The organism is Alkalihalobacillus sp. BA299 (assembly GCF_017745675.1).
Classification (GTDB): domain Bacteria; phylum Bacillota; class Bacilli; order Bacillales; family Bacillaceae_F; genus Alkalihalobacterium.
In genome coordinates, this window is the sequence record NZ_JAFLJM010000020.1 from 1 (window position 1) to 57,671 (window position 57,671).

Here is a 57,671-nt window from a genome sequence, read left to right on the forward strand (position 1 = left end):
AACTGCTGGAAATACACCGCTCCATTTTACTTTGTTTTTCATATTAAATTCCTCCTAATTGATTAATAAGTTTATAGTAAACGTTTACGTAACACAATAGTATAATGATAGCGCTTTTTTGTCAATACATTTATTATTTTCTGATATATTTAGCTGATTTAATAGTATTTTACTCTTCTTTTTGAAATAATTGTAAATAATAATGGAAGAAATATAGAAATTACGTTAACTTCTAGGTAAACGTTTCCTTGCTAAAGGAAACAAACTGCACTGGTTTTTCCCAAGGATAAAATAAGGAGGGTCGGGGCTTTTATTTGTGGAAGGAGGTATGCGGATTGAGAAGGTAGAAACTTCTTTACTCTACATCCTATTAGAAGGTTCTGTTACCTATTTCAAATTGGGGTACTGCCGACAAAACACGTATAATATCCGCGTTTTGTCAGCAGTACCCCTTTTAGAGATAACGTTCATTGTAAACAGTTACAAGACTTACTAGTCCAAGTTCCTAGAAAAAGTTGTTATCTAAAGCCGCATGTTCCATTGGGCTTTTGGAACTTGTCCAAGCAAACATGCGTATACCACGTAGATTTTCTTCCCTCCATCCCTTTCTTCTTAAAAGGCGATGGAGGTTTTTTACGTGCCACCCACTTCTTAGTTGTACCATTCTTAGCCTTTTTCTTATCCAGCTATCCCAATTATCAAATTTTATTTTGACATTTCCATAACTAAAATAGTTTACCCAGCCTCGAAGATATGGATTAAGCTTTTCTTTTTGCTGAGGCTGTTGTCACACTCGAACAAATTATGGACCGCCTTGGTCATACAGACGATTAAATTACTAAAAATGTGTACCTCTATGTCACGGAAGAAATGAAAAAAGAAGCCTCGCAAAAGTTCGCTGAACTCATGAGAAGCCTCCGTTAATTACCTCAATGTTAGCAAACCACTCTCACCTTACCATCAAATCCTTATATATCAAGGGTTCGAGGGGCAGATATCTAGCCTCCACTCCTAGAAACTCCAGACTCTTCCCATTCTCCTACGTGGCAAAGAGCGCCAATTTCGGATGCTCCAGATTCCTGCGTTTCTAGGCAGTCCCTTCGGCTTTTCTTATTACATCATGCTGCATTTTACGTAAATTAACTAAGCATTTTTATTTATTGCACTTAAATAAAGGTTTAATGAATCTTCTACTTCGATTGTGACTAACTTAATAAAGTCATCATATTCTTTCTGTGTATGTGCTTTATCTAATGCTTCGTAATAAGCTAGGCGATTTTCTACTTTAATAACAATGGGTGGAAAACCGTCTTTCATGAGTTCCAAATTTAACAACAAGCGTGATGTCCGGCCGTTTCCATCAATAAATGGGTGAATTCCAACAAAAATAGCATGTAGCATAGCTCCACGAGCAACCGGATGCAATTTTTTCGTTTCTGCTTGTTCATACCATGCCATCAACTGTTCCATCTCTTCTTTTATAAGTAAGGGAGCTGGAGGTATATGTTTAGCACCAGAAATAAAAACTTGCTGGTCCCGATATACACCTGCATATTCATCATCAATTCCTTTTAGTACTAGTCGATGTAGATTCTTAATTTGCCACTCCGACAACGGTTCACCCTTTTGTACAATCTCCTCTACAAAGTGAATCGCATCCCGATGATTTAAAACCTCCAAGTGTTCACGGAGCGTTTTGCCACCAACAGTAATTCCTTCTAGAACTACCTTCGTTTCGTTGATCGTTAACGTGTTTCCTTCAATTGCATTTGTATTATATGTCCATTCGAGTAATAACTTTTCACGTAAACTTTTGACTGTATATTTGGGTAATGGTCGATTGGCATCTAGAAGAGCTTTTTTTTGATTGATTTGTTCGAACATTGGCTTCACCTCTTTCACTCAACCATATACTTAAATTGAGAATACCATCGTTGCTCTGAATATACCTTCTAAACCAATTTTAACCAAATATTTGATAAAAGGTATATATTTTTTCTGATTTACACCAATCTATTTCCTCAGTTTTATTAATATCTGAAATCTTCTGAAAAAAAGCTTTTCTGCAAATGTTCACACTTACTTTATAGAGTGTTACCAAGGACAAACATTAGAATCTTTTGTTAAATTGTTTATATCGCTTTATTTATTTCAAATTACTAGAATAAATAAATTTGTTGACTTTTCTCTTTGTTTTCACCATATAGACTATAACCAATATTTTTATATCCCTTTAATCTCTTTTCAAACATTTTCTGTAAAACATCAACGTTTGAATTTACATAATCAAACACTTTTACTTCATTTTTATCATTATGATCCCGGTGAAGCCGTCCTACATACTGTTGTAATGTTCCTTTCCAAGAGATTGGCATTGTTAGAAAGAGTGGATCTAATCTAGAATCATCAAATCCTTCTCCAACATATTTTCCTGTTGCAATTAACAATCTCTCCTCACTATCAGGTAATTTAATTAACTTTTCTAGCGCTTGTTGCCGTTCTTTCTTCTTCATAGCTCCTGATAGAATAATAATATTTTTAGCAAATCCCTTGAAAAGCTCATATAGCTCATTTATATGGTCTAAACGTTCCGTTAACACTATAGGAGATCGTTTTTCATCTAGAGCTTGTAGAACATCATTAAAAATCATCTCGTTTCGTTCTTTATTAGTAGATAACAAAGAATATATAGCTTGTATATCCGTTTCATTCGTTTTCATTAATGTTTCTCTTTTAACAAGAGCCTCTTGTTGGATAGTGAGTTGACCATAAAATTTAGCATCAATTGAATGGCCTACGAATTGATTGTTTAGTATTTTAAGAGATATTTTATATTTGAGAAAAATTTCTTTTACATTTTCTATTAGACCCCTTGGTAGTATAAGCATATTGTTATTTATCTCTGTACAATCAATCATTCTAGGAATTCGATGAGTGGAAAATCGCTTTGCTTGCGCTTTGAAAAATTCTGGATTTCCCAATGTCCCAAGTTTGCGTAATTCATTTAGTATCTTACTAGGTAATAAACTCTTTGGAATTTGAATACCCTGATTTAATTCAATAGTAACTTCTTTTGGCAAGTAACTATTCTCAACTTTTTCTTTTACCTTATTAGAGCTTTCTGCCTCGGAGAAGTTTGTTACTATTTGTAAAATCTTTTTTTCAGGTATCTTTTTTATAGATGATAGATATTGCCATTGATTTTCATATTCCTGAAATGAATCACTTACAAACACACTATTCCCTTTCATTTTTGCTTGTTTCTGTAATGGAAGAGCTATTAAATTACCAAAGCCTCCTTTAGGTAATAGATCTTGGTTAGGAAACATTCTATCAAAGGAATCCATTCCAACTTCAAAGCGTTTTTCACTTGTTTTCGATAAAATCTTTAACTCTAGTGTAGCCAAGGAAGCACTTATTTAACAGTATAAATCTAATGAAAATAAACATTACGATAGATGTCTTAACGTCTAAATTGATAAAAAAAAGGCTTCCCAAAAGTTTATTTAACTAATGAGAAGCCTCAATTTTTTAAAATTTATGTTAGCATTTCGTTAGCAAACCACTTCAAAACCCGGTCATACCAGGGGTTTCAGGGGCAAGATTACATCATGCCGCCCCTATGGTGAGAGTGTGTAATATCTTTAACGATATGTGATTAAGTAAAACCTATGAAATATATTCCTAAATGAAAGATTATTTCAGAATATATAAAGGTACCGAATGCAAGTGGTTGCTTTCCATACCTTTATATAATTGTGCTTTTTTTAACCAATTACCTCTGAGTTCCTATCTTGATTTACTGTCATTTTTTTATCCGGAAACAATAACGAGAAAACTATTCCAAAAAAGGCTGCAATAAAAAAGGTCGTAAAACGAGAAGTAAGGATTCCTTCTAAAGGTGTACTTATCCATATTATAGTACTAATTAAACCGGTAATTATTGTGGCTACGGCACCGATACTTGAAAATCGCTTCCAAAAAAACATTAGAATAATTACGGCTGATAAGGTACATCCTACCCCAGCCCATGCCCAGCTAATAACAAGTAACACTAGAGATTGGGACACCATTGCAAGCACAAGTCCTAATATTCCTACCGTTACAACCAGAGTCCTTCCGATCTTAACTAATTGTGTATCTCTTAATTTAATTTTTGTTCCTTGGTTCAAAATGTCTTCAGTAATAGAACTTACTATTACCATCAACTGAGAATTTGCTGTAGTTATAATTGCCGCAATTACACCTGCAAGTAAAAGCCCGGCAATCCAAGGTGAAAGCAAGTCATTAATCATAAAAGGTAAAATAGTCTCTACATCGGCAAAATTAGTATTGTTATAAAGTGTCCGTGCGGTCAAGCCAATTAAGAAAGCACCTCCATACGAGAAAATAGACCAAATAACCACTGATATTATACCTATTTTAACTTCCTTCTTACCTTTTAAAGCCATAAACCTGGAACTTAGTTGAGGTTGTCCACCTAAATAACCAAAGAAATAAGAAAAATTATTAAAAAATAGAATACCTAAAGCAAACCCTGTCAATCCACCTGTCCAAGAGTCCATACCCCCTCCAGCACTAGAAAGAGTAGCACTAATTGAAAGATCTTGATTAATTATATGATATAAGGCTACAAGTGGGACTACCGTTAAAGTTAAAAGCATCATTATCCCCTGAATCATATCTGTCCATACAACAGAAGAGAAACCTCCCCAAAACGAAAGGATAATAACAATAAGTGTACATAAAACCATAGCTACTATAGGGCTAATTTCAAATGTGGTAAATAAGGTTTTTCCTGCCCCAGCAACTTGTGCTCCCAGATAAAATATAAAGAAGATAACAATCAATAGACTCGAACTATACAAGATAAGTCTTTTATTATTATCAAACCGTTCGACAATAAACATTGGTAATGTAAGTACTTGTTTTTCGTTCGAATCTTTCATAAATTTTTTTGCAAGGAATATCCAAGCAACTAGAGCCCCTAGAATTGACCCCACTGCCATCCAAACTGCTGATAACCCCGATGAAAAAACAAACCCTGTATAACCTAACATAAGCCATGCTGATGAACCTGTTGCTCTTTCGGAAAATGCAATTACCCACGCCGGTATTCTATCTGTTCCAAGTAAAAACTCCGAATGATTTATCTCCTTTCTACTGAAGTACCATCCTATTCCAAGCATCGCCAAAAGATATAGTATAATCTCAACAAGGATTACCATTTGATAAAACATCTCCTTTTTATTTGATTAGGTAACAAAAAGTGTTTAACTATCCCTGTAATACTCCTTTATTTGATTAAAACGAGTAATCTTTTAATAAATTGATTTTTCTGAAAATAATGTCAGGTAATTCTGGTTGTACTATTGTTTAAAATAGATAGCACGTAGATTATTTTAATTTTATGACTCTAACAATAATAAAAAGGAGTTATAACATACCCTAGGAATTACGTTCCCATCTTATCAGCCATGATTTGAATTTCAATATGACGTGGCTCTTCTATATATTTCTCAAGTTATACCCCCGGATTTCCAAATGCTATTACCAATCTACTCTGGAAGTGCCTATATGGAAACTTCTTAGAATCTACGTTTTCATATGACAATGGTGCATTAACCAGTAACCATATAGCTCTGCATAAATCTATAGATTTCTTTTTCAATGTTTTACGGTTTAATCCAACCACGAAGCGTTGAAGCTTCAACGATCCTTCGAATCCCTTCGATATAAGCTGCAATTTTCATATCGACACCGTAACATTCAGACGTTCTGAGTATATTAGAGAAAGCGGACATCATTACATCTTTTAATCGCTCATCTACTAATTCTTCCGTCCAATAGTAACCTTGATTATTTTGACACCATTCAAAATAAGAGACAACCACTCCTCCTGAATTTGCTAAAATGTCAGGAACAACCATAATATCTCTTTCTTTAAGGATTTTAACAGCATCCCTTGTTGTCGGTCCATTGGCTGCTTCTACCACAATTTTGCACTGGAGACGATCGGCATTTCGCTTATTTATTTGACCACCTATCGCCGCTGGAACAAGCACATCACATTCCTTTTCAAGCAATTCCTGATTGGAAATCGAGTTGCTATATAAATTAGATAAAGTCGTTATTAAACTTCCTCGAGCTCATCTAACTTTGAAGCGGGAGTCTTAGCGCTAGTTAAACGAGATAAATCAGTCACAACCAGTGGGTTTTGTATCTTCTTCTAAAACAGCTAACGTCATATCAGAAATAACTTCATCTCCTGATTTCACCTTTATCATTTTAATAACTCCACTAACACCCAATTCTACTTTCTTGGTCAATCCATTCACTGTTTTAATAAGAAATAATGGTTCCCATTCATAAACAAATTCGCCTTCATTCACCATCACTTTTTCAACTGTTCCAGTTGATACACTAGATACAGTACGATATCTATTCATAATGAACCCCTCCTTAAATCCATCCACGGAATTTAGATGCCTCAGTGGTTTACGGACACCAACCATTTATGCCGCTATGCGAGTATCTACTTTGTGACGTTTGCGGTTTCTATTACATTTTGAAAAGCATCAACGACTTTTATTCAAGATTTCTCTACTTTCATTCAAGCTATCAATAATTTCTTCTGCGTTTTCTGTTTTTTTAGTAAACAAGCAAATTACTACTAGGATTACGACAATAAAACCTGGAACGGCTTCATAAGTAATACCAAAGAAGTAAGTGTTTAATAGTTCTTTTACATCTAGTAAGAAAGCATAGGTCTATTGGGGTTGTTGTTTAACGAAAATAACGGTAATTAATCCTGTAATCATCCCCCATGGACCAAAACAAGCTCCTAACCCACCGAATGCAAATAACACCATCCAGAATACAAATTCTTTGGCTGTGAATGCCAATATTAGTGAATGGCCCATAAACACTACGGTAGTCAACCAACTTAAAAAGACTAGTTTCTTTTGCAGAATCTCTTTATCTTTGCCGATCATTTTTTGAGTAAATATCTCTTATAAATGCACTTGAACCTACAAGTAATTGACTATCGGCACTAGACATAATCGGTTCCAGAACAGCAATTAGTAAGAAGCCAAAGAAGAATGGGTTTAAAATTTCGGCACCTAATGTCAGGAAAACTTGCTCACGATCTTCATTAGGTAACATGCTGATATCAGGAAAGTAGGCACGGCCAGCCAATCTAATTATGACAGCTCCCCATCCCATTAGAACATTCCAAATCGATCGCAGTCGTTTTACTGATCCCTCCAAACGCTTTAGCAATAAGTGATGCAATAGGCTCTGACATTGACATTCCGTGATCGAGCCAAATTAAAGACATCGCGTTACCTAAGAGTACGGAAAGCATTAAAGTTCCGATAAATATTAAGACAAGTCCTGCTTTCCAGCCACGCTTTAAACGTACCAACTTCTAGATGTATCGACGATGAAAAGCCCAAAATACGGCTACAAGTATCATTAATTTAATGACCTCTTGAAAAAATGTAAAACCAGAATAAAGAGGTCCAAGTTGTACAGTGAACCTGGACCAGCCCTTTCCAGATAAAATCTATTGCTCCAAATTGAACGAGAATAAATCCATAAAACATCATGACATGGATCATTCCGCTTTTTTTATTTTTTAGTAATTTCTTTTGTCCAAATACATTAATTTCAATTTGTTTCCAACGCTCTTTAATTTCCCCATCAAATTCTACTTTTTTCTAGTTAAATATATTCATAGCGGGTTTTAATTAAATGGACAAATAGGTAAACACCGTAACCAGTTATAAATAGAAAGGCTATTGTGTTGATAATTAAAAAAGCATTCATGACATAACATACCCTCTATTGTTTTACAGCCGAAAACTCTTCAATCAGCAATGGTACTACTTCAAATAAATCTCCTACAATTCCATAATCAGCGACGTTAAATATAGTAGCTTCTGGATCTTTGTTAATAGCAACGATGATTTTAGAGTTGCTCATCCCAGCCAAGTGCTGAATGGCACCTGATATACCGCAAGCAACATAAAGGTCAGGTGTTACGACTTTACCTGTCTGTCCGATTTGTAGAGAATAATCACAATAGTCAGCATCACATGCACCACGTGAAGCACCAACTGCACCACCTAATAGGTCAGCTAGTTCTTTTAATGTCTTAAAGCCTTCTTCACTTTTCACACCACGGCCACCTGCAACCACTACTTTTGCTTCCGATAAATCTATACCTTCTTTCGTTTTTCGCACAATCTCTTTAATTACTGTACGCAAATCTTTAATGTCCACATCAACTGAAGTTACAACTCCCGTGCGAGATTCATCTTTAGTAAGTGCTGGAATGTTGTTCGATCGAATCGTAGCAAAAATGATACCATCTGTTATGATTTTTTTCTCGAAGGCTTTACCTGAATAGATTGGACGAGTAAATACAATATTGCCTCCTAATTCTTCTACATTTACTGCGTCTGAAACAAGCCCTGATTTTAACTTGCTTGCCAATTTAGGTGAAAGGTCTTTCCCAAGAGCTGTATGTCCCATGATAACGCCTTCTGGTTTTTCCACTTCTGCAACTTCTAAAAATGCTTGTGAGAATGCATCTGAAGTGTATGATTTTAATTTTTCATTTTCTACTATTACTACACGGTCTGCACCGTATTGAATCAATTCATTTGCACGGTCACTCACATTTTCACCTAGTAAAACCCCTACTACTTCTCCACCTTCTGCAACTGTTTTCCCTGCAGCAATTGCCTCTAATGAAATATTACGCAAAACTCCGTCACGAACTTCACCTAAAACTAATACTTTTCTAGACATGTTAATCCCCCTTTTATATTACTTTTGCTTCCGATTGAAGCATTGAAATTAATTGTTTAACTTGATCTTCCAGTTCACCCTCTAACACTTTTCCAGCCTCTTTTTTAGGGGGCAAGAAAATTTCAATGGTCTTTGTTTTTGCTTTTACGTCGTCTTCATCTAGATCAAGATCATCCATTTCTAATTCTTCTAAAGGTTTTTTCTTCGCTTTCATGATCCCTGGTAATGATGGATAACGCGGCTCATTTAATCCTTGTTGAGCCGTTACTAATAATGGCAATGATGTTTCGACAACTTCAACATCGCCCTCGACATCCCGTTCAATCATGACATTATTACCATCAATATCAATCTTTGTAATAGTTGTAACATATGGAATATTTAAAAGTTCAGCTAAACGCGGGCCAACTTGGCCAGACCCACCGTCAATCGCTACGTTTCCGCCCAAAATAATATCGTAATCATTTTTCTCAAAATAGTTAGCTAAAATGATTGCCGTAGTAAATTCATCACCATCTTCAAGATCATCTTCGGTATTGATTAAAACTGCTCTGTCTACACCCATGGCAAGTGCTGTACGAAGTTCTTTTTCAGCATCCTCCCCCCCAACCGTAATAACTGTCACTTCACCATCATGTTTTTCTTTTATCTGAATTGCTTCCTCAATCGCATATTCATCATAGGGATTCATGATAAATTCAGCACCATCTTCTTCAATTGAACCATTATTGACTATAATTTTTTCTTCTGTATCAAATGTTCTTTTCATGATTACAAAAATATTCATGATTAAATTCCTCCTACATTATTAGTCTTTTAAATAAACAGTCATCATTAAAGGTGAACAACCTCAGAAAGTATCTTACAACCTTGAATTCCCCCGAAAGCTTCCCTTGCTTCTTTTTCTGAATCAAATTCGAACATTGTAATGTTGTTTAAATTTGAGTAGACAGTAATGATCCACATCCAAAGAACCTCCAACCTATTTCGGTATTCTGTCTAATTACGCTAACATGCCCTCTACTTAACGGTTCTTCCTCCCTAAACTCACTTTTCTCCGGTTAACAACCATGTCCTTTGCCCCACCGTAGGGAGTCTATTAATTTATTTTAAACTCATCCCCTGTGAATACAGTCTGCAAACAAAAGATACTGTTGATCACCGTTTGCAGCAAGCAACAAAATATATACAATATACCTATAAAATTTAGATGAAAATTGCTATTTAAAAAAATGAAGATTTTACGTGACAGGAAAACAACTCGCGTAAAATCTTCTCTATTTCATTCGCCTCCATACGTACCAAAGATACGAAGACTAAGCTAAAGTATTGTATGGTGAATCGATGTACAGGAATTATCTCCCTTGCCATAGCGGCACTTACTAAATATCAAAGAACAATAATAACTCGAGCAAAGATCTATTTTCTTAATTTTTAATTTAAAAAGTCAGGTTGTGCATTGACAATTCTTTCCCATAAAGGAGCAAAGCACCGTTTTGCTTCTTCTGGTGATCCAACTTGAGCAGCAGTATGCTTAGCATCCTCCTCAGAAATGAATACTGGTTTTCCAGCTGCCTCTGCTATCAGCTGAACTTGACAAGATCTCTCCATGTTAACAAACCACCATATAGCTTCCTCGATTGAGCCCCCTACAGTGAGTAACCCATGATTTTGAAGAATACAAGCTTTGTGGTTTCCTAGCGATTTTGCTATCCTCTCTCCTTCATCAAGCTGGTGTACAACACCAGTATAGTTATTGTACAAACCGTGATCTTCGTAAAATGCACAAGCTTCCTGATTAATGGGATCAAGATACCTTCCAAGGGTTGACCAAGCTTTACCATAAACGGAGTGAGCATGGGCTGCTGCTACAGCATCTGGCCGTGCTTTGTGAATTCGAGAATGAATGGTGAAACCTGCTTTATTCACTTCTCTATCGCCTTCTACCACTTCACCTTCATGATTGACCAACACAAGATCAGACACCTTTATTTGACTAAAATGCATATTATAAGGGTTCACCCAAAAACAATCCTCTTTTATCGGATCTTTGACTGTAATATGTCCAGCATTCCCTTCATCAAAACCAAACAAGGAGAATAAACGAAACGAACCTGCTAATTTTTCTTTACGGGATTTACGTTCTTGTTCAAGACTTTTATTTTCAGTAACATTCATTTTAAAACACTCCTTAATATTAGACATTTATAGTTTCCAATTGAAGATTATGTGACTCTAAAAACTTTGTATTAAAATCGCCATTAATAAATGAACTATTTTCCAAAAGTTTTAAATGAAACGGAACAGTCGTTTTCACACCTAGGATGGTAAGTTCATCAAGAGCTCGTTTCATTCTATCAATTGCTTCCTCTCGATCTTTTCCCCAAGTAATAACCTTTGCAACCATCGAATCATAAAAAGGGGTTATAACATATCCAGGATAAGCAGCACTGTCTATTCTTACTCCAAAGCCGCCTGGAGGCAGATACATCTCTATTTTACCGGGACTTGGCAGAAAGTTTTTTAGAGGGTCTTCAGCGTTAATTCGACATTCAATTGCCCACCCATTAATTTGAACATCTTCTTGACTTAGGGAGAGTCTATTTCCAAAAGCAACGGAAATTTGTTCCTTTATTAAGTCAATTCCAGTAATAAGTTCCGTAACAGGATGCTCCACTTGAATGCGTGTGTTCATTTCCATAAAATAAAATGATCCATGTTTATCCAATAAAAATTCTACTGTTCCTGCTCCATGGTATTGGACTTCTTTGGCGGCCTGAACGGCTGCATCTCCCATTTTCTTTCGTAATTCCTCATTTAGTGCTGGAGATGGTGCTTCTTCCACTAATTTTTGATGACGGCGTTGAATGGAACAATCACGTTCTCCTAAATGAATCACATTTCCATATCGATCAGCCATAATTTGAATTTCGATATGACGTGGTTCCTCTATATATTTTTCAAGATAGACTCCTGGATTTCCAAACGCTGTTTTCGCTTCCTGCTGTGCTTGACGGATCGACTTTTTTAATTCATCTTGATCATATGCTAGTCGCATTCCCTTTCCGCCTCCTCCAGCAGTTGCTTTCACAATAACTGGAAACCCTATTTCGTTCGCAATAATTACGGCTTCTTCCAAATCAGCGATTAACCCATCAGTACCTGGTACAATCGGTACACCGGCTTGTGTCATTGTTTCTCTAGCAACGGATTTATCACCCATTCTTTGAATAGCTACTGGACTAGGACCGATAAAAGTGACGTTGCAGCTCTCACATATTTCTGCAAAATTAGCATTTTCAGATAAGAAGCCGTAGCCAGGATGAATGGCATCCACACCCATAGCAGTTGCCGCACTCAAAATATTATAAATATTCAAATAACTATCTTTAGAAGCAGATTTCCCGATACAACAAGTCTCATCGGCTAATTTGACATGTAGCGCCTCTTTATCGGCTTCAGAGTAAACAGACACTGTCTTAATTCCCATCTCTTTGCAAGCTCTTATGACACGAACTGCAATTTCACCCCTATTTGCAATCAGTACTTTCTTAAACATGATGATTCTCTCCATTCGTTTATTACTTCAATTAACTTAGGATGAATTAATCTACTTTGACTAAAAACATAGGTTGGCCGTATTCTACTAAATGACCGTCTTCTACTAATATCTCTACAATTTCTCCTTTTACTTCTGCTTCGATTTCATTAAATAGTTTCATAGCTTCAAGGATACAGACGATATCTTGTGGCTGAATTTTCTTTCCTACTTCCACAAAAGGAGCTGATTCAGGGTTTGGACTTGAATAAAATGTTCCTATCATCGGAGAGGTGATTTCTACCAAGTTCTCGCTAGCCTTGCTTGTGATCTCTTCTACCTTTTGATTTTCAGCTTGATTGCCTTCTACCAAATCAGGTGAAATAATGACCTCTGAAACAGAATTTTTGACAGGTGTTTCAGTTAGGTTCTTTTCCGTGATGACTTTTTTTATGGTTATTTTTGTATCCGCTTGTTCAAGAGTAAATTCTTGAACTGATGAATGATCAACTAGCTTGATCACATCACTAATCTCATGGACTTTAAACACAATCAACACTCCCTTTATTGTAAAAACGATTAAATTACGTTAATTTTGCTATCATTTCATTATTTAAAGATAATTCTGAAAGTAATGTTTCTTGTATTCTCAATTCATGGTGAGCTTCTTCGATATTAATTGGTTGAAAAACAATTTTATCTCCGGGTTTTCTTTGTCCTAGAAATGATAAATCTGCTGTTATAACCACACCGATTTTTGTATATCCTCCAGATGTTCCACAATCTGCCATGTGTATAATTGGATATCCATTACCTGGAACCTGCACGGTTCCCATTGAAATAAAGTCGGAAATAATATCTGGTCCATTTATGTGTTCAAGTTGTGGTCCTGAGAGTCGATACCCCATGCGATCCGATTCATTGGACAATGTATACTCTTCATTTAAAAATTTATTGAGAGAATCCTCTGTAAACTCTTGATGATGCGGTCCAAGTATAATTCGAACGGGACGAATCGTCTCAAAATTCGGAGTATCAATCGGACGAAGTCTTCTTCCATTTAGGTCCTTATAATGGAATATAGACTTACCAACCATAAGAGAGTCACCAGATTTAAGGGCTCTGCCTTCAAGCCCTCCATAATTCCCACGAATATAGGTGGACCTGCTTCCCATTACTTCTGGTACATCAATCCCTCCAGAAAAAGCAATATACGAACGACAGCCATCTAGACAACGACCAAAGGTTAATTCATCTCCCTTTTTTATACTTATAGCTTTCCACATCGAAATGGGTTTGTTATTTAAAGATGGTGATAAATTCCCGCCAGTTATGGCCATAACACCATCCTGTTGAAAGACCAGATGTGGACCTACTAATGTTGCTTCCAATGCAGCTGCATTTTCTTCATTTCCAGCAAGAATGTTAGCTATCCTGAAAGAGAATGAATCCATTGCACCGGAGGCGGATACGCCAAAAACACGATGTTCAGGGCGGCCCAAATCTTGAATCGTTGTTAATAATCCCGGTTTAATTACTTTCATGAATTCCATTTTAGATCCCACTCCCACTGCCGCTCTTGGTTCCACAGTTCAGCTTCTTCTTTACTAATCTCAATATATTGGATATAATCTCCCGCATTGAGCCTACTAATTTGCTCCAAATTAGGATTAAATATTTCCATTGGTGTCCATCCAACTAAATGCCATCCTGATGGTGCCGTCATCGTAAAAATACCCGTTAAGTTATTAACAATTTGCACTGTCCCTTTCTCTACTTTCATACGAGGATTAGACCGCCTAGGAATAGATAATCTTTTATCTATATCACCGCTGTACGGATAACCTGCAATAAATCCAATCATATATACGTAGTAAGGGGTTTTTTGGAGAATCGAAATGACCTCTTCCTGGCTAAGTCCGGCATGGTTTGCTATTTCTTCTAAATCAGGACCATACTCCCCCCCGAAAGCGACTGGCACATAAAGCGTTTTATTGTCCAGCTGAATATCTCCTGAAATGTGACTCTCTATTTTTTTAAGCTCTTGTAATAATTCATCATGTCTTATTACAAGAGGGTCATAGCAAACCGTAAGATTATTAAAGGCAGGAAGGAGCTGGGTTATTCCTACTATCTTTCTGTCTTCGATTATACGAGCGCTAATTTGAACTTTCTTATTCGTTTCAATAGATATGTTCTGTTTAAACTGAATTACAATGGCTTTATCACCCATCATGAAATAAGATGGTGCAAGATTAATGGTTTGAGTTTCCAAGACTATTACTCCTTTCTTTGAACGTAGATCATCTACTTATGCCACTTTCCTACAGGAGCAATTTCAATCCCTTTTTCTTCTATTCGTCCTTTTAGGTAACGTACAATTTCAAGTGCACCTTGAGTGTCTCCGTGAACACAAACACTGTCTGCTTGAATATCAATCAAATCTCCATCAAGTGTTTTTGCTTTTCCTTCTAAAATCATTCTTAATACATTCTCAGCTGCTTCTTCCGGTTTTTTGATAACAGCACCTGGTAATTTACGTGAGACAAGTGTTGCATCCTTGTTGTATGCACGATCTGCAAAAACTTCTAGAACAAAAGATAATCCTTTTTCTGCTGCTGCCTTATGAATTTCAGTTCCTGGCAATACAAATAATTTCGTTTCAGGAATCACCAATTGAACAGCGTCTACAATAGCATCAGCAATCATCCGATTCACAAATGACATGTTGCCCATACTCCCATGCGCCTTGACATGCTGAATGCCAACTTGATGTTTTTTGCAAAATGATTCCAATGCACCTATTTGATAAATGATATAGTTCATTAAATCTTTTCGTGATACATCTATATCCCTTCTACCAAAACCTAAACGGTCAGGAAACCCTATGTGAACTCCAATTCCAACATTATGTTCCTTCGCCATTTCTACAGTGTGATCCATTATATTAGGATCTCCTGCGTGAAATCCGCAAGCAATATTGGCTGAAGAAACTAATTGAATGATCTCTTCATCCATACCAAAACTATAAGGACCAAAACCTTCTCCCATATCGCAGTTTAAATCAATCTTCTTACCCATTTTTTCCACCTCCAAAAAGTAACTAGTTTTAGTAGATTATGATACTATGCATTTATGTTTGGAACTTTAGTGTCTAATTCCTCACTTTTGTTTGGTTCACTGTCTTCTACATACCAAATAAATTTACCAGAAAATCCATAAAACAAAGCGATACCAATCGCAACGAAGTTCAGCCATAAAAATGGGATATAGGACATGGTCGCTACACCAAGTACGGCAGCCATATATAAACCGTTATCGGACCAACCTACCATAGGTGCAGTCAAGGTGCCTCCAGTCTCCACATTTCTAGATAAAACACGTCTGTCTATCTTTAATTTTTCATAACTTTTATCCGTCATTTTAGCCCCTGTAATTAATGAAACGTACCCTGCACTCCCAAAGAAATTACCCATGAAGGCAGATATAATTGTTGCTAAAGTTAAACTTCCAGAACCTGTAATAAATTTAGCTAACCTATCTCTAAGAACATCTAAGGTACCAACATGATCCATTAATCCACCAAAACCTAATGCTAATATCATGATCGAAATAAGACCTAACATAGATTCAATACCGCCGCGATTAAACAATTGATCAATAAAAGGAACTCCAGATTCGATACTAAAACCACTATATAAGGTTGCTATTGCTTGAATAACATCCGCTCCTTGAAACAACCAAGCCCAAATGATTCCTAACACAGAACCTATCGCAAGTGTAGGTATAGTTGGCATTCTCCTAGCTAACATGATAATAACGATTAACATGGGAATAAGCATGTACCAGCCAACATTAAAATTAGCATTCAACGCATTGATATTTTCTTGAACAACGCTCATATCACTCCCATTTTTGTTAAATAAAAACCCAGCTATCAAGAATAGAATTCCAGAAATCAAAAGGGCAGGGAATCCTATGACAAGCATTGATCGGACATGAGCTATTAATTCTACTCTCGCTAGAGAAGCTGTCATGACAGTGGTATCTGAGAGAGGAGACAGTTTATCACCAAAATATGCCCCTGATATTACCGCACCAGCTACTAGAGATAGAGGTAATCCGAAACTTTCGCCAATCCCCATCATTGCGATACCAGCCGTTCCAACCGTTCCCCAGGAAGTACCTGTCGCTAGTGCGGTAACTGCACAAATTATTAATGTAGCTAAAAGAAAAATACTAGGATGAATAATCTCTAATCCATAATAGATAATGGATGGGACAACCCCACCCGCTATCCAAGTTCCAATTAAAGCACCGACGAAAATGATAACGAGTATTGCTTCTAATCCAGCGTGGATTCCGTTAGAAATGGATGTTTGTAAACTATTGTATGAATGTCCAAGACGCAATCCAAGAAATATGACTAAAAACCATGCTGCTATGAGTGGTAAATGAATAGGGAAATTGAAAACCGCGAGAGAAAAATACATGATAACTAAAAACAATGCAAGAACCGTAAATATTTCAGATAACTTTGGTAAGCGAATATTGTTATTTAGCATAAACATCTCCAATCAATTATTTTTTGTACAGTATGGTATATTCATCCCTAAATAACCCGACTAAAATCAATCAAACATTAATGGCCTAGCCACTTTATTGAACGTCCCACCATCTACCATTAGTGAGTGCCCGCTAATATAAGCTGATTCGTCTGAAATAAGAAATAAACAGGCATTCGCAATGTCTTCTCCAGTTGCAATTCTGCCAAGTGGTTGATAAGCTAACGTCTGTTTAAATGCCTCTTCTGGGTCTGGCAGGCTTTTAAATGATTCATATAACATGGGTGTATCGACAGTACTAGGACATACAGCATTCACACGGATATTAAGCGGGCCGCAATCTAAAGCCATTTGCCTTGTCAAGGCTGTCATGCCACCTTTAGAAGCAGCGTAAGCAGCAAATCGTGTAATGGTTCTATCTGCATGCCAAGAAGCCATATTCACGATTGCTCCCCCTTCCCGTTTTTCCATTGCTGGAATAGCATACTTTGAACAAAGGAAGGTGCCAGTTAAGTTTACATTTAGGACTTTTTGCCACTCTTCTAATGAAGTGTCTTTGGCTGATTTACGAAGTGTAGCTGCTGCATTATTGACTAGTGCGTCAAGGCCTCCAAAGTGGTCTTCAGCAGTTTGGATTAGGCCTTTCACATCTGTTTCATTACTAACATCTGTTTTGACAAAAATCGCATCGATGTCTAGTTCTCTTAATTCGTTAACGGTTTTCAACCCTGTCTCTTCATTTATGTCTGCAATAACAATTTTTGAGCCATGTTCACCAAGTTTTTTTGCAGTGGCTTCGCCAATCCCTTGGCTTCCACCTGTTATGATCGTTACTTTTTCTTTTAATCTCATCATTATCCCTCCGTCTATTTTTTTGATTAATATACTGCCGTTTCCAAAACGGGTTTATTTGCAGCAAACCTCTCAACAGATAATGGCGACATATCAATCGTTTCAAATTTTCCTAAATGGATTAATTCTGAAAGGCCTTTTCCTGCGGCTGGTGCATGTTGGAATCCATGTCCGCTAAACCCAGAAATAATGTAATACCCCTTCAATGCTGGATGACCTCCAATAATCGCATTATGATCAATAGGATTATAATCATAGAGTCCAGCCCAACCTCGTTCTACTTTTAATTGTTCAAAGTTTGGACATCTTTCAGCAAGAACTGGCCAAATCTCCTCTTCAAAAAAGGACTTTTCTAGTTTAAAATCATATCCGTATGAAACATCTTTAGCCCATCCAACAACAATTTTCGAGCCTTCTCCGCGAAAATGTAGCCCAGTAGGATCAAATGTGAATGGAATAGTATTTTTAAATTTTTCCGTAGTATCTATACTGAATAATTGACGGCGAACTGGTTTAACAGGTATCTCTATACCGATCTTTTTGCTTAATTCTCCTGACCATGCCCCTGCAGCGTTCACAACGATTGGCGCATGATACGATTCCCCAGTTTTCATTTTAATGCCTGTCACTTTCTGAGTTTCAGTTAAAATGGTTTCAACTTCCCCATGAATGAAGGAAACTCCCATTGATTTAATCTTTTTTAAATAACCTTGTAACACAGAGTATGGATCTGCATTCCCTGCATCTGGATCAAATACAGATCCAGCTAAATCTTCTACATTAAGTTCAGGAAAGAAATATTTCGTTTCGTGTTGATTCATTAGATCCGCTCGTACCCCGAGGGACTTCTGAATTTTCATGATCTCTTTGAAAATAGGGAGAGATTTATCATTTAGTAAATACAAATAACCATTTTGATGAAAATCAATATGGCAAGGCTCTCCATCCATTGCCATTTCTTCTTCAAATTTTTTGTAGACTTGATAGCTATATTGGCTCATTTTGATATTTATTTCTGTGCTAAAGGTTTGCCGTATTCCCCCTTCGCTTCGAGGGGTTGAAGAATATTCGTAAGTAGAATCCTTTTCAAAGATACATATACTCCCGGTAAAACCATCCTTGCGCAGGTTATATGCAAGACTAGCTGCCATAATCCCGCCACCAACAATAATTAAATCAAATTGATTTCTCATAAGATCTTCCCCTTTCTAAGGTGTAGAAGTATTACTCATTCAGTACAATTCCAAAATTAGAATGAAATGGTTTGTCTGATTTAAACTTTACCTCTCACTTTTCCAGTCACATAATTTAATAATCTTTTAACATTAGTCAAATTAACCATTAATACCCAAATGTTATGATAAATCTGAATCTTTGTAATTTTAATTATATTCCGTTTAAAGTCGGTATTACAACGCCTATATTGCACGAAAAAACTGAATATTTTAATTATTATCATTGTGCAATTTGCACGATAATCATAATAAATAAAACATTTTTCAATAATGGAAGTGTATTCAATTTTACAATTTGCTTTATTTGTTAGATAATTTCATCAAACATAGAATTTGATTTTTACGGATTAAATTAACTAAAAATCTCAGAAAATGGTGAAAGGAAATGATTTTAAAACAGATTGCTCAAAAAGTTTCAGATGATACTTCTAAAATCATAGGTTATCCTGTAAGTATTTCAGATGAACATGGGTATTTAATTGGTGTAAGTGACAGGACAAGGATAGGGATATTTGACGAATTATTTTCAATAGTTATAAAAAGCAAGAAGTTAATGTATTGGAATGAGAAAGATTCACAAAAATACACAAATATTTTCCCTGGAGTTGCAGCACCAATTATCGTTAATGGGGAAGTTTTAGGCGCTATTGGTATAATAGGAAGAATTGAAGAGAATTTAGAAACGGAAAATTATATTCACCTCGTTAAAAATCATATTGAAATGATGTGTCATGAGGAAATAAGAAAAGAAATAAAATCTTTTGAAGCAAGTTCAATAGAGAAATTGATTCATTATATTCTTCATTTTGACAACAGTAAACAGGAAACGGATTATATTATAAGGTATAGTAAAATGTTAGGTTTTGATCTAACGTTAAATCGCATTTGTTTAGTTTTTGAAATCAAAACAGCCTTAAATGTTGATAGAAATAGTCGTCACCCAAACATCCAGCAGTTTCAGTATGATTTGCTTGAAATTATTAGTTATTTATTTAAAGATGACCAAGAAGATTTGATTGGAGCCTTAAATTTTGAACAGTATTGTATTTTAAAAACCGTACATTTAAATAAAATTGATGATTCTTTTTTTAAAAGACTTGATGATAAGACAAAAAAACTAAATATACTTTTAGAAAATAAATATAATTTATCTGCTTTTGTAGCAATAGGAGATTTGCACACTAACACTGGGATTAATGGGGTAGTAAAATCTTATCAAGATGCTCTAAAAACACTAGAAGCTGGAAAAAAAATAAATAATAATACCAATTTATATAATTACAATGACCTAACTGTCTTGTTAGAAATACTTTTAAGTGAGTTAACTCAAAAATCCTTTAAAAAACTACATGGAAAATTTCTTTCCTTTCTTGAACATGACAGCTTTGATGTATTATCTCTTACGTTCTTAATGTATTGTAAATGTAATATGAATATAAGCGAAACAGCACGTGAACTATTTATTCACCGTAACTCATTGAACTATCGGTTAGAAAAAATAAAGCAATTGACTAATTTAGACATATCTAATTTTGAGCATTGTCTGCTTTTGTATATGGTGATTAAGAATATTTAAGTATTGACAACTAATAATATTTCCAAAATTAAGAGAGGCTACTCAAAAGTTGAGTAGCCTCAAATAACTTACACTATGTTATTATTTTTGTTAGCAAACCACTTAAAAATCCTTATATATCAAGGGTTTGAGGGGCAACTTACATCATACCGCCCCTTAGATGAGAGTGTGTAAAATCTTTAACCTGGTGCGTGGAAAGTGCGGTATACTTAGGTTTTGTTAATTTCTTACTGTAACATCTTTAACTGGAATTTACCGTTTTTCATTGGATTGCGTTAGCAAAATGTTAGCAATTCTGTGATTGCAAACATTAAAAAGTATAGAATAATTGAATTAATCCTCAGTTTTTTTCTTTGAATTAAAAGATCCCATCATGATCAATAATCCTGAAATATAAAAAACACTCGCCATACCACCAACAGCTGATATGCCACCCAATAATACGGGCATTAATACCTGAGTCATTTTGTTAATAGATAGTCTCAGTCCAAGACCTTCCCCAACTCTTTCTTTCGGTAAAGAATTTATTGTAATTGATATAGAAAGCGGTTGACCAATTCCTAAGCTTAGTCCAAGAATAAATGAAAAAAAACCTAACAAAAAAACATTGGATAATAATGGGGTTAAAATAAAAATTATACCTGCACTCATAATTGAGTATGCAATTACTATACTTCTACTATATTTTTTTATGAGATGCGGTAGTAGAACACGGATTGCGATCCCAGCTATCGCATTTAAGGAGATAATGAATCCAATTACTGAAGCTGACATTCCTTTATCCATTGCAATTAATGGAAAAAAGGCTAGATAAATATCCTTTGCCAACAAAACAACGGCACTTACTAGAAATGCTTTGCGTAAATCTGAAATAAAGAGTAAGTCGAACGACTTCTTTTTTTCTACTTGTACCTTTTCTTTTTGCGAAGCTCTCTCTTTTCCTTGTTTAAGGAAAAATATAAAGGGAAACGTACTAATTATTACGATCCCTAAAATAGCTAATGCATTAGAATATCCGGCACTATCTGTCAGAAAGCCACTAGCTAATGGTCCCGCAAAACTCCCAATTGCCACTCCAATACTGAAAATCGCTATATAGTAATCCCTTAATTTACTTTTTGAAAATTCCCCTAAATAGGTTTGCATTGCAAGCACAAAAATTAACTGTGCAAGACCTGCTAAGATTTGGGAAATGTATAATCCAGTAAGAGCATTAAAAAAATAAGGGATTATTAATGAAATACTTCCTAACATGACCGCTAAAATTAAAGGTATCTTACTACCTAATTTATCAATTATTTTACCGAATGGAACTGCTATGAATAGTGGCATTAATGAAAAAAGAGCAATAATTAATCCTATTTGAAAATTAGTTGCTCCTAAAAAACTCGAATATACCGGTATTAGTGGCCTACTCCCTACAAGGCTAAACATAAATAAAGAAGTACAAATCATAATCCAAATTTTGTTTGTATTTCTTTTCATTAAACTGACCTCTTTCCTTCCTAAATTACTATCTCAAACTCCTTATTTATGTTAGTTATTTTTATTACATTATATATTTTGTAAAAAATATTTCTTTCATTGAAATTTTATGTTATCATTCTATTAATTATCTGTACATGTTACTACAACGAAAATAATTATATTTTCATAGGGGGTAATGATGATAACGATTAATTTAAATCAAGAAGAAATAGATCAGTTAACCTGGTGTGAACTTAGTGAAAAAATATATGAAATTCAATATAAAGATTTAATCACCTATTTCTACAAGCAAAAAAGCAAAGGTGAAAATGGTTTATTGGTACAAAGATTATTAAACGAACTTTCTGAAAGTGATCGATCAATAAGCGATCAAATAATACAAGTGTTTAATAAAAATATGTTAGATCCAGAACAATGGAATAAACCTTCTCAAAAAATATTAGAAGATGTAAAAGATGTGAGTAATTCTATTGAGAACTTTTCTAATGAACAATTAGCCATAAGGTGCTTTTTATTGCTTACGTTACACTATGTGTTTACTGCATATTCAAGAAAAGATTTTAGACAGTTTATCGGTATAAAAAAAGAAGGCCTCTTCAATTTCTTTAAGAAAAAGCACAATTAGATAAATTCAAAAATCCGTGGATACAACCACGGATTTTCTTTCCTGCTAGAATTCCCCATTTAATTAGCTGCCCCATAGTAATTTAAAATAATAACAAGATAGGATTAGTTATACTATTTCTTTTTTCTTTTTGGAAAAACGAATAAAAGGACTAATAAAAGTAATGACAGCTACTATCAACAGAACTGCAGATATTGGACGAGTAAAGAAAATGGTCCAATCATTGTTAGAAATTAGCATTGATTGACTCAAACTCGTCTCTGCCTTAGGTCCTAATATTAATGCTAATACAATAGGTGCTAACGGGAAACCATAGCTTCGAAGAATAAAACCTAATAAGCCAAACGCAAGCATAATCCAGATATCAAAATAATTGTTATGAATAGCGTAAGACCCAACAATACTTAATATTAAAATAACCGGTCCTAAAACGATAGGTTTAACGATCAATACTTTTGAAAATGCCTTCGCTCCTGTTATACCAATTATTATCACTAATATATTAGCAATAAACAAACTAAAGAATAGAGCATAAACAATGTGACCACTATGAACAAATAATTCTGCTCCTGGCCTTAATCCATGAATTAATAAACCACCTAAAAATACGGCAGATACCGCGTTTCCTGGAATTCCAAGCGACAACAGTGGGATTAATGATCCCCCAGTAACCGCATTATTAGAGGACTCTGGTGCAACTAGCCCATGAACAGACCCTTTTCCAAATTGATCTTTTTCTTTCGACCAACGTTTAGCTTCATTATAAGCGATAAATGCAGCTGGATCCGTACCGACACCTGGAATAATTCCAATCATCGTACCAATGATAGATGATCGTCCCATATTAGGAAAAAGTTTTAATAGTTCTTTGGGCTTCGGTAAGAAACTTCCAGAAAAGCTTGGTATGTCTGAATCCTCTGTTGATTTATTTCCTTTAGAATTTTTCGAGGAAATCATTAAGCTAAATGCTTGTGAAGCAGAAAATAACCCTATGAGCACCGGGATTAATGTAAATCCTTCGATCAAAACTGAACTTCCGAATGTATACCTTGGATATCCTTGGATCGGATCCATGCCAACAGTTGCAACAAAGACACCTAACGCTCCGGCAAGAAGACCTTTATACGGATTTTTCCCAGCTAGACTAGAGATGATCGTTAATCCAAAGACAGCTAGAGCAAAATACTCTGGCGGACCAAATCGTAATGATTGAAGGGCTAAAAACGGTGCGACTGTTGATAATAAAAGAACACTAACGATCCCTCCGAAACCAGAAGCTATTGCTGATAATCCTAGTGCCTTTGCACTTAACCCTTTTTTTGTCATTTCATACCCATCTAATACTGTTGCAGCTGCAGACGGTGTACCGGGGGTATTAAGTAAAATTGCAGAAATCGAACCTGCATACACGGAGGCTGAGTAAACAGCCCCTAATAAAATTAGACCTGTTGCAGGATCCATTGAAAATGTGAATGGGATAATAATAGCTAGAGCCATTGTAGAACTTAACCCTGGCATCGCTCCTGTAAAAATCCCAAACAGAACACCACAGAGGATCGCCAACATATTTGGAAGTGTAAAAACACTACTAACTGCTCCCAACCAAAGTTCAAACATGATCTTTCACCTCAATTATAGAAAGTTTTGGAATAACCCCTGTGGTAATGGAACATTCAAAAGGAACTGAAATATTATTGTGATAACTACAGAAGTAATGATTGAAATAAGTAACACCTTTTTAATATATCTATAACCTAAATACCATAGAAGACCACCAATAAGGAAAATAGTTAATATACTAAATCCAATGATATTTAATAAGAACATATAAATAATGATTGTACCGGTGATTAACGCTAAAATCTTATATTCGTAAGCCGAAATGGGTGCTTCACTCGTACCTTCTCGTTCTGGTTTTTTGACTGTATCGATAAATAATCCAATCGCAAGTAAAATAAGAACGATCGAAAATAACCGCGGCCAAAATACAGAACCTTCAGGAAATCTGAGACTCCATAGGAGGGTGAAAGTTGCAAATACGATAAAGATAATAGCTAAAATTTTATTTGTTTTAACCATAACTTAACTGTCCTCCTTACATCAAAAAGGAAAGAACTAGCTTTCCTTTTTGTTTATTTGTCTGCGAAATTCATGTATTTATTATAAGTGTCTTCAATAATTGCTTTAAATTCCTCTGAGTTTCTATACGTAATACCAATTCCTGATTTGACCATTTGATCTTGATATTCCTGCTTTTCTGTTGCAGCTTTAAATGCTTCGTGAAGATACTCGATGATTTCCGGATCTGTTCCTGCTGGTACTGCAATCCCTCTCCATGAACCTGAAATGAGGTCTATCCCTTCTTCCTCTGCAAGTGGTACATCCGGTGCAAGATCAGATCTTTCAGTATCAAAAAGCAATATTGGTTTTAAAGTTCCACTATTTACTTGACTTTCAATCCCAGAAAAGTTCCCAATAAGTGCGTCAATATGACCACCAGCTGCCGCAGCTACTGCTAACGCTTCTCCATCAAAAGGAACTGTCGTCAACTCAACACCTGTTTTCTCCTCAAACTCTTTCGCTGTAAAAGCTGGAACTGTCTGAGAACCAGAGACACCAACATTGATTGCGCCAGGGTTTTCTTTTGCATATTCTAGAAATGAAGCGGTGTCATCAAATGGAGCATCTTTACTAACTACTAAAAAGAATGGATCATTTACTGTCATAATAACTGGTTCAAAAGATTCATGAGTATAACTAACTTCATTAAAAATAGGATTACTCACAATCGATGAAGTAATTAATGTCAAGGTATAACCATCTGGTTTTGCTGATGCTCCCGCAGTTTGACCAATTGTCCCCCCACCACCATCACGATTTTCTACAACAATTGACTCTCCAACAAACTCTTCACCATGGTGAGCTAAAATTCTTGAAGTGTTATCTGCAGGTCCACCGGCGGAGAAAGGATTAATTATTTTGATTGGTTTCGTTGGGTAATTTAAAGCTGTATCCGTATTACTTTCTCCGTTACCGTTTTCACTTGTTGAAGGTTCTTGCCCACATCCAACTAGAGTAAGTACAGAAGCCATAGTTAATGCCATTAAACCTTTTAATAGATTTGTTTTCTTCATGTTTATTCCCCCTAAATATTTCAAGATTAATTTTTAAACCAATTTAAAGACGACATTATCGACTCTCTTGCATAGCATCAATTACTCGTGTCCAAGAACTTGGAGTTTTCCCTGCAAATTTTTCTTTAAAATTAAACTCTCCAATTTTCCGAAGTTTTTCACAAGCTCCTTTTGACATTAGATTATCTACCTTTGCAGCTTCTAACATTTTAATTGCCCCTTGTAATTCTACAGATCTTCTAAGTGCATGTATCGAGGTTCCAGTCACTAGCCTATTCATCGTTTCTTCAAAAGTCTTACTATCCATTGTTTCACCGATTGATTTCACCACTAGATCTTCTACATTAAATTTTCTAGCTGCCTCAAGCATTTCAAACAATAGGGACGGAAGCCCTTTCATAAATATACTACGGATTAATTTAACAGCTGAAGCCTCTCCAGCATTATTACTTACTTTACTGATATTCATGTTATAATCAGACATTAGCTCAATGAACTTATCCGTACCGTCGCCACTAGCAAGTATCGGAACTTGATGCTTATACACTGGTAAAGGTCCCATCATCGCAACATCTACGAATGTAATACCTTTTTCACTAGCATATTGACTTATTTCTTTTTTCACATCCGGAGTGGAAGCAGATACATCAATATAAATACAATCTTCTTTTAAATTAGGCATTAATGACTGACTAACAGGCAGTGCTTTATCCGCTGGTACCGCTACAATCAATACATCCACTTCGCTTACAACTTTTTCTGGTTCATTTTTCAGCACTACACTTGCTTTATTAGCACGTTCTTGAATGAGCCCTCCAAATTTTGCGTCATTACATAATGGGTCAAAAGCTACTATATTTTTTAGACCTTCTTCTTTTAAACCCATAGACATTTCATATGATGCCTCTCCAAAACCGATAAATCCTAATTTCATTTTTTTCTCCTCCAAAACATCTAGCTAAACGATTTAATTTTCTCATTTAACCAAGATGGCTCAATACTGCCTGTTGCTTCTCCTGCTTTACGGCTTTCTTCATATTGTTTAATAACTTCTATTCTATTGTTTTCATATTCTAGTTTCTTCTCTGCTTTTAATACAGCTGTTTCAATTTCATCTTTAGGAACTACCACAACGCCATCATCGTCACCGATTATTAAATCTCCTGGTTGAACTGAGACACCTCCACAAGAGATCAATGTATTAATTTGTCCTGGACCATCTTTAAGAGGACCATTCGGAATAAAGCCGGTTGCAAAAATCGGGAAATCTAGCTGACTAAGAATATCTTTATCTCGTACTAGACCATCAATAATCATCCCTTCCAATCCTCTGGCTTTAGCAGCAAAAGCCATTAGTTCACCTAAGTAAGCATTTTGGGTATGCCCCTTACCATCAACAACGATTACATAACCTTCTTCACCAATATGAATGGCTTGATGTAAAAAAAGATTATCCCCTGGTCTTAAACTTACAGTGAGAGCCGTACCGACTACCTTTACTGTATTTGTCACAGGTTTAATTTTGTAGTCCATAGAACCAGTACATCCCATTGCATCTGATAAAAGAGTAGTGTTTAACTTTTTGACTCTTTCAACAATATCAATCGATAATAACGGAGGTAAATTACTCATAATCTTTTCTCCCCTCAATTCTTTTAGTTAATGATTCCTTGGCGCGATTATAAAACTATTTCCAATTAAACTTAAGATATTAGTAGTATTTATTACACCAAAAATAATAATGTAATATTTATTACTACCTTTAAAACATAATATCATCGCCTCACTTTTATGTAAACCCTTACTTTTTTTATTTTTGGATAATTCCATTAAAAAAAACGAAGAAAAGGTTGAAGGAAAAAGCTCAAAATGCTTTCCTTCAACCTTTTAATTATTATTGTAGTGATAATTGATTTTAGTCAACACATCATTCATTTTATCAAGACGAACTTTTGTCTTATCTGGATAATTTATAGCAATATAACTAATTAGATAATCCACAACAACCATAGAAGCGATTGGAGAATTATGAAAAGCTAAACTACCTGAATTACATGGTAAAACGATATCAGAGTACTTAATTAGAGGAGATGAATAACCATCCGTAATAGTAATTATCTTAACACCACTCTCTTTTGCTTGAGATACAAAATCTACAATTCTCCTAGCATATCTCGGGAAACTTGTTGCAATAACTAAATCATTAGAGTTTAGGTTTAAAAGCAAATCTACCCAATCACTTTGATCGGCAATAATTAGCTCACAGTTTCCTAATAATCGATTTAATCCAAAAGTTAAATATTGTCCCACTGGCAGACCACTTTTAGCACTTGCACAATATATTCGGTTAGAAGAAGTAATCAATTCTAAAACTTTTTCCAATGTATCATTAGAAATCATTTCTTTGGTTTTGTTAATATTGCTAATTTGACTTTCTACACAGCGAATCCATAAATCGCTTTCTGGTACGTCCTTTAAATTGGCTTCTAGCCTTGTATGCGGTGCAGCTTGATTACGTAATAGCTCTTGTAGTTCCTTTTGAAATTCAGTATAGCCGGAATAATTTAAGTTAAAAGTAAGTCTCATAATGGTTGTAGTACTTGTCCCCACTAAACCTGCCAACTGATCTACTGTTAAAAAAGCAACTTCCATTGGATTTTTTATTATATAATCTGCAACCTTACGTTGGGAAGCTGTTAACTTTGATATTTTTTCTGTTAATCTTAATATTGGATCGTTCATTATTATCACCATTTTTTAATTTAGAATGTATTAAATACAACCGATTATTATAAGGTAGTATTAATTACTACATTAAAAATATTAACACTTAACTATATAAATGTTAACTATAACTTCCATATTTTTGAGATTAAATCTATTTAAAAAACTTTTCTGGGAGTTTATTTGTACTTCGTATGACTCATTACACCCCACTCCCCTTCACAATCAGGGTATTTCCATTTAACAATTCTGTCTTTTTCAATATCTGAAATTCCAATTTTTCGAGTAAAGTGTGTAGCATTATAAGAACCTTGATGCTTTTTCAGTATAGGCTCTCCTTGCAAATCAGCATTACAATGTGGGCAATTTTCTTTATTGTTCTTCATCATTTCATATCCTTTTAGTCTCTTCGCATTTTTCTCATCTATAAACAATAAATTACATTATTCAATATGATTTATTCCTCTATAGAAATTTACCACCTTTTTAATTGACTTACTTCTTCAATTATACTTTTAGTTTTTTGGGAGACTTCTTTGACGGTTAATCGTTGTAATGCATAATAAAAGATACTATTATAAAAGACCCTCATTTAATTTTTTTCGAGCTTGCTCTGCCAAATCCTTAGCAGCTGACTTAATGCTCTGTATCTAATTTAAATAAAGTTATTTTGCAAATCTTAATTCCCGGAATGAGTCTTATTGGTACTGAATTTGTTGAAAGTAACTAAACCAATCTACCCTTGATAACCAGGATTCATGTAATGAGCAGGGCTAATGATTAGACCAAGTGATATAACACCATATTTTTCATTTATTCGCGCTGACATATTATCAGTAACCGTTATAAATTCATGGGTTTGTATCAGGATCGATTCTTTTGGTTGAATCCAAAACTCTTCTTTAAAAATATCAGTTTACTTATAATGTTCTGTTACATCCTTACCAAGAATGATAAGTTCATCGGAAAAGTACTTTCTAACCATCAGTGTCTAAAGTAAGATTAATTGTCGCCCCTTCGTAAAATTTAGGGTTATAAGGTCTAACAAACTCCTCCTGTGTGGCTAATTTATGTAGTTCGCGATCACTTAACTTTTCTTCCTCCCCCTTCCGTCATAATTTATCTTATTTATATAATTTACATATTTTTAGCAAAATGCAACTGTTTCTAAAAAAAATTCATCGACAGTTGAACCGTTAGAAGAAGAAGAAGTTCCAAAGTATCTTGAAAAAGAAGAGCTTGCCTTGTTTTTAGAAACAGCAAAAATAATGGACTTTAAAATAGAAGGATGTAGACTTAAAAAATCACAGGATAAGTATTACCAAGATGTATTACATCCAAATAATAATACCGTGGTATCAATTAGTCCCTCCGAAAACCCGAAAGTCTAGACGGAAAATTGTCGTGGATGAATATGTTATTAACGCTTTGAAAGAACACAAAAAGGTTCAGAATAAAGTCACTGAGCATTTAGGTAACAGTTACTATAACAAGGATTTTATCTTTGCCAAAATGGAACGACAGCATGGTTACCCCATTGTCACCAAGACCGTTCAAAACCGAATGGCTAGACTACTTTTCTTGCTGAGGCCGGTGTGTCACTAGAAAAGATTATGGACCGCCTTGGCCATACGGATGACCAAATTACGAAAAATGTTTACCTCCACGTCACGCAAGAAATGAAAAAAGAAGCCTCTCAAAAGTTCAGTGAACTCATGAGAAGCCTCCGTTAAGTTTCCTCAATGTTAGCAAACCACTCTCACCTTACTAACAAATCCTTTTATACCAAGGGTTTCAGGGGCAAGATTACATCATGCCGCCCCTAAGGTGAGAGTGTGTAATATCTTAGACGTTGTGTGCAAATAATGCGGTATATCAAGGTTTTGTTAAATTCTGTATGTAACATTTTTAATGGGAGTTTACGGTTTTTCACTGGATTGCGTTAGCAAAATGTTAGCAATTCACTAGCTTGATTACGGCCACGAAATTTACAACTTGCTATTAATAAATGTACCATATGGAATCGTCAAGAGGTTTTGAATAACATTTTCTATTGAATAGTATCGTTGTACTGTGCAACATAAGGTATAGTAACAGATCTTCTTCGGCTAAAGTCCCACTTTGTAGATAGTTAAAATTTTCAATCACAAAAGGTTTTTTTAAAAAAAGTTAAAAAGAAATTGTTTTTTATACCTACGATTCGTCAATTATATACTCAGCCAATCTTTCCATTGAACCGCTATCCGCATCCCCCTTTAAAATTCTAATAATTGCCTTTGTTTTACCTTTACCTTCTGTTGCATGCCTAGAAGACATATAAACCTCTCTTTCTAAGGTTTTTTCATATATAACAAAAAAAGGCGTTACATTAGTTGATCTGTATATTTCCTTAATCTCAAGTATATCCTGTAGTTTCATCTAATCAAATCCCTTCCTTAAAATACAAACCAATACCCTCTTTATTGAGAATACTCATAACTTAAAATTCTAACTTGTTCATGTTACCCCTTAGATAACTTTGCTAGTTGTTTGGGATTTTCATAAATTTCTTCCATAAAAGCATTGGTTTCCTGACACTTGCTTAAGTTTGTTCTTTTCGAATAGCGGTTTCTTCAGTGTTATAAGCAACTTTTGTCAATAATTACATTATTCTCCTTTTTCAACAAGGACCATCCATTCATCTATTGCAACTGATTTAATTTCTTCATTTTCTATAACAACTTTAAAATAATCTTTATTAACTTTATTTGCTTTTAAAATATATTCTGATACCTGTTTTGGTTGATCTTCACTACTAGCTGTGCGGACAACCCAAATTGGGAAATCATGTTTCTTTTTACGGGAAGTTGATCGCTTTTCAATTAACGCAGCATCTACAAATAATCTTCTCCATTCTTCAATCGATAAACACCTTACATGGCTTTCATCTCTTAACTTTTCAAATGTATTCATAAATTCTGCTTTCTTTGGGTCCTCAGGTACTACATTATCAATAAGAACAAACCTACCACCTGGTTTTAACACGCGGGAAACATTATTTATAAATTTTTCGGGATGCGGGAAATGATGTGAGGCAATACGACAAGTTACGAGATCAAATGTATTTGCCAAAAATGGAAGTGACTCGGCATCAGCCACCGTGTACCAAATGTTATCAAATTGCTTATTTAAGTTCTTAGCAGTATTCTCTAGCATTTTTTCAGTCAAATCAGTAGCACACATTTTTTTCACGTAGGGAGCGACCGTTTTAGCCACATGCCCTCCACCTGTTGCAATATCTAAAGCAATCCAACCTGCTTCTGGTTGAAGCCAATCAATGATTAAAGGCAAATCAATTCCGTTAGCATGTGATTTACTTTCATAATACTTTTCTGCATTTTTTCCGAAGACAACTTTTACAGTATCTTTAATATTTTTTTCCATAATTTAACACCCCGAAAATTTTTAAATATATTTATTTTAGACGTAACGTGCACTATCCTTTGATAAAATTGCCTTCTAAAGTTTCTTTTGCAACATCCCAGCTCGGATGTACTGAGCTATTAATTCTAATCTAGTACCGTTTTTGCAATTGTATTATCTAAATCTTCATAACCATAATATTTGATCGTTTCATAAAGTTCTTTCCTTGTCTGCATGCCATCAAGTGCATCTTTCTGTGTTCCTTTTTCTAGAATCAATTTATAAACTTGTTCGATTGCTTTTGAAGCAATTCGAAGTGATGTTACTGGGTATATCACCATTTTATATCCCCATTCCTCAAATTGCTGTGCAGAGTAATAAGGAGTTTTACCAAATTCAGTCATATTTGCTAAAAGTGGTACGCTTTTAAATTCTTCCGCAAACCTTCTAAACTCTTCTTTTGTACATAGTGCTTCAGGAAAGATTACATCTGCTCCTGCTTCGACATATGCTCTTGCACGCTCTACAGCAGCGTCGAATCCTTCAACACCCTTGGCATCTGTTCTTGCTATAATGATGATTTTATCACTTGCCTTACGAGCAGCTTTAATTTTCAATACCATTTCTTCCTTGGCTACTAGCTTTTTACCATTTAAATGACCGCATTTCTTTGGAAGATCTTGATCTTCTATTTGAACAGCAGCAGCACCGGCTTCGACCATCTCATGAATCGTACGCGTTACACTTAGTACACTGCCAAACCCCGTATCAATATCGACAAGCAAAGGTAAGCCGGTCGCTCTTGTAATTTCACGAGTACGTGATGCAAGCTCTGTTACCGTAAACAATCCTAGGTCAGGCAAGCCTAAACTAGCCGAAAATGCTGCTCCTGATAGATAAATAGCATTAAAACCTGAGTTTTTTGCCAAAATACCCGCCATAGCGTCATGTACCCCTGGTATTTGAATAATTCCATTATCTTGTTTAAGGAAAGAACGAAGCTTTAATGCAGGATCTTCCTCCTGATTTCTAACTAACCAACTCATATTTATTCCTCCTAAATTGATATAGACATAACACTACAACTTCATTTGCTTTAATCTGGTCATTAATTCGGTATATAAATAACACCTTTCATAATTCTTCTTGCAGTTCGATCAAGACCAACAAAGTCAACGTCCTGATCACCCTTTGTCATAGCAACTCGAACCTCTACTATTCCTTCTGGGTGGCCAATTCTAATAACTTGGCTATCTTTATTACTTGAACATTTTTGAAGAAAATGATTCGGTATTGTTCTAGATAAAAGAACAGCTGCTGCCAGATTATACAGCCCACTTCCCGCAAATGTACGATGAAACCTCCCCATAGAGACCATTTTTGCAACGATATCAACCTCGCTTTCTTTAATCTTCTTTCCTGAAGAAGTTACATAGTCTTGCGGCTTTGCCACAAGTGCAATCTTAGGAATTGAGGGTGAATGCATTGCATCTTCTTTAGTCTTAGACATACCGGCTAAAATAGCTATTTCAAGCCGAATTGCTTCTAATCTCTTTAATATTGATTCATTCTTTGAAATGTCGTCATTTTTCTCAATACCAGTTATACCTAAATCTTCAGCTGCTATAAAAACACATGGATTGACAATATCAACAAACGATACCAAATACTCTTTACCTTTTACCGATATTTTAGTTTCCGGGCCTAATGGGAGCGTCTTCCCAGTCTTTCCACCACCAGGTGAAAGGATGTCTATAAATAGCTTCGCTCCAGGATTAACCAATCCTGATAGATAATACTGCCCATTTACTTTTGCCTTACTTTTTACTACAGGAACCTTTAGTCGGAGCATTTTCCCAATATTCGTATTAAAGGCATTTACCTGAGCATAATCCTGTGATAGCTCTACACCTACCAATCCTTCATCAATAGCAAAAGCACCTACAGCTGCCATTAAATTTCCGCATGTCCCCTTATCATCTACAATTTGTTCCCCGATTCCAATTTGATAGAATGTATAATCAACATCTGCACCTTCTACAGAAGGTGGGGAAATAACAACAACCTTACTTGTGTGTGAGGTTCCACTACCCAAACCATCAATCTGTGACGGATTCCAAGCATCGATACCCGATAAGAAGATTTCCTTTTGCTTTTCAATTTCTATAGGTAAGTCCTTTTTATGAAAAAATAGCCCACGACTTGTTCCACCACGATAAACAACACATGGGATTGAATATTGTGACAATTAACTCACCAACTATCGTAAAATTAATAAACTCTAATTCTTGCACTTATTCTTCCTCACATAATTTACTTCACAGTGGTCTTAACATTTAGTTCTTAAAAAAAATTTGATTCCAATAAAAGAATACGGAACCAAATACAACAAGTAACCAGAAAAACAATGATATGATTCCAACACGGAATAAATCCTTATCTGAAAAGTACCCATAAGAATGACTAATTAAATGTACAGGAGACTGTGTAATTAGTAGAAAGCCTGGAACTCCAGTTAAGAAGACGGCCATTGCAACTCCTAATGATGTTAATCCAGAAATACTCTGACCAATAGTTACCCCTAAAGGCATCATAATTGTCATAAACCCTATTACATTCACAAAAATAATTCTTAGAATTGCAGTACAAATTACAAATAAAAATAAAACAATAAAAGGCGATTGTAGTGCAAAATAACTAACTAAAAGATTTGCTAGCCACTCAATTGTACCTGTATTTATTAGCATAGAAGATAGAAGAATAGTAGCTCCGAAGAAAATAATCATATCCCAGTCAATCTTTGACTTTGCTTTAGTCCAGTCCCACACTCCAACCTTAGGCATTATTGTTAATGTTGCTCCCAGCATTCCTACCATTGGTACTGAATAACCATGTAAACTTTGGGTTACCCATAATAAAAGTGTGAACCCAATGATTATAATTATTTTGACTTCAGGTTTACTTATTTTTCCTAGTTTTGCAACTCTTTCATCTATTAGGTTCATAACAACTGTCTTAACTACATTTTCTGGAGGAAAACAAACTAAAAAAATAACCCATAATATTATGATAAAAATGAAGGTTGGGGGTCCAAAATAAATCATCCAATTTAAATAGTTAAGATCGGGCGAGATCGATGCTAGTAACCCATAAGCATATATGGTTGATCCAGCCCCAGTTGCAACAAATGCGCCAGATATCGCAACAATATATGCCACTCCAATAAATAATGACTTCGATAAATTTGGCACGGCACTAATTTTTTCCATGCTCTTAGAAATTCGATCAAAGATAGACGTTACAAGACTACCCTTGCCAATATTTGAAGGAATTAAAATGGATAGAACAAACATTAAAAAGAATGAAATAAAAACTAAGAGCCTCCCAGATCCTCTAGACAGCCTTAGCATATTTAAAGAAATTCGGCTCGCTAAACCAGTTTCTATAAATGCATTGGAAATGATGAAGGTTGAAAATAGTAACCAAACAATTCCTGATCCAAAAGAACTTAGGGTTTCTTCAAAGGAAAAAAAGGTAAGCGAGACAATCAAAATTAGTAATAATGAACTGAATGCTAAGGGGAATACTCTTCCAATCCATAATATTTGCACAATGAACAAGGTAGCCAATGCTTTAACTTTTATATCCCCAAAAAAAATAGGTGTGAGAAAGAACAAATACAAGATGACCGTGATATAAAACAAGATCATCTTTTTTCTGTTCATATTTTAGACTCCTATAAAATTAACCTATATTTTCACTAGTATCTGAATGATTTTTAGCTAACTTTCGCCTTTGTAGCCATCCAGTAATGAATGGATACGCGAGAGATAAAATTGTTAATATTGTTAAAGCAATTGTTATTGGCGAGGCCGTAATAAAGCTAAATGGACTATCTGCTGCAACAAGACTTTTTCTAAAGTTTTGTTCCATATCAGACCCTACAATGATAGCTAGTATTAATGGTGCAATTGGAAATTTTAGCATCTTCATTGCTAACCCAATGAATCCAAAAATAAGTAAAATAAAGAAATCAATTGCACTATAACTTAATGTATAGGTACCAATAAATGCTAGTACAAGAATAATAGGATATAGCACTTTTGGTGGTGTATCTAGTATTCTAACAAGTAAGCCAACAAGTAAGATGTTTATGATAACCAAAAAGATATTCCCAATAAACATGCTGTTAATAAAAGTCCAAACCATATCCGGATTGCTTTGGAATAGCATTGGACCTGGACGAAGACCTAACATAACGACCGCACCTAGAATAACAGCGGTTGTTCCTGAACCTGGTATCCCCATTGTTAATAGTGGAATAAATGAACCAACAGCAGCGGCATTATTTGCAGACTCTGGTGCAGCCACACCTTCAACCGCACCTTTACCAAACTCATCAGGTTTTTTTGAAAGCTGTTTCTCGGTTGTGTAACTTAACATTGAAGCAATGGAACCACCAGCACCGGGTAAAACTCCTATTAGAAAACCTAGAGGGGCACTGCGAAAAATTGGCCATTTAGATCTTTTCCACTGATCTTTTGTAATCCAAATTTTCCCTACATCTTTTTTTTCACCAGGTGGCTTGTCAATTGTTAAGTAATTATGAAGTACTTCTGCAACTGCATAAAGCCCAATAATGATAATTAAAAAATCAATTCCTTCACTTAAATGTGCGATATCAAACGTAAACCGGTGCACCCCAGTTTGTAAATCGATACCAAAGGTGCTAATAAGCAATCCAACGGACATCGCAATAAACCCTTTTACCATTGCCCCTTTTGAAAGCGAGACAATGGCGGATAATGTAAAAACCATTAGTAGAAAATATTCTGCAGGTCCGAATTTTAAAGCAAAGCTTGCTAAAGGCTTTGCCAAAATAACAAACCCTATTATTGCAACCACACCACCAAATAAAGATGCGATTGCAGACATTGCTAAGGCTTGACCAGCCTGACCTTTTTTGGCCATTGGATAACCATCAAAGGTAGCTGCAATAGCTGATCCATCCCCTGGTGTATTTAATAGAATAGAGCTTCGTGATCCACCATACATCGCCCCATAGTAGATAGCTGCCATTAGTACTAAGGCACTTGTTGGATCCATTCCAAAGGTTATTGGAATTAGGATAGCAACAGCTGTCGCTGGTCCAAGACCTGGAAGCATCCCTACAACCGTACCTAAAAATCCTCCAACCAAAAGCCACAGTAAGTTTATTGGCTGTATCGCAACCATTAATCCATCAATTACATTTTGAAAATCAACGCCCATAATTTTAAACCTCCCTTGCTATGGTAGACTGACTTGAAGTAATTTTGCGAACATATACCATGAAATAAATGAAAATAAAACTGAGACAAGAATATTCTGTAGCCATCTTTTTTTCCCATTAACAGCAAATAAAAGTCCACCGAGAAAAATTACCGTTGAAAAAAGAAAACCTATTCTTTCAAATAAAAATGTATAAATAAGAATTAAAATAACTGTAGAGATAATAAGTTTTGGAGTACGGCCTTGAACAAGAAGTTTTACTTCCTCAATTTCTTTCCTACGGACCTTCCACTCTTGGAAAAAATAAACGAGACTTAAAATTGTTAATAAAATACAGATAAGTATCGGAAAGTATAAAGGCCCGTTTGGATCCCCAAGTTTTGCTTTTGGTAAATTTAAAGAGCCAATTAAAAAGCCTACTCCGATGATAAAGAAAAAGATTGGCATGATAAGTCTTACCATCATCTTTCTCTCCCTTCTATGTTTTGATAAATATAAAATATAATCATGAATGGATCCCATAATCCAGGACCCATTCTTTAATCAATTATTCAATCAATCCTGACTCACTAAGTAAAGTATCGTAATTTTGATTTTGTTGATTTAAAAATTCCACCGTTTCACTACTGCTTTTGTAATATGATGACCATCCATTATTTTTTAGCAGGGTTTTCCAAGCATCAGTTTCTACCATAGCACTGATTTTTTCATCCCAGTATGCAATTTCTCCTTCAGCCATGTTTGGTGGCCCCATAATACCTCTCCAGTGAGGGAATACCATATCAACACCTTGCTCAGTCCATGTTGCAACGTCTGGTATTTCTTCCATTCTTTCTTCAGAAGTCACAGCAACGATTTTTAAGTTTCCAGATTGATGTTGTTCTACTACTTCAGATACACCAGTTGTTGCAAAATCGATATGTCCTCCTAATAGTGCAGTTACAATATCTCCACCACTCTCATAAATCATGAAGTTAAGCTTTGTAACATCTACGCCGTAAGTTTTAGCAGCTTGAACAAATGATAAGTGGTCATTATTTCCAAGCGCGGGTGCTAAACCAATTTTTAAAGAAGTAGGATCCGCTTTTAAAGCTTCCATAATCTCAGCACCAGTTTCAAACTGGGAATCTTTAGGTACTACTGTACCAATCCACTCTGATGTAAGAATTGCAATTGGAGTAAAATCGTTATAAGTTAATTTACTCTTTCCTAAAAGGTTATTAGTTAATACTAAGCTTGAGTTGATTGCTAAATGATGTGCGTCCTGTTTGCTTAGATATTGCCATCCAACTTCTCCACCACCACCTGGCTTGTTTACTACGTTCATATTTTCAGTAATAATGTTCTCATCTTTTAAAATCTTTTGTATTGCACGGGCTGTACCATCCCAGCCACCACCTGGAGATGCAGGTGCAACGATTTCAATATTATCAGTAGGGAAAGATGCTTTTTCACTACTTTTTTCAGATTCGTTACTACCCCCTCCGTTACTTGAAGATTCTTGTTGAGAAGAACATGCTGCTACTACGAAAAGTAACGACAAGATTACGATTAAAGAAAATAACTTTTTCATTTTGTTGTCCCCCTTCACTTTTTTGTTTTGTGTGAATTTTTCCACAACCCAATAATAAATCTTATCTCCAAAAATGTAAGCGTTTTAATTTTTAAAAAAATTAAAAATTTTAAATGCATCTTTTTGTTCATTGTGTTCAAAATTAAAACAGAACTCTAACCAAATTGTTTTATCAACCTGAAAGGTTATTTAGATAAAAAGGTTCAGAAGGAATTGCCCCTTCTGAACCTTCTAATTATTTTCCGTAATATATTCGCTCAGGTCTACCAACAATCCCGTACTCCAATTCAGCACGAACTTTTCCAATTGATACGAGATACTCTAAATAACGCCGTGCTGTTGTTCTTGAAGCCCCCATTTCATAACCAATTTCTTCTGTTGTAAACCCTGTTTTAAATTGTTCAATAATCTTAATTACTTTTTCTAAAGTAATTGGCGAAACGCCCTTCGGTAAATTTCCTTCGCTTGACTTCACATTCGACGATAAATTTGTGTTACTTTTTAACAGATGGTCGATAAATTCCTGATCAATAAATTCCCTCGACTTTAGAAGCTTATAATGTTTTTTATAGGATTCAATAACCTCTGTAAACTTTTCAATAGTTACAGGTTTTATTAAATAACTAAATATACCGTTATTTAAGCTTTCCTCTAGAAAATCAACATGCTTTGCAGCTGTAATCATAATTACATTTATATGTTTGAGTTCATTCTTTCGTAATTCTAACATCAATTCAGTACCAAGCATATCAGGCAAATAAATATCTAATAAGAGTAAGTCTACTTCTACTTCCTTTAACTTTCTTAAAGTTTCTTCAGCATTGACGGCTTGTCCTACAATTTGAACTCCTTCGATGTTCTTAACAAAATTTTCATGTATGAATGAAACTCGAGAGTCATCTTCTGTAATGAAAACTTTAATCATTCTTAAATTGCCCCTCTCGTATTAAATTTTTCGGGATATAGATAGTAAATGTAGTACCTGGATTTTCACATCTCATTACAATTGTTCCATTCAATTCTTTTACAACTCGCTCAGCATTAGCAAGTCCATAACCACGATTCTTACCGGTCTTAGTAGAAAATCCCTGTTTAAAGATTAGATCAACCTTTTCATCCGGAATCCCATTACCACTATCTGTTACCTCAATAATAATATCGTCACTAAGATCTACTGAGAAAAAGCTTACTTTTTTATCTTCTTTCTTCATGACTTCTTCAAAGGCGTTATCTATTAAGTTACCAATAATAATTGATAATTGAATAGTATCAATATGGTCTGGAAGCAAACCTAATGAACTATTTTCATCAATTGTAAATTGAATCTTTTTTTCGGAAGCCTTCCCAATTTTACCTAATAGGATTGCCTGTACCTTTGGATCATTAATTTGGTCGAAAACAATGCGATTACTATTTTCATTATCTTCAGTTTCTTTCTGAATCATCTTTATTGCATCCTCTTGATATCCGAGCTGGATCAAACCAGAAACCGCGTAAAGTTTATTTGTGAATTCATGTGCCTGTGCACGAAGATCTTCAGAATATTTTCTAACCTCAGATAGAGTATTAACCATCTCTTGAATTTCTGTTTTATCTCTAAAAGTAGCTACTGCTCCAAATACTTTTTTTCCTTCTACAATTGGAGAAACATTTAAAATAATTACCTTGTCTTCTAAGAATAATTCTTTGTTCACAATATCTTTTTCCATTTTAAGAACTTTTTCTATATTAATATTAGGAATTACACTATTAAAAGGTTCATCAATTAGATTATCTTTTAAGTTAAGAATACGTTTTGCAGCCGTATTTATAAGTGTAATGTGAGCTTGATAATCAACTGAAATAATCCCTTCATTAATTGAAGATAAAGTGGCATTTCTATCTCGATATAAAGATGCAATTTGGCGCGGCTCTAATCCCAATGTATCATTTCGAATATTCCTAGCTAAAAAGATACTTACAATAACGCCCATAATTACTATCACAATTGCAAAATGGACAACGGGTTTAATTCCTTTTAAAATATCAAAATAAATATCCTCTATTAAATATCCAACATTTACAACACCGATAACCTGACCAATCTCATTAAAAATTGGCGCTTTACCAACTAATGCTGGTCCAACTAATTCTCTTGATTTAATTGTGTAGTATCCTCCAAAAACAACAGCTTTGTAACTATCATCAATTGGTATGAATTGATAAATTTCCTTTGGATCGGGATGAGTTAAAATCTTACCGTTACGATCAGTAATAATAACAAATTTGGCATCTGCCTGATTTCGTATCGTTTCAGTAAGTGGTTGTAATTCCAATGGAGGATAAGCAGATCCCATCGCTTCTTTTACTGAAGGCATAAAGGATACCGTTTTTGCTGTTTGGAGACTAATCGCTGATTTACTTTCATATACTCGTTGAGTATCAAGATAAAGGAATTTCCAGACTAAAGCGATTATGATAGTTAAAATTAAACATACTACAATTCCTAAGATTTTTGTCTGTAATGAAACATTTTTAACTTTTTTGCGCACTTTTTTCACCTATATTTAGACCTAAAATGTTAATGAATAAAACTATTTTTCCTTTTAATTATACTTTATCATATTTTTAAATTTAAAATATTCAATAAATTATAGTTTTTATAAAATAACGGATTAAAAATAAATATGTTATAACTTATTTCTATTCCATTTTTATACTAACCAAACTTAAATGGATATGGAGTTAATAACAAGAATTTTTAAATTAATACAAGAGTTACTCCATAGTCTGTTCTTTTAGAGAAAACTGAACTTATTGAAAACAATCAAAAGTTGTACATTTAAATGACTTTAATAAAGCCCGTCCATAACAAAAATGAAAAAGGCTTCTCAAAAGTTTAATCAACTAATGAGAAGCCTCTTTTATATAACTAATGTTAGCATTTTGTTATCAAATTATACATAAACCCTTATATACCAGGGGTTTGAGGTGCAGATCACATCATGCCGCCCATTCCACCCATGCCGCCCATGCCGCTCATGTCAGGCATTCCGCCGCCATTTTCATCTGGTTGGTCAGCGATAACAGCTTCCGTTGTTAAGAACATAGCTGATACAGATGCTGCGTTTTGAAGAGCAGAACGTGTAACTTTGGCAGGGTCAACGATACCCGCTTCAACCATGTTTACCCACTCGCCAGTTGCAGCATTGAAACCGATACCTACAGCTTCGCCTTTTAATCGCTCAACAACAACAGAACCTTCTAGTCCAGCGTTGTGTGCAATTTGACGAACTGGCTCTTCTAATGCACGAAGTACGATGTTAACACCCGTTTGCTCGTCACCATCAGCTTGAACAGCAGCTACTGCTTTGTATACGTTCATTAGTGCAGTACCACCACCAGCTACGATACCTTCTTCAACTGCAGCACGAGTTGAGTTAAGGGCATCTTCAATACGAAGTTTACGCTCTTTCATTTCTGTTTCAGTAGCAGCACCAACTTTAAGAACAGCTACACCGCCAGCAAGCTTCGCAAGGCGCTCTTGTAATTTCTCTTTATCAAAATCAGAAGTTGTTTCTTCTACTTGTGCTTTAATTTGGTTTACACGAGCAGCAATTTTGGCTGTCTCGCCAGCACCTTCTACGATTGTAGTTGTTTCTTTTGTTACAACTACTTTTGCAGCGCGTCCAAGTTGAGAGATGTCAGCAGATTTAAGATCTAAACCTAAATCTTCTGTAATCACTTCTCCACCTGTTAGGATCGCGATATCTTCTAGCATTGCTTTACGACGATCACCAAAGCCAGGAGCTTTAACAGCTACTGCGTTAAATGTACCACGAAGTTTGTTTACAACTAATGTTGCTAAAGCTTCGCCTTCTACATCCTCTGCAATGATTAAGATCGGACGACCTTGTTGTACAACTTGCTCAAGAACAGGCAGCACTTCTTGGATGCTTGCAATCTTCTTATCTGTGATAAGAACATAAGGGTTTTCTAGAACAGCTTCCATTTTATCTGAATCTGTTACCATGTAAGGAGAAGCATAGCCACGGTCAAACTGCATACCTTCTACAACTTCAAGCTCAGTTGTAAATCCTTTTGACTCTTCAATTGTGATAACACCATCGTTACCAACGCGCTCCATAGCTTCAGCAATAATCTTACCAACTTCATCGTCAGCAGAAGAAATTGCCGCTACTTGAGCGATTGACTCTTTACCTTCGATTGGTTTTGCGATGTTTTGAAGCTCTTCAACAGCAACTTTAGTTGCTTTTTCAATTCCTTTACGGATAACCATTGGGTTAGCACCAGATGTTACGTTCTTTAACCCTTCGCGGATCATCGCTTGAGCAAGAACAGTTGCAGTTGTCGTACCGTCACCAGCAATGTCGTTTGTTTTGCTAGCTACTTCAGCAACTAATTTTGCACCCATGTTTTCAAATGCATCTTCTAGTTCAATTTCTTTTGCAATTGTTACCCCATCATTTGTAATTAATGGAGATCCAAATTTCTTTTCAAGAACAACGTTACGTCCTTTTGGTCCTAACGTTACTTTTACAGCATTTGCTAATGCATCTACTCCGCGTAACATAGAGCGACGAGCGTCTTCACTGAATTTAATATCTTTTGCCATCGTTTCAACCTCCTAAAGTTTTATCAATATGTGAATCGTTCGTTTTTAATTAATTTTAATTAACTGATAATCGCTAAAATGTCGCTTTCACGTAAAACTAAGTACTCTTTACTTTCATACTTCACTTCAGTTCCTGCGTATTTAGAGAAAATAACTGTGTCGCCTTCCTTCACTTCAAGAGCAACACGCTCACCATTTTCAAGTACGCGACCTGTACCAACTGCTACAATCTTTCCTTCTTGCGGTTTTTCCTTCGCAGAATCTGGAAGAACGATACCACTTGCAGTTTTTTCTTCTGTCTCAACTAACTCAATTACAACACGATCACCTAATGGCTTTAACAAGGAAAACAACCTCCTTAAAATATTATGGTTTCTCCTCTGTATATGTAAAAGTTTGGGCGAGGAGTTTTTGTTAGCACTCGATGTAGTTGAGTGCTAATTCCAATTATTATAATAATCATTCACATTTTTTTTTGCAAGTATTTTAAATGAATTTTTTAAAAAAATATTAATACACCTTATATTAGTGCGTGTTCAAAGCCTTCAATAGAATATCCAAATCAATGATTTTATAAACCAGTTCATTAAAGTTTCTTTTCTTTCGTGAAAACTAACTTCGTAATCTTTATCTTTATCGCCTTTAAGATCATTCAAGCAAAACGTGAACAGCCTTAGTAAAATGCGCCAAACTTTCTTCTTGATTGATAATCTCCATTCCTTCTTGTTTTTTTAAAAAATATGGTAAAATGAAAAATACGTTCGTGTGAATAAAAACATTACATCTATTACAAAGGGGAATTATATTGTGTCTAAACGCTATTGGTGGGTATTAATTACATATATCGCCATGCATCTCTCTGCTTTTATCGGTGTTCCGTTACTCAAACTTTTTGATGTCCCTTTAGAAAAAATTCCAGGAATCTGGAGTACGGTTAGTTTCTCTATTGCGTTATTAATTATTGTGTTATTGCTGTTACCAGACATACGTATTCGTCATCAAGTGCGTGATCGTTCTTCCAAAACGGATGCTGCTTTATGGTCTGTTCTTGGGGTCATCATTGCATTTGTTGCACAGTACATCTCCATTTACATTTCGGTATTTTTATTAGGGGTGGAGCCAGGTTCTGAAAATACCGAACGAATATCCGAATATGCACGAATTTTTCCAGTGTTTATCATTGTCATGGCAGTGATAGGACCTATTCTTGAGGAGATAATATTTAGAAAAGTGATTTTTGGATCTTTATATAAGAAATTTAACTTTATTATCGCTGCACTCATAAGTTCATTAATCTTTGCAGTTGTTCACACCGATTTAGACTATCTATTAGTTTATACTGCCCTTGCATTTGTTTTTGCCTTTCTCTATGTAAAAACAAAACGAATTCTCGTACCCATCATCGCCCATGTAGCTATGAATACATTAGCAGTTCTCGTTCACGTCGTATATGGTGAGCGTTTAGATGAATTACGGCAACAGCTTGAGCAAATACAATCATTTATTGGAGGATTTTTAGTATGAGAACGTCTCCCACGTTCATGGCGTTAGTTTATGCGTTAATTGGTGGCATGTTCACCTACTTAGCCATTCAACATGTCCAAGTTTCAGGGTGGAATTTTTGGACCTTTCTTTTTATCGGTTTAGCAGCCGTCGATTTTATGATGGCTTATCGCTTTTTCCAGATGAGAAAATATATAAAAAAGTCAAAATAATACAGAACATACGTGTTAATTAAACGATTAATTAAGTGTTATGTTCGTAAAAATAAGAGGCTGATCCTTTTACAGAGGTGTCAGTCTCTTTTATATGAACAATCCTGATTAAGGAAGTTTGTAAAACGATTGTAAAAAAAGTGTTAATCAAGAGGAAAATGATTACCCGAGTGTGAATATGTTGTATAGATATATCAATTATCTATAGTAGGGAGACCACTTATGCAGAGAACATTTTCTTACGGGAAGGTTGCTACCATTGGGATTGGCTTTTTGGCATTAACTCTTGTATGGACGATATATAACACGTTTATGCCGCTCATTCTCGGGGACTACATCGAAAGTAGCTCTATTCGAGGAGCCATTATGGGGATGGACAATTTACTTGCTGTATTATTAATACCAGTTATTGGAGCGTGGTCTGATCGGATAAAATCACCGCTAGGACAACGGCTTCCATTTATCGCCATCGGAATGCCTTTAGCTGCGATTACCTTTGCGTTATTACCATTTGTATCTGGGATTGGACTTCTTATTCTTTTAGCTATTGATATTGTTTTTCTAATCGCTATGACCATCTACAGGGCACCTGTTATCTCACTTATGCCAGATCATACTCCTCCTACTAATCGTTCTACTGCTAATGGCGTCATTAATTTTATGGGTGGTGTAGGTGCGATTATTGCCTTATTTGCTCTAGCTCCTTTATTTGACGTAAGCAGAACCTATCCATTTGTCATTGGTGGCCTAATATTATCTGCAGCCTTTTTACTACTATACTTTGTAATTGATCGTAACCCCCCTTATGTAGAGCGTACATCCAATGATCAGGAAGAAACACAAGCTATTATGATCTTAAAAAACGGCATTAAAAATTTATTCTTAAAAGAAAATCGTGGCAAGCTCTTTATCTTCTTTGCCATTTTTCTTTACTTCATAGGTTACACAGGTGTGGAAGCCCTTTTCTCCATCTGGGCAACTGAAAATCTGGGGTTAACTGGTGGCGAAGCAGGTGTAACACTCGGTTTTTTTAGTTTATCTTTTGTTCTATTTGCTATCCCTGCAGGCTTACTCGGGACTCGCTTCGGCAAAAGGAAGTTAATGCTTGTCGGACTCATTTTTTTACCGTTCCTTTTTGCCGTCATTCCTTTTTTAGAAGGACTATTGCTACTACGAATTGTCCTTTTCTTGTCTGGTATAGCATGGGCTTGTATTAATGTTCAAGCCTATGCATTAGTTAGTGATTTAGGCGGAAAGTCTCAAATTGGATTATATACTGGACTGTATTATTTATTTTCAATGTCTTCAGCGATCATTGCCCCATTTATGCTCGGTTCGATGATGGATGTATTCGGAAATAATAGCCTGTTTTTTACCGCTGCTATCATTAACATTTTTGCCTACTTATTTTTAAAAGTAGGAGATAAGGATAAGCCCAGTATGAAGACGGATTCTACTTATAACTTGTAAGTTAACTATGAAGCAACATATCTAAAAAGCACTCGCTTACAAATTAAATTAAAAGCAACTAAATGAAGTAAAAAGAAGGATAGGAGAGTAATAATACCATTTGCTCACCTATCCTATTTTTGTATTCCAAATACTTGATTTTCTACAACAACCAAATGTAAAACTTCAACTAACGTACTCATGTAGCTTAATAACCGCCTATCCAGCGTCTAGTGGACTTCGCTCCTCCTCCTTACGATAAGTCATCATCGCCTCGTTAGCACTCGCCGTGTTTCCTTTATCTCATACGGTGGGCTCCAGTCCATACACCGCTAAACGGGCGCTTGCGCTTTTCTTGTCTAGCTGCAGGTGTCATCGGCTCGAGGTCGCTTCGGTCCAACAAACGTGTCCAAAAGTCAGGACACTAATTGCTGGTCCTCCAGCGCTTGTCGCCGATAAGCAGACACCTTGCGCTTTTCTTAGACCTGTACTTAAGTTCACAATTCAAAAAAATCTGACTGAAAACAATTGACAATTATCACCTTATCAATTATTGTTTCCTTAAGGAAACTTTTATTACCTACGTAAATATAGTTGTCCTAAGGAAATTAAATTATTGTTCTTCTCTTGTGTCAAAGTTTATTTGATTCACTAAATTAAATGCTGCAGGAATGAGACACTTATTTACATCACACTATAGAAAGTTGGAGGGAGAAAACATGTTTAAGAAAAAAAGTTTTATTTATGGGGTATTTGTCACTTGTGCGTTATTAGTAGGAGTAGGTTGTAGCAATGGGGCAACCACCAGTACTGAAGAAGGTGAAAATGGAACCATTGATGTTGTCACAACCATCGCCCAAATAGCAGAACCCTTATCCGTAATTGGAGGCGACCGTATCGAAGTTGAAAGTTTAATGGGACCATCCGTAGATCCGCATCTCTATAACCCAACTCAGGGAGATATCGCAACCATTGAAGGCGCTGATCTAATCTTTTATAACGGCCTTAATTTGGAAGCAAATATGGTTGAAATTTTTGATTCAATTGCTGAATCAAAGCCTGTTCTTGCTATCGGAGAAACTCTACCAAAAGATGAATTATTAGAAGAAGAACTCGGAGTCGTTGATCCCCACGTTTGGTTTGATATTGACCTTTGGAAACTAGCATTAGCCTCTGCGGTTGAGGAATTAAAAGAATATTCTCCGAGCGACGCAGAGTACTTTGAAGAAAATAAACAGGCCTACTTTGCGGAATTAGATGAAATAAATGCTGAGGCAACTGAAAAATTAGCAAATATTCCAGAAAAGCAAAGAATCATTGTCACCGCACATGATGCTTTCGGTTATTTTGGAAATAAGTTTTCAATGGAAGTCGTCGGGCTTCAAGGATTAAGTACTGAAGATGAAATTGGCGTATCCGACATCAATGAAACGATTTCGATTATTAAAGAATATAAGATTCCTGCTATTTTTGTAGAATCGAGCATCGATGATCGAACAATTAAATCAGTCATTGAAGGAGCAGCTAGCGACGGTGTCACGGTGGAGCTAGGAGGAGAACTTTTCTCTGATGCCATGGGAGAAGCAGGAACAGATGAAGGAACTTATATCGGCATGTATCGCCACAATGTAGAAACAATCTACAATGCTTTAAGTAAAGGAGTGGAATAAGGTGGAAAAAACGGCCCTGCAGGTTAAGAATTTAGCTGCTTCCTATCGAAAAAACCCAGTCCTACACGATGTAAACTTAAAAGTGACAGCGGGTTCTTTAACAGGAATCGTCGGTCCAAACGGAGCAGGGAAATCAACTCTTTTAAAAACAATGCTAAACCTTCACCCTTGTTTATCAGGATCTGTAACCTACTTTGGATTACCACTTAAAAAAGTTAAAAAAAGAATTGGATATGTCCCACAACGCGGTTCGGTTGATTGGGACTTTCCAACCGATGCATTAGACGTTGTCACAATGGGGCTATATGGAAAAATTGGGTGGCTAAAATGGCCTTCACGTTTTCATAAGGAAAAGGCCTATGAAGCTCTTGAGAAAATGGGAATGGCCGCTTATGCGAATCGGCAAATTAGTCAACTATCCGGAGGGCAGCAGCAACGTGTCTTTTTAGCACGTGCCTTAGTCCAAAATGCTGACTTGTACTTCATGGATGAACCGCTAGCCGGAGTCGATGCTGCAACAGAACGGGCAATTATGACTATTTTGAAAGAACTAAAAGCATTAGGAAAAACAGTAATGGTCGTCCATCATGATTTACTAACAGTTGAGGATTATTTTGACCATGTTCTTTTATTAAATAGGACCGTCATCGAGCATGGCAAAACAAAACAAGTCTTTACAAAAGAAAATATTACCACGACCTATGGTGGAAATATGCGTTTACTAAGGGAGGAGCAAAGCCATGTGGTCCATACTCTTGAGCAGTAATACGCAATGGGTTTTACTTAGCACGACAATCCTTGGCATTGCAGCTGGGGCCATTGGATGTATCACCTATTGGCGCAAACAAAGTTTGATGAGCGATGCATTGGCTCATGCTGCCTTACCAGGGGTCGTGATAGCATTCCTTCTTACTGGAGAAAAAAACTTGTTCATCTTGATTATAGGTGCTGCCATTAGTGCATTAATTGGAGCTTTTTTTATCCAATGGATTCAAACCTCTACTAGAATTACAGAAGATACCGCAATGGGCATGATACTATCTGTTTTCTTTGGACTTGGCATTATGCTTTTAACGGTCGTCAATCGAACGGCAGGCGGAAATCAAAGCGGTCTGGACAGTTTTATTTTCGGCCAGGCAGCAGCGATGGTTCGATCTGATGTGAATACGATGCTATTCCTAGCTTTGTTCGTCATTTTAGTCATCATTATTGGATTTAAAGAATGGAAACTATACCTTTTTGATCCTTCATTTGCAAAAGGATTAGGGTTGTCCCTTACATGGATGAATGTACTTTATACAACTGTTCTTGTTACAACGATTGTCATTGGAATTCAGGCTGTTGGTGTCATTTTAATTGCTGCCTTGCTCATCATTCCTTCCGTTAGTGCACGGTACTGGACACAAGCTTTTAAATGGATGCTCGTACTTTCGGCTTTTTTTGGCGGAATAGCGGGAGCTGTCGGAACAGCGCTCAGTGCATTAGGAAAAGGATGGCCTACAGGTCCATTTATTGTCGTTGTCGCCTTCTTCTTTTTTGTTATATCGCTTATTTTCGGGAAAGAAAAAGGAATTCTTATTAACTATTTACAATTTAAAAAGTATCAAAAACAAGTGAATATAGTGCAACTAAACACTCGTATTCATAAAAAAGGAGTGGAGTAAATGGCTTATACAGGATGGATTATTTTGACCGCTTCTTTAGTAGGGCTATCCTGTGGTCTCATTGGTGTGTTCTTAATCCTTCGAAAAATGGCGATGATGTCTGATGCGATCAGTCATACCGTTCTTTTAGGAATAGTAATCGCGTTTCTTATCACACGTGAGCTAAGTGGACCACATATGCTAATCGGGGCGATATTAGCGGGCTTGCTTACTGCTTTTCTTGTGCAGTGGCTTCACTCCCTCGATATTGAACTCCATGCATCGATGGGGATTGTCTTTACAACGTTGTTTGCTATCGGTGTCATTTTAATCGCAACGTCTGCAGAAAATGCACACTTAGACGTCAAACATGCTTTAATGGGTGAAATCACCTTTATTCCTTTTAATACGATGACACTCCCTTTCATAGGGACTATTCCAAAAACAACCATAATATTAGCACTCGTGTTAGTCGTTGTTGCCTTATTCATTATTGTATTTTACAAAGAATGGAAAATCACTTCATTTGACCCTGCCTTAGCTGCAAGTTTAGGAATACCGGTGACCTTGATGCATTATGTCTTTATGAGCCTAGTTTCCATCACTACCGTTGCTTCGTTTGACGCAGTGGGTGCCATTATGGTTGTTGCAATGCTTATTACCCCCGCTGCTTCTGCTTACCTTTGGACCGATAAACTAGCTGTTATGCTGATTCTAAGTAGTTCATTTGGAGTTATTTCAGCTGTCACCGGCTATTTTATAGCGGCTTGGGTCGATATGTCTATCTCTGGTTCGATGGCATTTGCAACCGGATTAGTCTTCTTAGTTAGCTTTGTTTTGTCTCCAAACCATGGCTTGATTTCAAAATTTATTCGTCCTGCTACGTTATGAGGAATCTCTATTTTTGTGGTTCCTCCCTCCTCATAAAAAAATCACTACTCTTATAACTTTTCCTTTTACTAAGTAAGGGGTGCTCTTTTTTATTGAATTATGACACATTTCTCTCTTGAGAAGGCATTTCTTTCGATGTTTTTCCGAGGAAGTAGCCAACTGGTACTGTAATAGCAGTTAACACAGCCAATATGATAAACCCTTCGTTAATCGCTTGTAAATTCGCTGCTTCCACCGTACCTTCCATTACAAATAATTGTGCTTTTCTAACTTCATAATAAATTGAAATAAAGACGATCCCTAATGCAGAACTGATTTGCCTTAAAACATTATTCATCGCTACCCCGCGCGAAACAATTTGTTCAGGTATGGCATTCATACCCGCTGTAGTTGCTGGCATACTTGATAATCCAAAGCCAATTCCTCTAATCGCCATAAGGATAATGATAAAAGCCAAAGACGTTTCCATTGTAAGTATACCTAAAAAGAAAGTACTAACCGCTGATATTATTAACCCAGAAGTGACAACACCTGTTACCCCTTTTTTATCAAGGATACGACCACCAATCGTCATAAAAATACCGGTTAATAATGCTGCAGGCAAGAACACTAGACCAGTCGTAATGGCATTATAGCCATAGACGTTGTGTAAAAGTAATGGCACAAGAAAAATCCCGCCAAATAATCCAATCGAAGTCACTCCTGAAATCCATACACTGAAAGAGTACGGAGTAATTTTAAATATCGATAAATCAAGTAACGGAAATTTTTGTCTTTTTTCTATTATGATAAAAAAAGCTAAACTGATCAAACCAATAACGATAAACACGATATTGGATACGTACGATAAGTGTTCAAGACTAGATGTTCGACCTAGAGCAAAAAGAATAAGACCTACGCCAAGTGTTACTGTTATAAACCCCAAACGATCAAACGTAATCGACTGATCCAGTTCGGTTTCTTTTAAATACTTTGCTGCAAACCAAATCCCTAATAATCCAAAAGGTATATTACATAAAAATAAATAATGCCAGCTCCCTGTTTCAATAATAATTCCACCAACAGTTGGCCCGATCGTCGGAGCCATCATGGCAGCAACACCATATATCCCCGTTGCAAGCCCTCTTTCCTTTTTAGGAAAATTAGCAAAAATAAGCGCCATCGATAAAGGCATCATAATGCCCCCACCAACACCTTGTAGTCCTCTAAAGAAAATAAGCGATGATAAATTCCATGAAAATGATCCAAGGATCGATCCTAAAACAAAAATACTAAGTCCGATAATATATAAGCGCTTCTTCCCCCACTTATCACCTAAATAACCCGTAACAGGCATGGTCATTCCCATCGTTACCATAAAAATTGTAATGACCCAGCCAGTTGAAACCGCATCAGTATCAAACACATTCATAAGCTGTGGTACAGCAGGATTCAGCATGCTGTTATTTAAAATCAACGTAAACGTCCCAATTAGTACAGCGATAACAACCATCCATTTATCTGATATTCTTTCCATACAATCCACCATTTCGTCTGTCGAAATAATTTACTATAACTATAGCATGAATTATTCAAGAGTGGGTACTATTATATTTTCCAGTTGTTAGGAAATCCATAAAAAAAGCTGCCTTTTATGTGCTTACACTTGAACCTTATTCGTTAGATAGCTGAAGGTTGAGAAGTGCACACACAATTGAAGCAGCTTCAATTATTATTATTATTTTATGAGGGGTAAGCGAGAGTCAAGATTAATTGTCGTTAAGCAGCACCGATGGCTTTCTTCTGACCGTCAAACATTTCATCATTTGATTTTTTCAAAAATCGTTATCGTAAATACGGTAGCACCCAACGGTCTCCACCATAACGACCTGCATTGGCACCAGCTACTAAAATAAACATTGAGATAAGAACCATCCACGGATTAGTTGAAATAGTTCCTGCAAACATAAAAGCGAAATTCATCATAACGCCAAAGAATGCAGCCGCACTTGTTAAAACACCAAGAATAAGTCCCAAGCCTACTAGAAATTCTCCCCAAGCTACCATCACACTAAATATGTCGGCATGCGGTATTGCAAACTTTTCTAAAAATGCTACGTAATTCGGATATAAAAGAGCTTCACCTTTTATGACAGGATTAGCGACTGAACCTTGGAGAAAACCTCCCGCATTAAAGCCGCCAGTGATTTTCCCCCAACCTGCAGTTAACCATGCCCATCCTAAATATACACGTAAGAATAGAAGTATTCCCGCAGAAATTGAATGATTACGAAGAAATTGACCAAACATAATTGATTCCTCCTATACGCAGTTAGTTTACATTTTACCTGGTCGCGACAAGTTTTAAATGTTTTGTTTGTGAACTATTTCACAATTCATATATTAAACTATAAACCACTTTACGTCTATAATTTTGCTCACTGTTTCACAAACTGTTCAAAAAAAAGGGCCTGCACCTAATTGAAATGCACAGACCTCATTTTAAAAATAGGTTTTCAATATAACTTAGGCACTCTACTATTAAACACTGGAACATTATTTCGTACTTCTTCTACGTCCTGTAATTGTAAATCTGCACCAATCGTTTCTTCTTCCTCTTTTGTTCCTTCTGCGATGATGTTTCCCCACGGATTGATGATAAGCGAGCGTCCACAAAACTCAACACCATCATACGTACCGATCCGATTTGCTGATACAACATACATTTGATTTTCAATCGCTCTTGCTTGTTGTAATATAGTCCAGTGACTTTGACGCGCTTCTGGCCATTCAGCTAAAATAAATAATACTTGGGCTCCAGCTAATGCTAAAGAACGAGCTAACTCAGGGAAGCGAAGGTCATAACAGATCACAACACCAACCTTTACTCCATCAAGCTCAAATGTTTGAGCCTTTTTCTGTCCTCCCGCTAAGTACAGATGTTCATTTAGCATCGGTACGAGATGGATTTTATCGTAGTGATAGATTTGTTCGCCTAAGCGATTAAAGATCAATGCACGATTATATATTTTACCGGCTTCTTTTGTAGCTATAGAGCCGCCAATAACGTTAATATGATACGTACTTGCAAGCTCACTTAAGAAGCTTGTCGTTTGTTTCCGTTCATCCTCTGACACTTGATCTAATGTTGACAATGTATATGCTGTCGTCCACATTTCAGGAAGCACGATCACATCTGGCTTTTTTTCATGATTGACCATTTGTTCAATCCAATATTTAACCTTCTTCTGATTTTCTTCGGGGTTGCCTGGAATAATATCCATTTGGTAAATAGCAACTTTCATGAAAACTGCACCCTCCTTCTATTAAAAAAGCTCTAGTTTACGAATACGCTCCACCGCTTCTATTAGCCGCTCTTCATCTTCTAAAAGGCCAACACGAATGTAGCCTTCTCCACTTTCACCAAACCCGCGTCCTGGTGCAACCGCAATATGTGCTTTATATAAGAGGATATCAGCAAATTCTTCTGAACTCATTCCTTCAGGACACGGTAACCATGCAAAGAACGAACCACTCGGTGCCTCTACGTCCCAACCGATAGACTGTAAACCTTCGATCAGTACTTTCCTGCGCCCTTCATACTTCTTGACGAGTTCTTCTACACACGTTTGTGGACTAAGTAGTGCAGTTGCCGCAGCTTCCTGAATCGCCCCAAACAGGCTCACGTACATATGATCCTGATAGAGATTAAGCATTTCGATGATCGAGGCATTACCAACAGCAAACGCAACTCGCCATCCTGCCATATTATATGTCTTCGATAATGTATAAATTTCAATTCCGACCTCTTTTGCACCGTCGGATTGTAAAAAACTTATTGGTTTCTGGCCACCAAAACCTATCCCGCCATAAGCAAAATCATGGACGACACAAAATTCGTGCTGATTAGCAAATGAAACGGTTTCTTCAAAAAATGCCTTTGTAGCCGTCGCTCCTGTCGGATTATTCGGATAATTCAAGAACATAAGCTTTGCTTTTTTTAACGCCTCTTCTTCAATCCGTCGATAATCAGGAAGAAAGTCATTTTCCGTTTGTAGCGGCATCATTTCCAATTGACCTCCAGCAAGCGCTACCCCAGACCAATAATCTGGATAACCTGGGTCTGGTACGAGGGCAACATCACCTGGGTTTAATAAACACTGACTAATTTCAACAAGTCCACCTTTTCCTCCAAAAAGAATACAGACTTCTTTTTCTGGATCAAGCTCAACACCATACTCTCTATTATAAAATTCTGCTACCGCTTCTTTTAAAAATGGATACCCACGAAACGGTGAATACTTATGATATTTTGGACGATCAGCTGCTTCTTTGAGACTTGCTACAATATGTTCTGGTGTTGGTTGATCCGGATTTCCTTGTCCGAGATTAATAATATCGGCCCCCTCTTTTATAAGAGACCCTACCTTCGCCACGAGACTTGCAAAATACTGCTTCGGAAGCTCAGTCATTGTCTGGCTCATCTGAAATTGTTTCATCACTTCAACCCCTAGATTTCATCACTTTAGTACAGTAAAACCATCGTAAAACCCATAAAGACTTTTGTCAATGGTACTCCAACAAAAGAATGGTGTCAGCACCATAGAGACAATAAGAAAAGCGTAAGCGCCCCGATGTTGTCTTATCGTAAGGAGGAAAGCGAAGTCCACTAGACGCTGGGCGCTGAAGCTAGACAAGAAAAGCGCAAGCGCTCGTTCACCGACGTACGGACTGGACTGAACCGCAGGAGATAAAGGAAACACGGAGAAGCGCTAGCGAGCCGATGTTGACTTATCGTACGGCGGTGAGGGAAGTCTCGCTAGTCGGTGAGCGCTGAAGCTAGACATTAAGAAAATTATTACTTAAAAAAAGACTGCATCCGACGAATGCAGTCTACCCATGATTTTCACTTTCCGCCTGTTCTTGTTCTTTCAACCGCTTCTCTTCAAGACGTTGCGCTTTACGAAACGATATTCTTGAAATAATGATACTAATCTCATACAGTAACAACAATGGTACAGTTACCATTAAATGAGAAAGTAATTCAGGCGGTGTAATTAAACCCGCGATCACGAGAAGGATAAAGTAAGCAAATTTTCGAAATTTCATTAGAAAGAATGGAGTAACAATTCCTAATCGTGTTAAGAACATAATAACAACTGGCATTTGGAACAATACCCCAAACGGAATAGTTAATTGAAAGAGAAATGTAAAATATTCATTAATCCCATACATTTCATTAATTCCTAGTTGCCCTGCTAACGTACCGACAAATTGAATGACAAATGGAAACAAGATGAAATACGAAAACGAAATCCCAGCTAGGAATAACAGAAATGCAATCGGAATATAGGCTAAAGTTACTCTTCTTTCAATTTCATGTAAACCAGGGCTGATAAATGCCCAAAGCTGATATAAAATGACTGGAAAAACGAGTAAAAATGCACTAAAAAGCGCAAATGTCATATAAACCTTAAGTGGGTCAATCGGCTTAAAGGCATTCATTGGAATGTCTTGAGCAGTCGGTGCACTTTGAAGAAATGTGATGATCGGCTTGGCTATAAATAATCCAATCACAAAGGCGATAATAAAAAAGACGAATACAATAATTAACCGTCTACGCAACTCGCCGATATGATCATACACAGACATGTCTTTCTGTTCCATGAATTACCCATCCTAACTATTTTTGTTTCTCATTTTTCTTGTTGTTATCTTCGTCTTCATCAGCTAACCCTTTTGTAGCATTTTTAAATTCACGTAATGTATTTCCTGCTGCCTTTCCTAGTTCAGGTAATTTTTTCGGTCCAAAGATTAATAACGCTACTAATGCGATCAAGATCAAACTTCCTGGTCCTAATGGCATATGATCCACCTCCTAGTTAATAACTTTCTATATAATCAAAAATACATCAATTTATAAGCCTATCCCCTATTATAGTGGATAATGCTTTAAAAAATAAATAAGCGCTTGAAGTTCAACTGAAAGATCAATATGGTGAACCCTAACATTATCTGGAACTGTTAATCGTGCTGGCGTAAAATTGAGAATACCATTTATTCCTACCGATACGAGTCGATCAGCAATTTTTTGAGCTGATTGAGCTGGCACTGTCAGAATAGCAACCGTCACATCGGGGTCTAACTGCTCTTCAAGCTTTGATAAATTATAAATCTTAACCCCGCCAATTTCTTTCCCTACCTTTGCTTCATCCACATCAAAAGCCATCTCAATTTTTGTATTATTATTTTTAGAAAAATTATAATTTAAGAACGCTGTTCCGAGATTACCAACTCCAATGAGTATAACCTTTGTTAACTCATCTTGATCTAAAGTTTTACGAAAAAACGACAATAAATAATTAACATTATACCCATACCCTTTTTTACCTAATGCACCAAAGTAAGAAAAATCACGACGAATCGTCGCTGAATCTACTTTTACTGCTTCACTTAACTCTGAAGACGAAACACGTTGTTTTCCTGAAGCATTAAGATTCTCTAAGTATCGATAATATAAGGGCAATCGTTTCGCTGTTGCTTGCGGAATTTTTGGTTGTTCAAATTTCATAGATCGCCTCCAAGGTTTTCACCATTCAGGATGTTACATGTCATATTGTACACTATTTTTCTCTTCATGTAATTGTTTTAAATCACTGTTCATGAAGTTGTTGAATAACGTTTGATAAGGTACACTAAATTTAATTCACTTTTGAACAACCTTTTATTTTTAGTTCAAAAGGAGGACAAATAGATCCAAGAAGTTCAAGGCGGTGCAACTGCGAGTACCTGAGCGTATGTTTTTAATACGTGAGGAACGGAGCAGCAAACCAACGAAGAAATTCGCCGGAGATTTTTCCTGGACTTTTGAACAACCCTATCGGTAGGAAGGATTTATCTTATGAT

Annotated in this window: 56 protein-coding genes and 4 pseudogenes (1 of these 60 running past the window's edge); 10 read left to right on the top strand and 50 right to left on the bottom strand. The window is 36.0% G+C overall.

What is annotated here, in order from left to right; translation table 11 throughout:
- Nucleotides 1-505: 505 nt before the first annotated feature.
- The 22 genes and pseudogenes from J0N78_RS26570 to J0N78_RS20845 form a co-directional block, all read right to left on the bottom strand.
- Nucleotides 506-718 (bottom strand): annotated as a pseudogene (locus tag J0N78_RS26570) (group II intron reverse transcriptase/maturase); the annotation flags it as partial.
- A gap of 425 nt (nucleotides 719-1,143) precedes the next feature.
- Nucleotides 1,144-1,884 (bottom strand): Fic family protein, encoded by a 741-nt coding sequence (locus J0N78_RS20755; RefSeq protein WP_209125046.1) that lies wholly within the window; start codon nucleotides 1,882-1,884, stop codon nucleotides 1,144-1,146.
- 275 nt (nucleotides 1,885-2,159) lie between these two features.
- On the bottom strand, nucleotides 2,160-3,407 hold the full coding sequence (locus tag J0N78_RS25965; RefSeq protein ID WP_247747463.1) for a TOTE conflict system archaeo-eukaryotic primase domain-containing protein: 1,248 nt from the start codon (nucleotides 3,405-3,407) through the stop codon (nucleotides 2,160-2,162).
- Between the two features lie 360 nt (nucleotides 3,408-3,767).
- Nucleotides 3,768-5,228: a sodium/proline symporter gene (locus J0N78_RS20765; protein WP_209125047.1), complete on the bottom strand. Its 1,461-nt coding sequence runs from the start codon at nucleotides 5,226-5,228 to the stop codon at nucleotides 3,768-3,770.
- 233 nt (nucleotides 5,229-5,461) lie between these two features.
- Nucleotides 5,462-5,551 (bottom strand): annotated as a pseudogene (locus J0N78_RS26575) (ATP-binding protein); the annotation flags it as partial.
- A gap of 124 nt (nucleotides 5,552-5,675) precedes the next feature.
- A pseudogene (locus J0N78_RS20770) lies at nucleotides 5,676-6,125 on the bottom strand (Glu/Leu/Phe/Val family dehydrogenase); the annotation flags it as partial.
- Between the two features lie 72 nt (nucleotides 6,126-6,197).
- Nucleotides 6,198-6,449 carry a biotin/lipoyl attachment domain-containing protein gene (locus tag J0N78_RS20775; RefSeq protein WP_209125048.1) on the bottom strand — a complete coding sequence of 84 codons (252 nt, stop codon included), beginning with the start codon at nucleotides 6,447-6,449 and terminating at the stop codon, nucleotides 6,198-6,200.
- A 321-nt stretch (nucleotides 6,450-6,770) separates the two neighbouring features.
- A complete protein-coding gene (locus J0N78_RS20780) occupies nucleotides 6,771-6,923 on the bottom strand; it encodes a hypothetical protein (RefSeq protein WP_209125049.1) in 153 nt (50 codons plus the stop codon).
- A gap of 55 nt (nucleotides 6,924-6,978) precedes the next feature.
- Entirely contained in the window at nucleotides 6,979-7,227 is a 249-nt protein-coding gene (locus tag J0N78_RS20785; RefSeq protein WP_209125050.1) for a sodium:solute symporter family transporter, read from the bottom strand.
- 10 nt (nucleotides 7,228-7,237) lie between these two features.
- Nucleotides 7,238-7,833, bottom strand: a pseudogene (locus J0N78_RS20790) (hypothetical protein); the annotation flags it as partial.
- Nucleotides 7,834-7,848: 15 nt separating this feature from the next.
- Nucleotides 7,849-8,820 carry an electron transfer flavoprotein subunit alpha/FixB family protein gene (locus J0N78_RS20795; RefSeq protein WP_209125051.1) on the bottom strand — a complete coding sequence of 324 codons (972 nt, stop codon included), beginning with the start codon at nucleotides 8,818-8,820 and terminating at the stop codon, nucleotides 7,849-7,851.
- Nucleotides 8,821-8,833: 13 nt separating this feature from the next.
- The gene (locus J0N78_RS20800; RefSeq protein WP_209125052.1) at nucleotides 8,834-9,607 is read right to left on the bottom strand and encodes an electron transfer flavoprotein subunit beta/FixA family protein; all 774 of its coding nucleotides are present in this window, start codon (nucleotides 9,605-9,607) and stop codon (nucleotides 8,834-8,836) included.
- 47 nt (nucleotides 9,608-9,654) lie between these two features.
- Nucleotides 9,655-9,786: a hypothetical protein gene (locus J0N78_RS26255; RefSeq protein ID WP_280637264.1), complete on the bottom strand. Its 132-nt coding sequence runs from the start codon at nucleotides 9,784-9,786 to the stop codon at nucleotides 9,655-9,657.
- Between the two features lie 468 nt (nucleotides 9,787-10,254).
- Nucleotides 10,255-10,998, bottom strand: coding sequence for a class II aldolase/adducin family protein (locus tag J0N78_RS20805; protein ID WP_209125053.1), 744 nt, complete (start codon nucleotides 10,996-10,998; stop codon nucleotides 10,255-10,257).
- Nucleotides 10,999-11,017: 19 nt separating this feature from the next.
- Nucleotides 11,018-12,379 (bottom strand): acetyl-CoA carboxylase biotin carboxylase subunit, encoded by a 1,362-nt coding sequence (gene accC, locus J0N78_RS20810; protein ID WP_209125054.1) that lies wholly within the window; start codon nucleotides 12,377-12,379, stop codon nucleotides 11,018-11,020.
- A 46-nt stretch (nucleotides 12,380-12,425) separates the two neighbouring features.
- The gene (gene accB / locus J0N78_RS20815) at nucleotides 12,426-12,908 is read right to left on the bottom strand and encodes an acetyl-CoA carboxylase biotin carboxyl carrier protein (RefSeq protein WP_209125055.1); all 483 of its coding nucleotides are present in this window, start codon (nucleotides 12,906-12,908) and stop codon (nucleotides 12,426-12,428) included.
- A gap of 34 nt (nucleotides 12,909-12,942) precedes the next feature.
- A complete protein-coding gene (locus J0N78_RS20820) occupies nucleotides 12,943-13,911 on the bottom strand; it encodes a 5-oxoprolinase subunit C family protein (RefSeq protein ID WP_209125056.1) in 969 nt (322 codons plus the stop codon).
- Nucleotides 13,899-14,633, bottom strand: coding sequence for a 5-oxoprolinase subunit PxpB (gene pxpB, locus J0N78_RS20825; protein ID WP_209125057.1), 735 nt, complete (start codon nucleotides 14,631-14,633; stop codon nucleotides 13,899-13,901). The genes J0N78_RS20820 and pxpB overlap by 13 nt, the downstream gene beginning before the upstream one ends.
- A gap of 32 nt (nucleotides 14,634-14,665) precedes the next feature.
- Nucleotides 14,666-15,439, bottom strand: a complete 774-nt coding sequence (locus tag J0N78_RS20830; protein ID WP_209125058.1) for a LamB/YcsF family protein — start codon at nucleotides 15,437-15,439, stop codon at nucleotides 14,666-14,668.
- A gap of 44 nt (nucleotides 15,440-15,483) precedes the next feature.
- Entirely contained in the window at nucleotides 15,484-16,923 is a 1,440-nt protein-coding gene (gene nhaC / locus J0N78_RS20835) for a Na+/H+ antiporter NhaC (RefSeq protein WP_209125059.1), read from the bottom strand.
- 66 nt (nucleotides 16,924-16,989) lie between these two features.
- Nucleotides 16,990-17,775 carry an SDR family NAD(P)-dependent oxidoreductase gene (locus J0N78_RS20840; RefSeq protein ID WP_209125060.1) on the bottom strand — a complete coding sequence of 262 codons (786 nt, stop codon included), beginning with the start codon at nucleotides 17,773-17,775 and terminating at the stop codon, nucleotides 16,990-16,992.
- 26 nt (nucleotides 17,776-17,801) lie between these two features.
- Entirely contained in the window at nucleotides 17,802-18,968 is a 1,167-nt protein-coding gene (locus tag J0N78_RS20845) for an NAD(P)/FAD-dependent oxidoreductase (RefSeq protein WP_209125061.1), read from the bottom strand.
- Between the two features lie 427 nt (nucleotides 18,969-19,395).
- Here J0N78_RS20845 and J0N78_RS20850 point away from each other — a divergent pair, with 427 nt between their 5' ends.
- Entirely contained in the window at nucleotides 19,396-20,586 is a 1,191-nt protein-coding gene (locus J0N78_RS20850) for a sugar diacid recognition domain-containing protein (RefSeq protein WP_209125062.1), read from the top strand.
- A gap of 333 nt (nucleotides 20,587-20,919) precedes the next feature.
- Here the strand turns inward: J0N78_RS20850 and J0N78_RS20855 are convergent, their stop codons facing one another.
- Nucleotides 20,920-22,071 carry an MFS transporter gene (locus J0N78_RS20855; RefSeq protein WP_209125063.1) on the bottom strand — a complete coding sequence of 384 codons (1,152 nt, stop codon included), beginning with the start codon at nucleotides 22,069-22,071 and terminating at the stop codon, nucleotides 20,920-20,922.
- 181 nt (nucleotides 22,072-22,252) lie between these two features.
- Between J0N78_RS20855 and J0N78_RS20860 the strand changes: the two genes are divergently transcribed.
- Nucleotides 22,253-22,699 (top strand): hypothetical protein, encoded by a 447-nt coding sequence (locus tag J0N78_RS20860; protein ID WP_209125064.1) that lies wholly within the window; start codon nucleotides 22,253-22,255, stop codon nucleotides 22,697-22,699.
- A gap of 108 nt (nucleotides 22,700-22,807) precedes the next feature.
- Here J0N78_RS20860 and J0N78_RS20865 read toward each other — a convergent pair whose 3' ends face one another.
- The 20 genes from J0N78_RS20865 to groES form a co-directional block, all read right to left on the bottom strand.
- Nucleotides 22,808-24,316, bottom strand: coding sequence for a tripartite tricarboxylate transporter permease (locus tag J0N78_RS20865; protein WP_247747464.1), 1,509 nt, complete (start codon nucleotides 24,314-24,316; stop codon nucleotides 22,808-22,810).
- 15 nt (nucleotides 24,317-24,331) lie between these two features.
- Nucleotides 24,332-24,778, bottom strand: coding sequence for a tripartite tricarboxylate transporter TctB family protein (locus tag J0N78_RS20870; protein ID WP_209125065.1), 447 nt, complete (start codon nucleotides 24,776-24,778; stop codon nucleotides 24,332-24,334).
- Between the two features lie 53 nt (nucleotides 24,779-24,831).
- The gene (locus tag J0N78_RS20875; protein WP_209125066.1) at nucleotides 24,832-25,833 is read right to left on the bottom strand and encodes a tripartite tricarboxylate transporter substrate binding protein; all 1,002 of its coding nucleotides are present in this window, start codon (nucleotides 25,831-25,833) and stop codon (nucleotides 24,832-24,834) included.
- A gap of 55 nt (nucleotides 25,834-25,888) precedes the next feature.
- Nucleotides 25,889-26,767, bottom strand: coding sequence for a prephenate dehydrogenase/arogenate dehydrogenase family protein (locus J0N78_RS20880; RefSeq protein ID WP_209125067.1), 879 nt, complete (start codon nucleotides 26,765-26,767; stop codon nucleotides 25,889-25,891).
- 20 nt (nucleotides 26,768-26,787) lie between these two features.
- Entirely contained in the window at nucleotides 26,788-27,465 is a 678-nt protein-coding gene (locus J0N78_RS20885; RefSeq protein WP_209125068.1) for an RraA family protein, read from the bottom strand.
- Nucleotides 27,466-27,720: 255 nt separating this feature from the next.
- A complete protein-coding gene (locus J0N78_RS20890; protein ID WP_209125069.1) occupies nucleotides 27,721-28,575 on the bottom strand; it encodes a MurR/RpiR family transcriptional regulator in 855 nt (284 codons plus the stop codon).
- A 161-nt stretch (nucleotides 28,576-28,736) separates the two neighbouring features.
- Complete coding sequence (locus tag J0N78_RS20895) at nucleotides 28,737-28,943, bottom strand: hypothetical protein (protein WP_209125070.1); 207 nt, start codon at nucleotides 28,941-28,943, stop codon at nucleotides 28,737-28,739.
- A 350-nt stretch (nucleotides 28,944-29,293) separates the two neighbouring features.
- On the bottom strand, nucleotides 29,294-29,467 hold the full coding sequence (locus J0N78_RS26580) for a dCTP deaminase domain-containing protein (RefSeq protein ID WP_374193950.1): 174 nt from the start codon (nucleotides 29,465-29,467) through the stop codon (nucleotides 29,294-29,296).
- Between the two features lie 1,283 nt (nucleotides 29,468-30,750).
- Entirely contained in the window at nucleotides 30,751-30,975 is a 225-nt protein-coding gene (locus J0N78_RS20900; RefSeq protein WP_209125071.1) for a hypothetical protein, read from the bottom strand.
- A 228-nt stretch (nucleotides 30,976-31,203) separates the two neighbouring features.
- Complete coding sequence (locus tag J0N78_RS20905; protein ID WP_209125072.1) at nucleotides 31,204-31,980, bottom strand: class I SAM-dependent methyltransferase; 777 nt, start codon at nucleotides 31,978-31,980, stop codon at nucleotides 31,204-31,206.
- 125 nt (nucleotides 31,981-32,105) lie between these two features.
- Entirely contained in the window at nucleotides 32,106-33,005 is a 900-nt protein-coding gene (gene prpB, locus J0N78_RS20910) for a methylisocitrate lyase (RefSeq protein ID WP_209125073.1), read from the bottom strand.
- 62 nt (nucleotides 33,006-33,067) lie between these two features.
- The gene (locus tag J0N78_RS20915) at nucleotides 33,068-34,207 is read right to left on the bottom strand and encodes a PrpF domain-containing protein (RefSeq protein ID WP_209125074.1); all 1,140 of its coding nucleotides are present in this window, start codon (nucleotides 34,205-34,207) and stop codon (nucleotides 33,068-33,070) included.
- 88 nt (nucleotides 34,208-34,295) lie between these two features.
- A complete protein-coding gene (locus tag J0N78_RS20920) occupies nucleotides 34,296-35,684 on the bottom strand; it encodes an SLC13 family permease (protein ID WP_209125075.1) in 1,389 nt (462 codons plus the stop codon).
- A gap of 19 nt (nucleotides 35,685-35,703) precedes the next feature.
- Nucleotides 35,704-37,230 carry a tripartite tricarboxylate transporter permease gene (locus J0N78_RS20925; RefSeq protein WP_209125076.1) on the bottom strand — a complete coding sequence of 509 codons (1,527 nt, stop codon included), beginning with the start codon at nucleotides 37,228-37,230 and terminating at the stop codon, nucleotides 35,704-35,706.
- Between the two features lie 18 nt (nucleotides 37,231-37,248).
- Complete coding sequence (locus tag J0N78_RS20930) at nucleotides 37,249-37,692, bottom strand: tripartite tricarboxylate transporter TctB family protein (RefSeq protein ID WP_209125077.1); 444 nt, start codon at nucleotides 37,690-37,692, stop codon at nucleotides 37,249-37,251.
- 85 nt (nucleotides 37,693-37,777) lie between these two features.
- Nucleotides 37,778-38,803, bottom strand: coding sequence for a tripartite tricarboxylate transporter substrate binding protein (locus tag J0N78_RS20935; protein ID WP_209125078.1), 1,026 nt, complete (start codon nucleotides 38,801-38,803; stop codon nucleotides 37,778-37,780).
- A gap of 235 nt (nucleotides 38,804-39,038) precedes the next feature.
- Nucleotides 39,039-39,728 carry a response regulator gene (locus tag J0N78_RS20940; protein ID WP_209125079.1) on the bottom strand — a complete coding sequence of 230 codons (690 nt, stop codon included), beginning with the start codon at nucleotides 39,726-39,728 and terminating at the stop codon, nucleotides 39,039-39,041.
- On the bottom strand, nucleotides 39,721-41,334 hold the full coding sequence (locus J0N78_RS26425; protein WP_209125080.1) for an ATP-binding protein: 1,614 nt from the start codon (nucleotides 41,332-41,334) through the stop codon (nucleotides 39,721-39,723). Before J0N78_RS26425 ends, J0N78_RS20940 begins: the two co-directional genes overlap by 8 nt.
- A 446-nt stretch (nucleotides 41,335-41,780) precedes the next feature.
- Nucleotides 41,781-43,418 (bottom strand): chaperonin GroEL, encoded by a 1,638-nt coding sequence (gene groL, locus J0N78_RS20950; RefSeq protein ID WP_209125081.1) that lies wholly within the window; start codon nucleotides 43,416-43,418, stop codon nucleotides 41,781-41,783.
- Between the two features lie 59 nt (nucleotides 43,419-43,477).
- On the bottom strand, nucleotides 43,478-43,762 hold the full coding sequence (gene groES, locus J0N78_RS20955; protein ID WP_209125082.1) for a co-chaperone GroES: 285 nt from the start codon (nucleotides 43,760-43,762) through the stop codon (nucleotides 43,478-43,480).
- A gap of 463 nt (nucleotides 43,763-44,225) precedes the next feature.
- Between groES and J0N78_RS20960 the strand changes: the two genes are divergently transcribed.
- The 7 genes from J0N78_RS20960 (at nucleotide 44,226) to J0N78_RS20990 (ending at nucleotide 50,786) form a co-directional block, all read left to right on the top strand.
- A complete protein-coding gene (locus J0N78_RS20960) occupies nucleotides 44,226-44,942 on the top strand; it encodes a CPBP family intramembrane glutamic endopeptidase (RefSeq protein WP_209125083.1) in 717 nt (238 codons plus the stop codon).
- On the top strand, nucleotides 44,939-45,133 hold the full coding sequence (locus J0N78_RS20965) for a YdiK family protein (RefSeq protein ID WP_209125084.1): 195 nt from the start codon (nucleotides 44,939-44,941) through the stop codon (nucleotides 45,131-45,133). The genes J0N78_RS20960 and J0N78_RS20965 overlap by 4 nt, the downstream gene beginning before the upstream one ends.
- Before the next feature lie 222 nt (nucleotides 45,134-45,355).
- Nucleotides 45,356-46,603, top strand: a complete 1,248-nt coding sequence (locus J0N78_RS20970; RefSeq protein ID WP_209125085.1) for an MFS transporter — start codon at nucleotides 45,356-45,358, stop codon at nucleotides 46,601-46,603.
- A gap of 698 nt (nucleotides 46,604-47,301) precedes the next feature.
- Nucleotides 47,302-48,252: a metal ABC transporter solute-binding protein, Zn/Mn family gene (locus J0N78_RS20975; protein ID WP_209125086.1), complete on the top strand. Its 951-nt coding sequence runs from the start codon at nucleotides 47,302-47,304 to the stop codon at nucleotides 48,250-48,252.
- Between the two features lies 1 nt (nucleotide 48,253).
- On the top strand, nucleotides 48,254-49,018 hold the full coding sequence (locus tag J0N78_RS20980; protein WP_209125087.1) for a metal ABC transporter ATP-binding protein: 765 nt from the start codon (nucleotides 48,254-48,256) through the stop codon (nucleotides 49,016-49,018).
- Nucleotides 48,993-49,916, top strand: a complete 924-nt coding sequence (locus tag J0N78_RS20985) for a metal ABC transporter permease (RefSeq protein ID WP_209125088.1) — start codon at nucleotides 48,993-48,995, stop codon at nucleotides 49,914-49,916. Before J0N78_RS20980 ends, J0N78_RS20985 begins: the two co-directional genes overlap by 26 nt.
- Nucleotides 49,917-50,786, top strand: coding sequence for a metal ABC transporter permease (locus tag J0N78_RS20990; RefSeq protein WP_209125089.1), 870 nt, complete (start codon nucleotides 49,917-49,919; stop codon nucleotides 50,784-50,786).
- A gap of 97 nt (nucleotides 50,787-50,883) precedes the next feature.
- Here the strand turns inward: J0N78_RS20990 and J0N78_RS20995 are convergent, their stop codons facing one another.
- The 7 genes from J0N78_RS20995 to J0N78_RS21025 all read right to left on the bottom strand — a co-directional run bounded on the left by J0N78_RS20995 (nucleotide 50,884) and on the right by J0N78_RS21025 (nucleotide 57,336).
- Nucleotides 50,884-52,302, bottom strand: coding sequence for an MDR family MFS transporter (locus tag J0N78_RS20995; RefSeq protein ID WP_209125090.1), 1,419 nt, complete (start codon nucleotides 52,300-52,302; stop codon nucleotides 50,884-50,886).
- 308 nt (nucleotides 52,303-52,610) lie between these two features.
- On the bottom strand, nucleotides 52,611-53,075 hold the full coding sequence (locus J0N78_RS21000; RefSeq protein ID WP_209125091.1) for a DoxX family protein: 465 nt from the start codon (nucleotides 53,073-53,075) through the stop codon (nucleotides 52,611-52,613).
- Between the two features lie 206 nt (nucleotides 53,076-53,281).
- Entirely contained in the window at nucleotides 53,282-54,070 is a 789-nt protein-coding gene (locus J0N78_RS21005) for a carbon-nitrogen family hydrolase (RefSeq protein WP_209125092.1), read from the bottom strand.
- A gap of 21 nt (nucleotides 54,071-54,091) precedes the next feature.
- The gene (locus J0N78_RS21010; RefSeq protein WP_209125093.1) at nucleotides 54,092-55,264 is read right to left on the bottom strand and encodes a pyridoxal phosphate-dependent aminotransferase; all 1,173 of its coding nucleotides are present in this window, start codon (nucleotides 55,262-55,264) and stop codon (nucleotides 54,092-54,094) included.
- A 394-nt stretch (nucleotides 55,265-55,658) separates the two neighbouring features.
- On the bottom strand, nucleotides 55,659-56,432 hold the full coding sequence (tatC, locus tag J0N78_RS21015) for a twin-arginine translocase subunit TatC (RefSeq protein WP_209125094.1): 774 nt from the start codon (nucleotides 56,430-56,432) through the stop codon (nucleotides 55,659-55,661).
- 16 nt (nucleotides 56,433-56,448) lie between these two features.
- Entirely contained in the window at nucleotides 56,449-56,631 is a 183-nt protein-coding gene (locus J0N78_RS21020) for a twin-arginine translocase TatA/TatE family subunit (protein ID WP_209125095.1), read from the bottom strand.
- Between the two features lie 69 nt (nucleotides 56,632-56,700).
- The gene (locus J0N78_RS21025) at nucleotides 56,701-57,336 is read right to left on the bottom strand and encodes a redox-sensing transcriptional repressor Rex (RefSeq protein WP_209125096.1); all 636 of its coding nucleotides are present in this window, start codon (nucleotides 57,334-57,336) and stop codon (nucleotides 56,701-56,703) included.
- 330 nt (nucleotides 57,337-57,666) lie between these two features.
- Here J0N78_RS21025 and J0N78_RS21030 point away from each other — a divergent pair, with 330 nt between their 5' ends.
- Nucleotides 57,667-57,671, top strand: the 5' end (the start) of a protein-coding gene (locus tag J0N78_RS21030) for an ABC-F family ATP-binding cassette domain-containing protein (RefSeq protein ID WP_209125097.1). Its footprint extends 1,900 nt past the window's final position; only the first 5 of its 1,905 coding nucleotides appear in the window; its start codon is at nucleotides 57,667-57,669; the stop codon falls past the right edge of the window.

Coding starts and splice junctions, on each gene's coding strand:
- J0N78_RS20755 (WP_209125046.1), bottom strand. CDS start 1,884: ATGTTCGAACAAATCAATCAAAAAAAAGCTCTTCTAGATGCCAATCGA.
- J0N78_RS20765 (WP_209125047.1), bottom strand. CDS start 5,228: ATGGTAATCCTTGTTGAGATTATACTATATCTTTTGGCGATGCTTGGA.
- J0N78_RS20775 (WP_209125048.1), bottom strand. CDS start 6,449: ATGAATAGATATCGTACTGTATCTAGTGTATCAACTGGAACAGTTGAA.
- J0N78_RS20780 (WP_209125049.1), bottom strand. CDS start 6,923: ATGGGCCATTCACTAATATTGGCATTCACAGCCAAAGAATTTGTATTC.
- J0N78_RS20785 (WP_209125050.1), bottom strand. CDS start 7,227: ATGGGATGGGGAGCTGTCATAATTAGATTGGCTGGCCGTGCCTACTTT.
- J0N78_RS20795 (WP_209125051.1), bottom strand. CDS start 8,820: ATGTCTAGAAAAGTATTAGTTTTAGGTGAAGTTCGTGACGGAGTTTTG.
- J0N78_RS20800 (WP_209125052.1), bottom strand. CDS start 9,607: ATGAATATTTTTGTAATCATGAAAAGAACATTTGATACAGAAGAAAAA.
- J0N78_RS26255 (WP_280637264.1), bottom strand. CDS start 9,786: ATGTGGATCATTACTGTCTACTCAAATTTAAACAACATTACAATGTTC.
- J0N78_RS20805 (WP_209125053.1), bottom strand. CDS start 10,998: ATGAATGTTACTGAAAATAAAAGTCTTGAACAAGAACGTAAATCCCGT.
- accC (WP_209125054.1), bottom strand. CDS start 12,379: ATGTTTAAGAAAGTACTGATTGCAAATAGGGGTGAAATTGCAGTTCGT.
- J0N78_RS20820 (WP_209125056.1), bottom strand. CDS start 13,911: ATGGAATTCATGAAAGTAATTAAACCGGGATTATTAACAACGATTCAA.
- J0N78_RS20830 (WP_209125058.1), bottom strand. CDS start 15,439: ATGGGTAAGAAGATTGATTTAAACTGCGATATGGGAGAAGGTTTTGGT.
- nhaC (WP_209125059.1), bottom strand. CDS start 16,923: ATGCTAAATAACAATATTCGCTTACCAAAGTTATCTGAAATATTTACG.
- J0N78_RS20840 (WP_209125060.1), bottom strand. CDS start 17,775: ATGAGATTAAAAGAAAAAGTAACGATCATAACAGGTGGAAGCCAAGGG.
- J0N78_RS20845 (WP_209125061.1), bottom strand. CDS start 18,968: ATGAGAAATCAATTTGATTTAATTATTGTTGGTGGCGGGATTATGGCA.
- J0N78_RS20850 (WP_209125062.1), top strand. CDS start 19,396: ATGATTTTAAAACAGATTGCTCAAAAAGTTTCAGATGATACTTCTAAA.
- J0N78_RS20855 (WP_209125063.1), bottom strand. CDS start 22,071: ATGAAAAGAAATACAAACAAAATTTGGATTATGATTTGTACTTCTTTA.
- J0N78_RS20860 (WP_209125064.1), top strand. CDS start 22,253: ATGATAACGATTAATTTAAATCAAGAAGAAATAGATCAGTTAACCTGG.
- J0N78_RS20865 (WP_247747464.1), bottom strand. CDS start 24,316: ATGTTTGAACTTTGGTTGGGAGCAGTTAGTAGTGTTTTTACACTTCCA.
- J0N78_RS20870 (WP_209125065.1), bottom strand. CDS start 24,778: ATGGTTAAAACAAATAAAATTTTAGCTATTATCTTTATCGTATTTGCA.
- J0N78_RS20875 (WP_209125066.1), bottom strand. CDS start 25,833: ATGAAGAAAACAAATCTATTAAAAGGTTTAATGGCATTAACTATGGCT.
- J0N78_RS20880 (WP_209125067.1), bottom strand. CDS start 26,767: ATGAAATTAGGATTTATCGGTTTTGGAGAGGCATCATATGAAATGTCT.
- J0N78_RS20885 (WP_209125068.1), bottom strand. CDS start 27,465: ATGAGTAATTTACCTCCGTTATTATCGATTGATATTGTTGAAAGAGTC.
- J0N78_RS20890 (WP_209125069.1), bottom strand. CDS start 28,575: ATGAACGATCCAATATTAAGATTAACAGAAAAAATATCAAAGTTAACA.
- J0N78_RS20895 (WP_209125070.1), bottom strand. CDS start 28,943: ATGAAGAACAATAAAGAAAATTGCCCACATTGTAATGCTGATTTGCAA.
- J0N78_RS20900 (WP_209125071.1), bottom strand. CDS start 30,975: ATGAAACTACAGGATATACTTGAGATTAAGGAAATATACAGATCAACT.
- J0N78_RS20905 (WP_209125072.1), bottom strand. CDS start 31,980: ATGGAAAAAAATATTAAAGATACTGTAAAAGTTGTCTTCGGAAAAAAT.
- prpB (WP_209125073.1), bottom strand. CDS start 33,005: ATGAGTTGGTTAGTTAGAAATCAGGAGGAAGATCCTGCATTAAAGCTT.
- J0N78_RS20920 (WP_209125075.1), bottom strand. CDS start 35,684: ATGAACAGAAAAAAGATGATCTTGTTTTATATCACGGTCATCTTGTAT.
- J0N78_RS20925 (WP_209125076.1), bottom strand. CDS start 37,230: ATGGGCGTTGATTTTCAAAATGTAATTGATGGATTAATGGTTGCGATA.
- J0N78_RS20930 (WP_209125077.1), bottom strand. CDS start 37,692: ATGGTAAGACTTATCATGCCAATCTTTTTCTTTATCATCGGAGTAGGC.
- J0N78_RS20935 (WP_209125078.1), bottom strand. CDS start 38,803: ATGAAAAAGTTATTTTCTTTAATCGTAATCTTGTCGTTACTTTTCGTA.
- J0N78_RS20940 (WP_209125079.1), bottom strand. CDS start 39,728: ATGATTAAAGTTTTCATTACAGAAGATGACTCTCGAGTTTCATTCATA.
- groL (WP_209125081.1), bottom strand. CDS start 43,418: ATGGCAAAAGATATTAAATTCAGTGAAGACGCTCGTCGCTCTATGTTA.
- J0N78_RS20965 (WP_209125084.1), top strand. CDS start 44,939: ATGAGAACGTCTCCCACGTTCATGGCGTTAGTTTATGCGTTAATTGGT.
- J0N78_RS20970 (WP_209125085.1), top strand. CDS start 45,356: ATGCAGAGAACATTTTCTTACGGGAAGGTTGCTACCATTGGGATTGGC.
- J0N78_RS20975 (WP_209125086.1), top strand. CDS start 47,302: ATGTTTAAGAAAAAAAGTTTTATTTATGGGGTATTTGTCACTTGTGCG.
- J0N78_RS20985 (WP_209125088.1), top strand. CDS start 48,993: ATGTGGTCCATACTCTTGAGCAGTAATACGCAATGGGTTTTACTTAGC.
- J0N78_RS20990 (WP_209125089.1), top strand. CDS start 49,917: ATGGCTTATACAGGATGGATTATTTTGACCGCTTCTTTAGTAGGGCTA.
- J0N78_RS20995 (WP_209125090.1), bottom strand. CDS start 52,302: ATGGAAAGAATATCAGATAAATGGATGGTTGTTATCGCTGTACTAATT.
- J0N78_RS21000 (WP_209125091.1), bottom strand. CDS start 53,075: ATGTTTGGTCAATTTCTTCGTAATCATTCAATTTCTGCGGGAATACTT.
- J0N78_RS21005 (WP_209125092.1), bottom strand. CDS start 54,070: ATGAAAGTTGCTATTTACCAAATGGATATTATTCCAGGCAACCCCGAA.
- J0N78_RS21010 (WP_209125093.1), bottom strand. CDS start 55,264: ATGAAACAATTTCAGATGAGCCAGACAATGACTGAGCTTCCGAAGCAG.
- tatC (WP_209125094.1), bottom strand. CDS start 56,432: ATGGAACAGAAAGACATGTCTGTGTATGATCATATCGGCGAGTTGCGT.
- J0N78_RS21020 (WP_209125095.1), bottom strand. CDS start 56,631: ATGCCATTAGGACCAGGAAGTTTGATCTTGATCGCATTAGTAGCGTTA.
- J0N78_RS21025 (WP_209125096.1), bottom strand. CDS start 57,336: ATGAAATTTGAACAACCAAAAATTCCGCAAGCAACAGCGAAACGATTG.